The sequence below is a fragment of the Paraburkholderia sp. 40 genome (assembly GCF_050434105.1).
Lineage (GTDB): Bacteria > Pseudomonadota > Gammaproteobacteria > Burkholderiales > Burkholderiaceae > Paraburkholderia > Paraburkholderia tuberum.
The window spans coordinates 978,294-1,035,964 of the sequence record NZ_JBNPVY010000003.1; the positions used below are offsets into that span (position 1 = coordinate 978,294).

Consider the following 57,671-nt stretch of genomic DNA (forward strand, 5'->3'; position numbering starts at 1 on the left):
CGGCCGCGACGTGGTGCTCGCCTTCATGCAGCACGTGCAGGACAATGCCGAAGAAGCGGTGCGCCGCGTGATCGGCGCCCTCAAGGACGGCGCGTACCGTTACGAACTCGATAACGGCGCGGTGATCGACGTCGCCATTCGCGTCGATGCTGCGACGCGCAGTGCGACCGTGGACTTCAGCGGAACGTCCGTGCAACTGCCGAACAACTTCAACGCGCCGAAGGCGGTCTGCATGGCAGCCGTGCTGTACGTGTTCCGCACGCTCGTCGGCGACGACATCCCGCTCAACGCGGGTTGCCTGAAGCCCCTCTCGGTGATCGTCCCGGACCGCTCGATGCTCAATCCGGTTTATCCGGCAGCGGTGGTCTCGGGCAACGTGGAGACATCGTCCGCGATTACGAATGCGCTCTATGGTGCGCTGGGCATCGTCGCGTCCAGTCAGGGCACGATGAACAACTTCACGTTCGGCGACGCGCGCTACCAGTACTACGAGACGATCGCAGGCGGCAGCGGCGCGGGCGATGGCTTCTGCGGCGTCGACGCGGTACAGACGCACATGACCAACTCGCGCCTGACCGATCCCGAAGTGCTCGAATGGCGCTATCCCGTGCGGCTCGAGTCGCACCTGATCCGCGCGGAGTCGGGCGGCGCGGGACGCTGGCGCGGCGGTAATGGCGCGATCCGGCGCATCCGCTTTCTCGCGCCGATGACCGCGTCGATTCTCTCGAACAACCGCATTCACGCGCCTTTCGGCGCGGCAGGTGGACGCGCGGGAAGGCGCGGCAGCAATCACGTCGAGCGCGCGGACGGCGAGATCGTCGCATTGGGCCATATCGCGAGCGTCGAGATGGCCGCGGGTGACGTGTTCGTGGTGGAAACGCCGGGTGGCGGGGGTTTCGGGGAAGCGTAATGCTTCATGGACTGCGGATGTTCAATGCCAGACAGCGGCGTCGGCTCGCGTCTCACTCGAACCGGCGCCATATTTTTACGCCATCACGCGTCGACGATCACTTCGAAACCGCCATAGATTAGCCGCTGACCGTCAAAAGGCATCGGATCTTTTTCCGGTTGCAGCCGTGGGTCGGCCATCACCGCTTTCATCCCTTCGTCTCGCGACTGACGCGACGGCCAGACAACCCAGGAGAACACCACCGTCTCATCATCCTTGCGCTTGATCGCCATTGGGAACGACGTCACCTTGCCCTCTGGCACGTCATCTCCCCAGCACTCGACCACCTTCAACGCACCGTACTCCTTGAAGACGGCCGCCGCTCTTTCGGCGAACTGCCTGTAAAATTCGCGGTTGGCCGTAGGTACGGGGACAACAAATCCATCGATGTAATTCATTTGCAATCTCCTTGTTTACACACGCACAGTAGGTGCCGGTTGGCAGTGCATCGCAACACGGCCGCCCATACGCACGACGAGCGGGGAGTCAAAAAATCGACAATAGTCATGTCCCTTTGCTCTGATAGCCTGCGGCTCTTCGAGGCATGGCGTCGGCCTGCTTACTTAAGCGGTTGCCCGATGCCGAGCAGGTTGCCCACGCTATCCCGGAACCAGGCAGCTCTGTCGCCTACCCCACTGCAACGCGTCCAGCTCATCTCCATCGGCCCTCGCTTCACCTGAATGCGCTGCCCGATTCTGGCGAAGCAACGAAATGCCCCGGCGTCACGCCGACCGCGCGCCGAAAGTGTCGGCCAAGGTGACTTTGATCGAAAAATCCGACTTCGGCAGCGACCTCACAGGGCGGGACGCCGTCACGCAATAGCCGTTTAGCGTGCTGAATTCGCACCAGACACACATAGCGATGAGGCGAAATACCCACCTCTTTGCGAAACAGGGTGGCGAAGCGCGAAACACTCAACCCGGCGGTGCCGGCAAGCGTCGCGAGGCTGACGGGCTGCGCGAACGAACTCTCGATAAAAGCCACGGCCCGCCTGATCGCGCGTGACATCGCCACGGTCCTATCGCCTGCGCAGTCGTAGAAGACTCCGGTCATGTTCTATCCCCTCGCGCTACGTTTTCGTAGCGGCATCAGACCCGCACCGTGCCAGACTGCGCGAGCACGCTCGCCGCAGCAGCACCGTCGGGCGGCCCGCTCTGGTATCGCTCCAGTTCCGCTTCGCTGCGATGGCACAGCACCTGCGCGCCGCTCGCGAGCGTGCGCACGCTCGGCGACGTGCGATTGCAGACACCGTCGATGCGCATCGGGCATCGCGCGAGAAATGTGCAAAGCTCCGGCTCATGAGTCGACTCACCAATCGGCGGCAACGTCTGATGACAACGCTCGCCCGCTTCTTCGAGCCAGCCGGCGCGAAGCTCCGGCGCCGACGACACGAGCAGATGCGAATACGGGTGATATGGCGGCGCCGACAACGCGTCGCGGTTGCCCGTCTCGACGCGGTGCCCAGCGTACAGCACGACGATGTCGTCGCTAATCGCACGCACCTTGGCGATGTCGTGCGTGATGAACAGATATGACACGCCGAGCTTCTTTTGCAGATCGCGCAACAGCTCGAGAATGGCAGCGCCGACCACCGTATCGAGCGCGGACGTGACTTCGTCGCACAGGATCAACTTGGGTTCGGCGGCCAGGGCCCGCGCGAGATTCACGCGCTGTTTCTGCCCGCCCGACAGCTCTCCGGTGCGCCGCTGCGCCAGCTCGGCAGGCAGGCGCACCAGGCCGAGCAGTTCGGCGACGCGGCGCCGCGCGGCCTCGCCCTTCATGCCGTGATAGAACTTCAGCGGACGCGCCAGCGTGCGCTCGACGGTGTGCGTCGGATTAAGCGCGGTGTCGGCGTTCTGGAACACGATCTGGATACAGCGAAACTGTTCGCGGCTGCGGCGGCTGAGATTGGCGGCGAGCGGCTCACCGTCGAGCAGCAGATTGCCGCGCGCCATCGGCACGAGCCCGGCGATCACCTTCGCGAGCGTCGTCTTGCCCGAACCGGATTCGCCGATCACGCCTACCGTCTGACCACGATCGATCACGAGGTCCACGTCGCGCAGAATGACCTTGTGCGGCCAGCCCTTCGCGTCGGTGCGGCCGTAGCCGGCCGTCAGACCGCGCAGTTCGAGCAGCGGCGTGTTCGGCTGGGCTGCGTCGGGAGCCGCCGAGGTGGAGGCAGCCGGGGCGACGGGCGTCACGGCAGCAATCAGGCTTTGCGTGTACGGGTGCGCCGGCGCATGCAGAATCTGTTCAGTGCGGCCCGTTTCGCGGATTTCACCATTGCTTAGCACGACGATGCGATCCGCCATCTGCGCGACCACCGCCAGATCGTGCGATACGTAGACGGCCGTCATTCCGCATTGGCGGATCACGCTGCGAAACGCTTGCAGCACGTCGATCTGCGTGGTGACGTCGAGCGCCGTGGTCGGTTCATCGAGGATCACGAGTTCGGGGTCGGTGATCAGCGCCATCGCCGCCATCAGCCGCTGCAACTGGCCGCCCGACACCTGGTGCGGGTAGCGCCGGCCGATCGTCTCCGGGTCCGGCAGCGCGAGCGCGCGGAACAGTTCGATCGCTTTGGTCTGCGCGGCGCGCTTGCCGAGCGTGCCGTGAATCAGCGCGCTTTCGATCACCTGGTCCATGATCGGGCGCGCCGGGTTGAACGCAGCGGCCGCGCTTTGCGCGATGTAGGCAACCTTGCGGCCACGCAATCCCGCGAGCGCTTTCGGCGAGAGCCCGAGCACGTCGGTGTCGCCTACCCGGATCGCGCCGCCCGCGATGCGGCAGCCGCTGCGTGCATGGCCCATCAGCGACAGTGCGATCGTGGTCTTGCCCGAGCCCGATTCGCCGATCAATGCGAGCACCTCGCCGCGCGCAATTTCGAAGTCGATGTCATGCACGATCGTCGTATCCGGCTCGCCGGGCCGGCTTCCCACCACGCGCAGCCCCCGTACCTCGACCAGATTCGACGGGGGTAGCGGCGCGGTCCTCGAGATGGCCTCAAAGGCCGCGTGAGCACGTCTGAAAAAGGGTGCCTTCATCAGTGACCTCCATCGGCATCAGGCATGCCCTTGCGGCGGCCATGATGAGGCAGTCCGTCGATCAGCAGGTTCACGCCGACCGTCAGGATCGCGATTGCGATCGCGGGCAGGATCACGACCGGCACGCCTTCACCGAGGCCGGCGATGTTCTCGCGTACCAGCGAACCGAGATCGGCATACGGCGGCTGCACGCCGAGACCGAGAAAGCTCAGGCTGCTCAATAGCAGCACGACGAAAGTGAAGCGCAGTCCGGTGTCGGCGAGTATCGGATGAATCATGTTCGGCAGCATCTCGAAGCAGGCGATGTAGAGCGCGCTTTCGCCGCGCGCCCGCGCGACCTGCACGTATTCGAGCGTGCCGATGTTGACCGCCAGCGAGCGGGCGATCCGGTACGAGCCCGGCATGTAGCTGATCGCCGCGGTCACGATCAGCAACGGCAATGACGAGCCGAACGCGGCGACGATCATCAGCGCGAACATCTTCGACGGAATCGACGTCACCGCATCGAGCAGCCGGCTCATGGTTTCGTCGATACGGCGGCCGGCCACGGCCGCCAGCAGTCCCAGCATGGTCCCCGTGAGCGCCGCGAGCAGCGCCGCCGCCAGCGCGAGCACGACCGTCAGGCGCATCCCGTAGATGATGCGGGTCAACATGTCGCGACCCAGGTAGTCGGAGCCGAGCGGCAGCTTCGCGCTGAAGCCCGCGAATACGTCAGGCGTGAGGATCGCGCCGACCGAATGCGGCGCGATCCACGGTGCGAACGCCGCGACGAACAACGCGCAACTGACCATCGCCAGGCCGATCCAGCCGCCGGTCGACAGGTTCATGCGTTGCGCGAGGCTGCGACGGCGCACCGGTCGAGGCGCCGGGCCTCCGCCGCCGCCCCAGGACCGCGCGGGATCGGCGCCCTGCGGCATCATGCTGCTGCGTTGCACCGGTTCGAGCGCACCGAGCCGGTGAGGCGCATCGGAAGAAGGTCGAAGAATCGTCATGTCCGCAGCCTCGGGTTCGAGATGATGGCGCACAGGTCGGCTAGCAGCACGAGCAGCAGATAGCCGAGGCAGAACAGCAGCGTGCAGGCCTGTACGAGCGGGAAGTCGCGGTTGCTCACCGCGTCGACCATCAGGCTGGCGAGGCCCGGGTAGTTGAAGATGGTCTCGACGACGATCACGCCGCCAAGCAGATAAGACAGGCTCAGCGCGATTGCATTGGCGATCGGGCCGATCGCATTCGGCAGTGCGTGGCGCAGTACGACGCGGGCGGGGCTCGCGCCCTTGAGCATCGCCATTTCCACATACGAAGAACCGAGTTGCTCAATCACCGCGGCGCGTGTCATGCGGGCCATCTGCGCGATCACGACCGCGCACAGCGTGACGACCGGCATCGCATACGCGCGCAGAAAGTCGTGCAGGCTCTCGATCTCACCGCTATACGACAGCGCTGACAGCCAGTGCAGCTTGACGGCCAGCACCAGCACCGCCAGCGTCGCGATCAGGAACTCGGGCGTGGCGACCAGCGACAGCGTACCGAGGCTCACGATCCGATCGATCAGCGAGTCGCGGTTGACCGCCGCAAGAATGCCCGCCGACACCGCGATCGGCACCGACACCCCGGTGGTGATCGCCGCGAGGGTCAGCGACTTCGGCAGGCGCCCTTCGATCATCTCGGACACCGGCAGATTGCTCGACAGCGACACGCCAAAGTTCGCGTGCAGCAGACCGACGAGCCAATGGAAGTACCGCAGGTATGCCGGCTGGTCGAGGCCGAACTGCAGCCGCAGCGCCGCGACCGTATCCGCCGTCGCCGACTGGCCGAGTGCGGCCTGCGCGGCATCGCCCGGCAACAGGTTGGTGATCACGAAGATGATGATGGAGACAATCAGCAGCGTGAGCGCAGTGACGGCGACGCGCCGGCCGATCAACTGGGCGATATTCCCGTTCATGGGCATGAGCTCCTCGGTTAGGCTGCGCGACACGGCGAGTCACACATGAGCCGTGCCGCTCGGGTGCGCTGCGGCTGCCTGCCGCGAGCGGCGCGGCGGGGGCCACCCGCCGCGTCCGGGCGCTTCAGCGGGTCACGCGTTCCACCACACGTACTCGGCGAAGTTGAAGCCCATCATCGCGCCGGTAGGCACGGGTTGGAGCCCTTGCAAGTGCTTGTCGTTCGCATCGAGCAGGCTCAGGAAGGTCGGGATGCCAATGCCGCCCTGCTCCGATACCAGCACCTGCATGTCGCCGTACATCTGCTTGCGTTTCGCATCGTCGGTTTCCGAGCGGGCCGCGGCCAGCAACTGGTCGAACTTCGGGTTGTTCCAGCCCGACTCGTTCCACGGGGCGTCCGACTTGAAGAACTGCGTGAACAGCACATCGGCGCTCGAGCGCGGATTGACGTTGCCGAACCCGAGCGGATGCTTCATCCAGTGCGTCGACCAGTAACCATCCGCCGGCACGCGGTTGATGTCCAGGTTCACGCCGATCTTCGCGGCGGACTGCTGCAGCAGCACACCCATCTCGATCGAGCCGTTCGCATCGGTGGTCGCATAGATCGGCGGCAGCGTCGTACCGATTACTCCAGCTTTCTGGAAGTGGAACTTCGCCTTGTCCGGGTCGTGGGGACGCTGCGGCAGCGACGCATCGAAGTAGCGGTGTCCGGGCGGAATTGGCTGATCGTTGCCGATCACCGCATAACCGCGAAATACCGCGGTGCGGATCTGGTCACGGTCGAACAGATACTTCATGCCCTGCACGAAATCGGGGTTGCCCGTCAGCGGGTTGTCGCGGCGCATGATCAGATCGGTATAGAGACCCGACTTGGTCTCGCGCACCTCATAGCCCGGCGTCGCGGCAATGCGCTGCGTCGCGCGCGGATCGACGGAATTGATCAGGTGAACATCGCCGGACAGCAGCGCATTCACCCGTGCCGCGTTATCGCCGATACCGATCAGCTCGATCTGGTCGAGGTAAGGGCCGCCGCCGGTCTTCCAGAAACTGTCGTTACGGATGCCGACGGTCGAAACGCCGGGCTTGAACGTCTTCAGCTTGTACGGGCCGGTGCCGACGGCCGTCGTGAAGTCCGTCGTGCCGTCCTTGATGATCACGAATTGCGGCGTGGCAAGAATCACGGGCAGGTCCGCGTTGGCGGACGCGAGCGTCAGCGTGACTTCGTTGGGACCGGTCTGCTTCGCCTCCACGAACTGATCGGCCAGCGTCTTCACCTTCGACGCCGTTGCCGGATTCTTGTGACGCATCAGCGAGTAGACGACATCGGCGGGCGCGAGTGGCTTGCCGTCGTGGAACGTGACGCCTTTGCGCAGTTTGAGCACCCACACTTTCGCGTCGCTGGTGTCGATCGATTCGGCGAGATTCATCCTCGGCGTCAGCGACGAATCGAGCTGCGTCAGGCTGCTATAGAACATGAAGAAGCGGATGTAATCGGAGCCTGCCGAACCCTTGGCCGGGTCGAGCGTATCCGCGGTCGAGGATGCGTCGTAGGCCACCCGGATCTTGCCGCCTTTCTTCGGCGCGGGTGCCGCGAATGCCGGGCGAGCCCCCGCCAGCAGACCTCCCGCGCCGGTGGCAAGGATGCCGCCGGCGGCCAGCAAACGCATCATGTCTCGGCGGCTGAAGCCGCCCGTTTTGATTGGGTCGTCGTACATGCAACTGCTCCTCACTCGTGATTGAACGCGGGGTATCCAGCATTGGTGTTCGACGGCGCTCCGCGTGCTGGTCGCGGCGCGGTGGCATTGCATGAATCGATTTAAGCACTGCAAAAAATGGCGTTGATCGCGTATCGGCGGATTCGACCATTCGAAAACATGGTTTTGAGTGGTCAAAACAGCATGATTTGCCGCTCCTGGCGTTGACCCTGATGTTCTGGACAGGACGCCTCCCCACGATGAGAAGTTCGTACTAGTCAATCACCGGGCAACGTGCAACAGTCGCGGCACGGCCGACTATTCACGGAGCGCCCCGTGTCCGATCCAACGCCTCACGCACGTTTCATCTACAGACGCCTGACAGCCGACGACATCCCTGCCGCTCAACGCCTGTCCGCCGCGATTGGCTGGCCGCATCGCCGTGAAGATTGGCGGTTCTCGGCGCGCACCGGGATCGGCTTCGTCGCCGAGACGGCGGGCGCGCTGGTCGGCACCGTGGTCTGCTGGAAGTTCGGCGCGGATCAGGCGACCCTGGGCATGCTGATCGTCGCGCCGGAGCATCGCGGCGTGGGTATCGGCCGCACGTTGCTCACGCACGCGCTCGACGAGCTTGGCAAGCGTGACATCACGCTCTATGCGACCGAGGCTGGCCAGCCGTTGTGCGACGCGCTCGGCTTCGAGCGCTGCGGCGCCCTCGACCAGATGCAGGGTGCGGCGTTCCGGCCGCCGCTCGTTGCGCTGCCCGCCAACGAGCGGCTGCGCCCGCTCGGGGCGAGCGACGCGCAGCAACTCGTCGCGCTCGAATCACGCGCTAGCGGCCTCGATCGCAGCCACGTACTGCCGCCGCTGCTCGATCTGGCCGACGGTATCGCGCTCGATCGCGACGGCGAACTACTCGGCTTCTCGCTGTTCCGCCGCTTCGGACGCGGCTTCGTGATCGGCCCCGTCGTCGCCAGCGCGTTTCCCGACGCCGTGCGGGCCAAGGCGCTGATCAGCCATTGGCTCGCGCTGAACGAAGGCGCGCTGGTGCGCATCGACGTGCCGCACGGGCACGGCCTGCGCGAGTGGCTAACCGGCCTCGGTCTCGCACGCTCGGAGACGGTCGTGAAGATGCGCCGGCTTGCATCCGCGCCAGCCGATGGCGAGTCGAGCCGCGCCGACCCGGGGCTGCATCAGTATGCGGTGATCGCGCAGTCGCTCACCTGAGCCAGGTCAAGCCACGCTGAACCTGAACCCGCTGCACCGCGGCGCATCTCTCTTCCACATGCAAACACGGTCGCTCGTGCACGGCAGCGTTGGGGTTCGCCCTGCTATTAAGCACGCCCAGCAGAAAATGCTGTCTGCGGGGTGAAAAACGCTGCGTCGACGCTCTTTAGGCTTTTTTTTGGCTGAACGGCACGCATACGGCTGTCGCTACTATCGAGGGGTGACTCTTACCTGATCGCCACGTGCGGGGAACCACCATCATGTCAAACTCATCGCTGATCGACGCCGACCGCAAGCACCTGATTCACCCGGTCATCAACTATCGCGCGCACGAAGCGCGCGGCACCACCGTACTCGAATCCGGCCAGGGCGCGTATCTGCGCGATATCGACGGCAACGAACTGCTCGACGCATTTGCGGGCCTGTGGTGCGTGAACGTGGGTTACGGCCAGCAGAGCATCGTCGAAGCGGCGACGCGCCAGATGACGAAGCTGCCCTACGCGACCACCTACTTCCACTTCTCGTCGGAACCCGCGATCGAACTCGCCGAAAAACTGGTGTCGCTTGCGCCCGCTTCGCTACAGCACGTCTATTTCACGCTCGGCGGCTCCGATGCGATCGACTCCGCGATACGCTTCATCACGCATTACTTCAATGCAACGGGGCGCCCGGCGAAAAAGCAGATGATCGCGCTCGAACGTGGCTATCACGGATCGTCGTCGGTCGGCGCGGGGCTCACTGCGCTGCCCGCGTTCCACCGCAACTTCGACCTGCCGCTGCCGCACCAGCACCATCTGCCGTCGCCGTATGCCTACCGTCAGCCGCAAGGCAGTGACGCGCAAGCGCTGATCGCCGCATCCGTCGCCGCGCTCGAAGCGAAAGTCGCGTCACTCGGGGCGGAGAACGTCGCCGCGTTCTTCTGCGAGCCGATCCAGGGTTCGGGCGGCGTGATCGTGCCGCCGGTCGGCTGGTTAAAGGCGATGCGCGACGCGTGCCGCCGCCTCGACATCCTGTTCGTCGCCGACGAGGTCATCACGGGCTTCGGTCGTACCGGCCCGCTCTTCGCGTGCGAGGCCGAACAGGTCGAGCCGGATCTGATGACGGTGGCGAAGGGGCTGACCTCCGGTTATGCGCCGATGGGCGCGGTGCTGATGTCCGACGAAATCTACCAGGGCATTGCAGGCGATGCGCGCGATACCGCGGTCGTCGGTCACGGTCAGACCTACTCCGCGCATCCGGTAAGCGCCGCCATCGGGCTCGAAGTCCTGCGTCTCTATCAGGAGGGCGGTCTGCTCGCGAACGGCATCGCGCAGGCACCGCGCTTTGCCGCCGGGCTCGACGCGCTGCTCGATCATCCGCTGGTGGGCGACTCGCGTCATCGCGGGCTGCTCGGCGCGCTGGAACTGGTCGCGGACAAGAACTCGCGGGCACGCTTCGATCCGTCGCTGAAGCTGCCGGACCGCATCACGGCCGCAGCCTACCGCAACCGCCTCGTGTTCCGCGCATTCGGCGACAGCATTCTCGGCTTCGCGCCCGCGCTGTGCTTCGGCGAGGCCGAGTTCGAACAACTGTTCGGCCGTCTGCGGCGCACGCTCGACGACGTGCTCGACCAGGCGGAGGTGCGTGCCGCATTGCGCAGCGCGAGCCGCGCGGCCGCCTGAGCGCGTGATAACATCGGCCTGCGCGTTGCTTGACCAGGGCGAAGCGCAACGAAGCGAAAAGCAGAACCTTCGACGGGCAGACCGATACATGACGACAAGCGGCGACACGAAGCTGGACCGGATCGACCTGCGTATTCTTTCGCAACTCCAGAAGAAAGGCCGTATCACGAACGTCGAGCTTGCGGACGCCGTGGGGCTCTCGCCGAGCCCCTGTCTGATTCGCGTAAAAAGGCTTGAAAAGGCCGGCTATATCGTCGGCTACGGCGCACATATCCAACTGCAGAAACTCGGTGACGTGCAGATCGTGTTCACCGAGGTCACGCTCGCCGACCATCGTCGTGAAGACTTCGCCAAGTTCGAGGCAGCGATCCGTCCTGTGGACGAGATCATTGAATGCCATCTGGCGAGCGGCGGCTACGATTACCTGCTGAAGTTCGTCACGCGCAGCGTCAACCATTATCAGAGCGTGATCGAAGGGCTGCTGGAGCGCGACATCGGCATCGAGAAGTATTTCAGCTACGTCATCATCAAGACGCCATTCGTGAAATCCGAATACCCGCTGGAAACGCTCTTCTCGCAGCAGCATCAATGAAGCGGTGATGGTTTCGGCTGCGCGCGCCGGCCCGATCGGGTCGAATGCGTTCGAGGCCACCGGCGCGACGCCGGTGGCCTGTCGACTTGCAGTCAACCATTCGCGCTCAGCCATTCCCCTGGCGTTCTGCCAAGCACACGTTTGAAGTGCCGGCATAGATGGCTTTGATCGAAGAAGCCCACCTCGGTCGCGACGATCGACGGCGGCAAGCCTCGTCGCAACAGGCGCTGCGCATGCCGCACGCGCACTAGCCGCACATATTGCTGCGGCGACACGCCAATCTCCGCGCTGAAGCGCACCGCAAACCTCGAAATACTCAACTCCGCGACGGCCGCCAGTTCGGACAGGCTGATTGGCTCGGCGAAACAGGCATCGATGAAGTCGAGCGCACGCTGCACGGCGCGGCTCACGCGATTCGGCGCGCGCGTCGGATGACGGCTCGCGCCCGCAAGCTCAGGCGCGGATGGTGATGAGGTTGGGCTCAGGCTCAGCATCGACGCTCCGCTCACGCAACGCGCGACGTGGGCGGCACTGTCGGTGCCGTCTCCCGACTGGCCGCGAAGCGGCGGATGTCGAACGGCTCGAGCGGCGTGCTGGTGGCGCCGGTGTCGATCAGTTCGGCCATCGTGTCGCCCACGCCCGGACCAAGCTGAAAACCGTGGCCGCAAAAACCGAACGCATAGAACAGGCCGCTGGTCGTCCCGCTTGCGCCCATGATCGGCTTGTCATCGGGCATATAGCCCTCTACGCCGCTCCACACCCGGATGATGCTCAGCTTGCGCAGCATCGGCGCGACCCGCTGCAGCTGTCTGAACTGCAGCAACGTGCTTGTCGGGAGGACCTTCGCGCGACGCTCGTCGAGATACGCTGGCGCACGCGCGCAGCCGCCGATCACGATATTGCCGCGCGCGACCTGGCGGAAATACACGACCTCTTCGATCTGCGGCGACGACACGCCGACCACCGGCTGGATCGCATACGGCACGGGTTCGGTAACGGCCATCTGTGGACCGTTGACGGCGATCGGCACCGCTTCGCCGAACTGCTCCGACAGCAGGTTGCCCCACGCACCCGCCGTGATCAGCAGCACGGGCGCATGGAACGTGCGGCCGTCGGCGCTCGTCGCGCGAAACTCGGCGCCCTCTTTTTCCACCGTCACGACATCGCAGTTTTCGACGATCTGCGCACCGAGCCGAGCCGCGGCGCGGGCGAACGCGGGCGCCGCGAGGCGCGGATTCGCGTGCCCGTCCATCTGCGAATAGGAGCCCGCCAGCACCTCCGCACCGAGAAACGGAAACCGCGCGCGCAGGGCGTCGCCGCGCAACAGGTCGAGCTTGAGACCGTAGTGCGCGGCCTCCTTCGCGTAGGTTTCGAACTGGTCGGCCTGCTCTTCGCGATAACAGACGCGGACATGGCCCGACATCAGAAACTCGGCGTCGTGCTGGATCAATTCCGGCAGACGCCCCCAGATTTCGCGCGAACGGTTCGCCAGCGGCAACTGCGGCAGAAAGCGCCCTTGACGGCGCACGTTTCCGAAGTTGGTGCCGCTCGCCTGCTGCCCGACGAGCTGGCGCTCGAGCAGGATCACCGAGCGGCCCCGCTGCCTCAGAAAAAATGCGGCGGACGCACCCATGAACCCGCCGCCCACGATCAGAACATCGGCTTGTGCACGGTTCACTCGGTATCCTCCACGGTTGCGATGGCCAGCGGCTTTACCGGCGCCTGTCCACGAAGTCTGCCAACCTGCTCGAGCGGCACGTTCGCCGCCGCCGCGATCACCTCCGCACCCGCATGGCCGCAGTAACGTCCCTGACAGCGCCCCATACCGACACGGCTAAAGGCCTTGGCACGGTTCGCTTCCTGCGCGCCTTCATCGCGCACCACGCGGCGCAGTTCGCCCGCGGTGATGCCTTCGCACCGGCAAACGATCGTATCGTCGGACAGACCCGCCGCCTGCGCGGCAGGCCACGCAAACGCCTCTGCCAGACCCAGCCGGAAGCGATCCATTTTGCGCTGTTCGCGCGTCAACGCGTCGAGCGTGATCGCCGCAACGGGCCGCCCGAGATCGCTCAGCGCAGCGTGGGCCGCGAGCCGTCCGGCGACCTCGGCGCCGTCCGCGCCGAGCACGCGCGCGCCATCGCCCGCGATATAGACGCCCTTTTCGCTACTGCGACCGAGTTCGTCGATTTGCGGCACCCATTGCCGCGTGATCGCGTCGAAACGGAACGCACAGCGCGCGAGATCGGCAAGCTGGGTTTCCGGCCGCAGGTGATAGCCGAGACCGACCGCGTCGCATTCGACCTGCGCGACGTTGCCGCGCGCATCGCGAAAGCGTACGCCAAGCACGCCGTCGTCCGGAGTGCCGAGAATTTCGAGCGGCTCGATGCCGTTTTCCACCCGCACGCCTGAGCGCTTCAACGCGGTCACGAGCGCGCGGCCCTTGCGCAATACGTCGACGCGCGCCAGCAATTTGGGCAGCGCGCGCAAGCGCGCACCGGTCTTCGACGTGTCGAGTACTGCCGCTACCCTGGCGCCCGCCTGCACATACTGGTTCGCGACCAGATATAGCAATGGGCCGGTACCCATGAAAACGACCTGACGGCCAATCGCGCAGGCCTGCGACTTCAGCGCGATCTGCGCGGCACCGAGGCTGTAGGTACCGGCGAACTGCCAGCCTTTGACCGGCATCAACCGGTCGGTCGCGCCGGGGCACAGGATCAGCGCGTCGTAGCCCAACGCGCTCGCGTGCCCTTCATGCACGATATGCAGCTTGCCTTGCGCGACGTTCCACGCCAGCGTCTGCGGACGGTAATCGATCTGCGGGCGCAGTCGCTCGAAAGTTCGATGGAGGTTCTCCGCGCGCGCGGCTTCCGTGCCGTACAGCTTCGAATACGGCCGCGTGAAGCCATCAGGCTGACGCCGGTAGATCTGGCCGCCATCGCGCCTGCCTTCGTCGACGACGATCGGGCGGATGCCGGCCGCCAGCAGCGTTTCCGCGCAGCGCACCCCTGCAGGCCCTGCGCCGACGATTACGATGCGAGGTTCGGCCATTGCGCCTCCGGTTGCGTCGTGACGACGCGCATGCCTGCTTCGACCACCGTGGTGCAGGCGCGCAGCCGCTCGCCGTCCGCGGTCCATACCCAGCAGTCCTGACACGCGCCCATCAGGCAAAAGCCCGCGCGTTGTTCCGCGCCGAACTCGGACTGCCGCACATGCCGCACCGAGCACAGCATCGCAGTGAGCAGCGTGTCGCCGGCCAGCGCTTCGACCGGCTCGCCGTTGATCGTCAGTTCGACTTTGGCGCGAACCGTCTCGCCTACGCGTACGAATCTGCCGTTCATGCCGCGGCTCCTGCCATACCGCCGGGCGCGACGTGAGCGTCGCTGCGATTGGTCAGCACGTGGCGCAGGAACTCGCGGGTGCGCGCCTCGCGCGGCGAGCCCAGCACCTGCTGCGCCGTGCCCTCCTCGATGATGAGTCCCGCGTGCAGAAAACACACCCGGTCTGCCACTTCACGCGCAAAGCCCATTTCGTGGGTGACCACCAGCATCGTCATGCCTTCCCGTGCGAGGGTGCGCATCACGCCGAGCACTTCGCCGACCAGTTCTGGATCGAGCGCCGAGGTCGGCTCGTCGAACAGGATCGCCTTCGGCTTCATCGCGAGCGAGCGCGCAATCGCCACCCGTTGCTGCTGCCCGCCCGAAAGCTGATGAGGATAGGCGTGCAGCTTGTGGCCGAGCCCCACCTTGTCGAGCAGTTCAGACGCTTCGCGTTGCGCGTCCGCGCGCGCGAGGCGCTTGACGTGCACCGGCCCTTCCATCACGTTCTCGAGCGCCGTACGGTGCGGGAACAGGTTGAAGCGCTGAAACACCATGCCGACCTGGGTGCGCAACTGGTTGATGTTGCGCGCGCGCTGTTCGACGCGCTCGCCGAGCAGACGAATTTCGCCTTCGTCGTATGACTCCAGCGCGTTAATGCAGCGCAGCAGGGTTGACTTTCCCGAGCCCGACGCACCGATCAGGCAGACCACTTCGCCCTCGCGGACGTTGAGCGAAATGCCCTTGAGAACGGGTACGGTGCCAAAACTCTTGTGCACATTCGTGATTTCGATCATCGCATCCTCACTTCGCACTTAGCTCGCCCTGTGCCGACCGAAACGTCGTTCAAGCGTGCGGGTCATGCTCATCAGCGGCAAGCTCATTGCGAGATAGCCGAGCGCGACGAGCGTATATACCGTCAGATTCTGAAACGTCGACGACGCGATCAGTTGGCCTTCGCGCGTCATTTCGGCGACCGTGATGGTCGACGCGAGCGATGAATCCTTCAGCATCATCACGAGCGTGTTGCTGTACGGCGGCAGCGCGACCTTGATCGCCTGCGGCAGGATCACCCGTATCATCGTCTTTACGCGGCCCATGCCGATCGACTGCGCGGCTTCGTACTGACCCGGATCGACTGCCTCGATACCCGCCCGGAAAATTTCTGCGACGTAAGTCGAGTAACCGAAACCAAGCCCAATGATGCTGGCTTGCAGCGCCGACACCTGGATGTGGATTTCCGGCAGCACGAAGTAGATGTAGAACAGCAGCACGATCATCGGCAGGCCGCGCACGACGTTGATCATCGTGCTCACACCGCGTACGACGAGGGGATAGCGCGACATCTTCAGCAATGCCCAGGTCAGGCCGAGCACGGTGCTCAACACCAGACAACCCAGCGTGATGACGATGCTCATCACCGCGCCTTCCAGCAAAATCGGTACAAAGTCGGCTATATCTTGCCAGTGCATGTCGTGCCTTCCATTGCTCTTTGCATTCGTTCAGTCCGCCGCGCCGCTGCGCGACGGACCTGGCAGGACGAGTCCCGCGTCGCCGCGGGCACGGCTCTTTTCACGCGAAGCCAATCAGCTCACGAGGTGCCACTTTTTGAGGATCGCGTCGAGCGTGCCATCGGCCTTCATCTTCGTCAGCGCGTCGTTGATCTTCGCCATCAGCGCGCTATTGCCCTTCTTCACCGCGATCGCAATGTCGAACTTTTCCATCGGCACATATGCGTCGTCGACCCGAGTCCCCGCCATCGCGCCCGCGGCTTCCTGGGCCTTCAGGATCGGATAGTCGTTGAAGCCCGCGACGATGCGGCCAAGCGCGACATCGCGCGTCATGTCGGCGGGGCTGTCATACATCTTCACTTCGGTGAAGATGCCGAGTTTCTTCAACTGATCGCCGTAGTCGGTACCGGTCGGCGCCCCGATCGTCATGCCCTTCAGGTCCTGCACCGAGTGATAGACCGCCTTGTTCGTGTCCTTCACGATGATGCCTTCGCCAAACGCCGTCACCGGCTGCGAGAAATCGACCACTTCGGCGCGCTTCGGCGTCGGCGTCATGCCGGCAACGATGATGTCGATCTTGCCCGATACCACCGACTGGATCAGCGCCGAGAACGGCACCGCGTCGTACGACACGTTAAAGTTTTCGCGCTTGCCGATCTCCTTGACGACATCCGGCATCAGGCCTTCGATCTGCTGTGTCTTCACGTTCATGAACGTGGTCGGCGCGCTCGACGGCGGCGAGCCCGCGGTGAGCGTCGCCGTTTCGGCAGCGTGGGCGGCGCCGAACATCATCGTCATCGCGAGGCCCGCGCCGGCGGCAAAGCGCTGCACAGTGTTGAGGCGGACGGCGGCTGCAGGCTGGAACATGAAACGCAACATGGGGATTTCCTCTGGGAATAATGATTTTCAATCTACGCGCTGCCCGACATCTAACGGTAGCGATCAGTCGATCCATTCAATGCAGTACATCCTGCAACCTGTAATACGCGCCGACGAGCGGCAGAAACCACGCGCGTCCAAAATGTCCTGGAATCGCGGGCCATTCGAGCGTTCGCCACGGATTGCGCGAGGCGGCGCCGAACATCACGTCGGCCATCAGACGGCCCATGTGCACGGACATCTGCACACCGTGGCCGCTGTAGCCCATTGAATAAAACAGTCCTTCATGCTGGCCTGCGCGTGGCAGCCGGTCGGCCGTCATGTCGACGAGGCCGCCCCAGCAATAATCGATGCGCACGTCGGCCAGTTGCGGGAAATAGCGCGCGAGCCCATCACGCAGAATCCGCCCGCTTTTCTCGTCCGAACGCGGATTCGACATCGCGAAGCGCGCGCGGCCACCGAACAGCAGACGCTCGTCCGGCGTCGCACGAAAATAGTTGCCGATGTTCAGCGTCGTCACATACGAGCGTCGCGTCGGCAACACCGCATCGAGGCGCGCCTTGCCAAGCGGCTCGGTCGCGACGATGAAGCTGCCGACGGGCGCGATGCGGCGCCGGAACCATTGCAGCGGACCGACCTGCGACGTGCCGGTGGCAATCAGCACGCGCTCGGCACGTACCGTCCCGAGCGGACACTGCACGTCGAACGCGTTGCCGCCGCGCGGCTCGAGGTTCGTCACCGGCGTGTTCTCGTAGATCTGCGCCCCACGCCGTGCCGCAGCCGTGCCGAGACCCACGCCGAATTTGCCCATGTGCATCTGCATGCCGTTGCGTTGCACGAGGCCGCCGAAAAAGCTGTCCGACCCGATCTCGTTGCGAATCTGCTCGGGCGGCACGAGTTCGACATCGGGATCGACTTCGCGCCGCAACACCTCGTACGACTTCGCGAGCGCCGCGAAATGCTGCGGTTTCGCGGCGAGTTTGATCTTCCCGGAGTGGCGCAGATCGCAGTCGATCTGCTCCTCCCCGATGATCGTTTTCACTGTTTCGACGGCGCCGGCATACGCACGGTAGAACTCCGACGCGCGTTCGCTGCCGATGCGCGCGGACAACGCGGCGTAGTCCTGCGCGACGCCCGTATTGCAATGGCCGCCGTTACGGCCCGATGCCTGCGCCGCGAGTCGGTCCGCCTCGAACACGATCACCGACATGCCACGTTTGGCCAGCTCCAACGCAGCCGACAGCCCGGTGAAGCCGCCGCCGACCACCGCAACGTCGACCCGCTGCGGTAGCGGACCCTGGACGCCGCTGGTAAAGCGTGGCGCAGTGTCGAGCCAGTAGGAGTCGAGCTTCATCGTGATGCGTTCCTGTCGGTTGGTTGCGCCGCTTTCAGCGGCGCGCGGGAAGCGATGTCGTGAGAAGGCCGGACGTGCGAATCAGAGACCGAGCAGCGATGCCAGTTGCGGAATGCCCGACACTTCGTTGACGCCGTAATACGGGTTCAGCGGCTCGTGACTGCGGTTGACGAACGCCTTGTGTTTGATGCCCATGTCGTACGCGGTCATCAGGTCATAGCGGAAGCTCGACGACACATGCAGCACGTCTTCCGGATTGCAGTCCAGTTGCGAGAACATGTACTCGAAGGCTTTCTGCAGCGGCTTGTACGCCTGTGCCTGCTGGGCGGTGTAGACCTTGTGGAACGGCGCGCCGAGCTTGTCGACGTTGCTGTGGATCTGGTCGTCCGACGCATTCGACAGGATCACGAGCTTGTACTTCGAGGCCAGTCGCGACAGCCCTTCCGGCACGTCCGCGTGCGGGCCCCAGTTCGGCACGGCCTCGTAGATCTTCAGTGCGGTCGCTTCGTCGAACGGCACGCCGGTGCGTTCGCAGGTGCGGCGCACCGAGTTCACGACCACGTCGCGATAGGGCTTCCATGCGCCCAGCACTTCGTCGAGACGGTAGCCACGGAAGAACTCGACAAACTCATCCATCTTCGCCTTGTCCAGCTTGTCGCCGTAAAGCTCGCGCGCGGTCTGGCCCATCTGGAAGTTGGTCAGCGTGCCATAGCAGTCGAAAGTGATGTACTTCGGCTCGAAATCGATCATGGTCAACATCCTGTCGTCGTGGCGAACCTGGTTGCAGGCTCGGGGTTCAGTTTCGGGTTGAATCAGTGCGGTTGATGCTTGCGTATATCCGGTGTAAAGCCGTGCTTCACAGCGTTTCGAAATCGATCAGCACACTCTTGTGCCGCATGCTCGCCACCATCGCTTCGCGGCCGAGATCCTTGCCGATACCGGACTGGCCGAAGCCGCCCGTCGGAATGATCATGTCGCCGCTGCGGCCGTAACGGTTGATCCAGATGGTGCCCGCGGCGATGCGGCGCATCGCCCGCAGCGCCTGACCGATGTCGCTGCTATGGACCCCCGCCGCGAGACCGTAGATCGGATGCGCGGCGAGCGCGATGCCCTCTTCCTCGTCGGCGAATGTCTGTACCGTCAGCACCGGGCCGAATAGTTCCTCGCGCACGGCGGGCGTCTCTGAAGTCACATTGGCGAGCAGCGTCGGGCGGTGGAAATAGCCTTCGTCGGTGCCTTCGAAAAAGCCGCCGCCGAAGATCACTTCCGCGCCGCTCTCGCGGCTCTGCCCGATCAGCGCTTCGATGCGTCGCGCCTGGGCGGCATTGATGATCGGCGAATAAGCGGTGCGGCTGTCCCACAGCGGGCCGGGCTTGATCGGCTGCAGTTGCCGTTGAATGGCGGCGACCAGCGGCTCGGCAATGCGCTCGTGCACGATCAGCCGCGTGCCGGCCACGCAGGCCTGGCCGCCGTTGGCCGTAAAGCCGCGGGCGACACAGCGCGCCGTATGCTCGAGGTCCCGCACATGCTCGAACACCAGTTGCGGGCTCTTGCCGCCGAGTTCCAGCGTGACGGGCTTGGTGCCGTGCATCGCGGCGTCGCTCATGATCGCGGCGCCCGTGCGGGTCGATCCGGTGAAGCTCATCTTCGAGATGCCTGCGTGACGCGTCAGCGCGGCGCCCGCCGTCGCTCCACGGCCATTCACCACGTTGAAGATGCCCGGAGGAATGCCGGCTTCGATGGCGAGTTCCGCGAGACGCAGCGTCGAGAACGGCGTCATTTCCGACGGTTTCATCACGACCGCGTTGCCCGCCGCGAGCGCGGGACCGCACTTCCATGAACACATCGACAGCGGAAAATTCCACGGTGTAATCGCACCGATCACACCGTACGGCTCCGATGCAACAAAACCGAGACTGTCGCGGCGCGTGGCCGCGATATCGCCACCGAGCTTGTCGGCCAGCTCCGCGAAGAAGCGGATCGCCTCCGCGGTGAACGGCACATCTGATGTATAGCTTTCCGTCACCGGACGCGTCGAGCTGACCGTTTCGAGTTGGGCGAGGCTCACCGCATCGCGATCGATCAGATCGGCCCAGCGGCTCAGCACCTTCGCGCGCTCGCGCGGAGAGCGAATGCCCCAGCCGCTCGTCTTCCATGCCGTTAGCGCATTGCTGACTGCGTGATCGACGGTGGCGTCCGACGCGTCCGGCACATGGCCAAGCAGCGCGCCGTCCGACGGCCGGTGAACGGCGATCTGCGCTTCGCCCGCCGAATAGTACGCACCGCCAATGAAATGCCCCTGCGGCAGCGGCACGGCTGAAGGATCGAAATCGAGTGACGGAGTGGACATGTCCGGCCTGATCAGTAGGTTCAAGTGTGTGGTGCCGCGTGCGCTTATGCACTGGTGACTGCTTGCACCACTCGGCACTGCTGTTCGCCATCGCGACCACCGAATGAACGAACATCGAATGAAGTTCATTTTAATGAACACCAAATGAAATACTAGTGGTCAAAAATAAACTTTTGTGAACAGTTCGTTGTGCGCTGCGATACATTGCCTGCCTCGGAGAGCACACCGCCGCACTGGTGGGCACCGGCCGCAAGCCCACACGGCTGGGGCGCGCACGAGCGGGGCGACGCGACACGCCCGTTCCGTCGTGCAACGCAAAACCGAAAAGTGAATGAGAGAAAGAAAGGCGTTGACGTCAGCCGCCGTCCGTGCGAACCGGACGCGACGCGTCAGAGCGAGCGAGGAAAAGAGAGGGAAGACAGCGCCGCTTGCCACACGACATGCGGCTCCGGTACAACAAACAGATCAAAGATGAATGACGGGCGGCTGCGTGTTCATGATCCACAGCAAACGAGCAGTCTTCCTGCTTTCGTTACGCACGCTATGCGGCACCGTGCTCTTGAACTGGAAGCTGTCTCCCGCGCGCAGTTCGGAGCGCCGGTCGCCGACATTCAGCACGACCGTGCCTTCCAGCACCAGGCCCGCCTTCTCGCCGATGCCCACCAGCACCTCTTCGGAACCGGAGCCGGCCGGCAGCATGATGATCATCATCTGCAAATCGTGATCGCCATGCGGCGACAGCAATTCTTTCTGCATGCCGTTCTTGCCGACTTCGAACAGCGGCCGCTCGGCCGCCTTGCGCACGAAATCGCCGGTGATCGGGTCCGAGACCGCGTCGTCTTCTTCGAGCAGCGCGGTCAGCGGAACCTCCAACGCCAGGCGCAGGCGCTCGAGAATACGCACCGACGGATTGGCCTTGTTGCGCTCGACCTGACTGACGGTGCCGACCGACACGCCCGCGCGCATCGCCAGTTCGTTGATCGACAGACCCTGCGCGACGCGCAGCGCGCGCAGACGAGCGCCGACGTCGCCGTGACCCGGGTCGGCCGTGCGCTTCTTGCTGAGCTCGGTTCGCTGCATGTGTCTCCCGTTGATGACGCTGCGGCCGGCTGCCTATGTGCCGCCCTGTGCGGTTGTTGTGCTGGGCGCGCACGGTCGCATCCGATGACGCGCCAGCCGCTTCGTTACAATGAACGCCCGTTCAATTTTCAGCATTATATTGAATATAGCACCCGCGGGGTGAACGCCAAAAATACCTGTGCAATTGCGTTGCGCGTCGCTGTCGCCGTGAAGCAGACCCGATCACACACCGGCCCGAATAACAAAAAGATCGTCCTATGAAGCAGGCACCGGGAATGCCACAGTCTAGGCTGATCATGCCGCCAGCAGGAGTTTGCAGTGTCCGAATCAACCGTGAAGAAATCACTGACCTATCGCCGCTTCACTTCCGATGACATCGCCGCCGCGCACGGCCTCTCGGTTGCGGTGCGTTGGCCGCACCGCGCCGATGACTGGCGCTTCATGTACGACGCCGGCACCGGCTTCGTCGCTGAAGACAATGGCGCCGTGATCGGCACCGCGCTCTGCTGGAAATTCGGCGCGGACCGCGGCACGCTCGGCCTCGTGATCGTCTCGCCGGACGAACAGGGCCGTGGCATTGGCCGCAAGCTGATGGAACTGGTGCTCGAAGAACTGGGCAACCGCATGACCTTCCTGCACGCAACGGTCGCGGGCAAGCCGCTTTACGAAAAGCTCGGCTTCGTCAGCTGCGGCGGACTCACCCAGCATCAGGGCACGCTCGGCAGCGTGGCCGCTGTCGCGCCGCCGCCCGGCGAACAGTTGCGTGCCGCGAGGCCGGACGACACGCCGAAGCTGATCGAACTCGCGTCGCGCGCGAGCGGCTTCGACCGCAGCGCGACGATACCGGCGCTGCTCGAATTCGCGCAAGCCATGGTTCTCGAACGTGACGGCGAAGTGGTCGGTTTCTCGCTGTTCCGTCCGTTCGGACGCGGCTACTCGGTTGGACCGGTGGTCGCGCAGCATGGGGCCGACGATCTGCGTGCCCGCGCACTGATTTCGTACTGGCTCGCGCAGCACGCCGGCGACTTCGTGCGGATCGACGTGCCGGACGACGCCGGCATCAACGACTGGTTGACCCATGTCGGCATGCCGCGCGTCGACTCGGTCGAAAAGATGGTGCGCAACGCGCCCGCCGACTTGCGCGAGGTGGCCCCCGACTCGAGCTGGCGCGCGTTCGGCATCATCAATCAGGCGATGGCGTAACCGCCAATGACCGTCCTCTACAAAGCCGATCCGGTGCGTGGAGCGCTATGGGCCGAGCGCTTCGCGCAGCTGGCGCCCGATGTGCCGTTCCGGGTGTGGCCGGACCTCGGCGATCCCACGGCCGTGCGCTATCTGGTCGCGTGGCAACCGGGAGACCTCGCGGTCACGCTGCCGAATCTCGAAGTGGTGTTTTCGGTCGGCGCGGGAGTCGATCAACTGGATCTGTCGCAGATTCCGGCGCATCTGCCGGTGGTGCGGATGCTCGAGCCGGGCATCGTCGAAGGCATGGTCGAATATGTCACCGAGGCGGTTCTGGCGATTCACCGCGATCTGTTCGATTACGGGTTGCAGCAGCGGGCGCGCGTATGGCAGCCGATGCCGTTGCGCGCCGCCGCGTCGCGTCGAATCGGCGTGCTCGGCCTCGGCATGCTTGGCCGCGCGGTACTGGAGCGTTTGCGGTTGTTCGGCTTCGCCTGCGCGGGCTGGAGCCGCTCGAAGCATGAGCTCGAAGGGATCGACTGCTATGCGGGCGAGGCCGGGCTCGATGAGTTGCTTGCCCGTGCCGACATCCTGATCTGTTTGCTGCCGCTCACGGACGCCACGCGCGGCCTGCTCTGCGGGCGGGTATTCGACATGCTGCCGCGAGGCGCGTCGCTGGTTCACGTCGGCCGCGGACCGCAACTCGTCAGCGCCGATCTGCTCGACGCGCTGCAACGCGGGCAGATTCACAGCGCGGTGCTCGATGTCACCGACCCGGAGCCGTTGCCCGCCGACCATCCGCTGTGGGCGCAACCGCGCGTGCGCATCACGCCGCATATCGCGAGCGCGACGCGGCCCGAACCGGCCGTCGATGCGGTACTGGAAAACCTGCGCCGCTATCGCAGCGGCGAGCAGATGAACGGCTTGATCGACCGGACGCGCGGCTACTGATACCCATGCGCGGCCCGGCCCCCGAACGCAACCCCATTTCGCCATCCGCGCGGCGTCAGCAGACGGCGCGCGATCACGGCAAGGAGAGAGATGTATGACCCGCAAATACCGCATTGCCGTGATTCCCGGCGACGGCATCGGCACCGAAGTGATGCCCGAAGGCCTGCGCGTGCTGGACGCCGCATGCAAACGCTTCGACATCGGCATCGACTACCACCATATCGAATGGGCGTCGTGCGACTACTACGCGCAACACGGCCAGATGATGCCCGACAACTGGAAAGCGCAACTGCAGGACTGCGATGCGATTCTGTTCGGCGCGGTCGGCTGGCCCGACAAGGTGCCCGACCATATTTCGCTGTGGGGCTCGCTCCTGAAGTTTCGCCGCGAATTCGACCAATACGTGAACCTGCGCCCCGCGCGGCTGTTCGAAGGGGTGCCCTGTCCGCTCGCTAACCGCAAGCCGGGCGATATCGACTTCATGATCGTGCGCGAAAACACCGAAGGCGAGTATTCGTCGGTGGGCGGCACGATGTTCGAGGGCACCGAGCGCGAAGTCGTGATGCAGCAGTCGATCTTCACGCGCCACGGCACCGAGCGCGTGATGAAGTTCGCGTTCGACCTTGCACGGCGTCGAGCGAAGAAACTCACGGTTGCAACGAAGAGCAACGGTATCGCGATCAGCATGCCGTGGTGGGACGCCCGCGCCGATGAAATGGCCGCCCGCTACCCGGATGTGAAGATGGACCGTCAGCACATCGACATCCTGTGCGCTCGCTTCGTGCTGAACCCGGATCGCTTCGACGTGGTGGTCGCATCGAACCTGTTCGGCGACATCCTTTCCGATCTCGGGCCGGCGTGCACGGGCACGATCGGCATCGCGCCGTCGGGCAACCTGAATCCCGATCGGCGCTTTCCGTCGCTGTTCGAGCCGGTGCATGGCTCGGCGCCCGACATCGCCGGCAACGGCATTGCCAATCCGGTCGCGATGATCTGGTCGGCCGCGATGATGCTCGACTTTCTCGGCAACGGCGCGGGTGTCGAGCGCGATGCGCACGACACCATCGTCGCCTCGATCACGCGGGTGCTGAAGGAAGGCCCGCGCACGGGCGACCTGGGCGGCAGCGCATCGACCATGGAGGTCGGCGCGGCGATCGCGGCTCAGGTCGCCAATCCGTCCTGATCACTCACAGAGCACGCAGCACTGACTGCCCGGCGCGCGTCGGGCGCTCTGCCATCGCATGCCAACCGGCACAGAGACCTCATATGAGCACGAATCTCGAACAACAGGCCCGCGCGCTGATCCGCACGGAGAACTTCATCAACGGCGAGTGGGTCGCCGCCGCGAGCGGTCGGCGTTTCGCGGTCACTGATCCGGCGACCGGCAAGCTGATCGCGGAAGTTGCCGACAGCGGCCCCAGCGACGCGCGAGCGGCCACAGACGCCGCCGCTAAAGCGCTGCCCGCGTGGCGCGCGAGGCTGGCCAGCGAACGCGCGGCGGTACTGCACCGCTGGCACGCGTTGATCGTCGCGAATCGCGACGCCCTCGGTGCGTTGATCTCACTCGAACAAGGCAAGCCGCTCGCCGAAGGACGCGCCGAGGTGAACTATGGCGCGTCGTACGTCGCGTGGTTCGCCGACGAAGCCACCCGCATCTACGGCGACCTGATTCCGCAGCAGCAGCGCGGCAAACGGATGAGCGCGGTCAAGGAACCGATCGGGGTCGTCGCGGCCATCACGCCCTGGAATTTTCCGCTTGCGATGATCGCGCGCAAGATCGCACCCGCGCTCGCGGCGGGCTGCACGGTGGTCGCGAAACCCGCGGAAGACACGCCGCTCACCGCGATTGCACTGGTGATGCTGGCGCACGAGGCGGGCGTGCCGAACGGCGTGCTCAACCTGATCTCGGCTTCGCGTGCGGCGGCGGCCGAGACGGTCGGCGACTGGCTCGCCGACAGCCGTGTCCGCAAGATCACGTTCACCGGATCGACGCCCGTCGGCAAGCATCTCGCGCGCGAATCGGCTGGCACGCTGAAGAAGCTCTCGCTGGAACTCGGCGGCAATGCGCCGTTCATCGTATTCGACGACGCCGACCTCGATGCCGCGGTCAATGGCCTGCTGGCCGCGAAATTCCGCAATGGCGGGCAGACCTGCGTGTGTCCGAACCGCGTCTTCGTGCAGCGCGGCGTATACGAACGTTTCTCCGCGCTGCTGTGCGCGAAAGTGGCCGAACTGCGGGTCGGACCCGCCAGCGACCCCGCCTCGCAGATCGGGCCCATGATCAATGAGCGCGCTGTGGACAAGATCGCTCGTCATGTCGAGGACGCGCTCGAGAACGGCGCGCTCGTGCTGACGGGCGGACGACGGCTCACCGAGCTGGGACCGCACTACTACGCGCCCACGGTGCTGGGTAACGCCACGTCGTCGATGGTGTTGTGCGGCGAGGAAACCTTCGGCCCGGTCGTGCCGCTGTTCCCATTCGACAGCGAGCAGGAAGCGGTGCAGGCCGCCAACGACACGCCGTTTGGGCTCGCCTCGTACTTCTACAGCGAGAACATGCGCCGTATCGAGCGTGTCTCGCGTGCGCTGGAAGCTGGCATCGTCGGTATCAACGAGGGCGCGCTCGCTTCGGAAGCGGCGCCGTTCGGCGGTGTGAAGGAATCCGGCTACGGTCGCGAAGGATCGAAGTATGGTCTCGATGACTATCTGTCGATCAAGTATCTGTGTCAGGGAGGTCTGGAGTAAACATGGAAGCCTATCCGATCGAAGTCGAATTTCCGGACATCTCGGCGCACGCCGACGGCAATACCGGCATTGCATACGTGCACTCGTTCGACTCCGGCCAAGCCGGGCCGCACGTGATGATCAATGCGCTCACGCATGGCAACGAAGTGTGCGGCGCGATCACCGTCGACGCGTTGTTGCGCAGCGGCCTGCGCCCGCGTCGCGGCAAGCTCACGCTGTCGTTCGCGAACGTCGCCGCGTATGCGCGGTTCGATCCCGCGACACCAGACAAAGCGCGTTTCGTCGATCAGGACTTCAACCGCGTCTGGACCGCCGCGAAGCTCGACGATCTGGCGACCCGCTCGTCGGAACTCGATCGTGCGCGCGCGATGCGGCCGGTGATCGACACAGTGGATCTGCTGCTCGACCTGCATTCGATGCATGAAAAAAGCGCGCCGCTGATCGTCGCGGGGCCGCTGCGCAAGGGAGCCGAACTGGCCGAGCGGCTCGGCACGCCCGCCACCGTGATTCAGGACGAAGGCCATCCCGAAGGCCGCCGGATGCGCGACTACGAGGGGTTCGGCGACGACATGAGTCCGAAGAATGCCCTGTTGATCGAATGCGGCCAGCACTGGGAAGCCAGCGCGGTGACGGTTGCGCGCGACTGCACCGCACGCTTTCTGTTGCTGTCGGGCATCGTCGACGCAGCCGACCTGCCGCCCGGCTGGATCGCGCCATTGCCCGACGAAATGCGCATCGTGCGCGTGACCGAACCGGTCGTCGCCAGGAGCATGGATTTCCGTTTCGCGGGTCCTTATACAGGCCTCGAGACGTTCGACAAGGCCGGCACCGTGATCGCATGGTCCGACGGTCAGCCAGTCTCGACTCCGTACGATGACTGCATGCTGGTGATGCCCTCGCTGCGCCAGTTGCGCGCCGGCGTCACCGTGGTCCGGCTAGGCCGGATCGACCGACGTATCGACCTCCGCTCACGACAACAGGAAACAGCGCAATGAAAGTTCAGCAGATCAGGCAAGCCGCGGAAGTCTCCGCACTGGAGGATTGGGGAACCGCGGGCCTGCCCGGTACCGAACCGTCGCGCGTATCGGGACGCCAGTACGTCATTCCCGGTCACGAAGCAATCGATACCGGCGTGTTCGAGTGCTCGCCCGGCACCTATCGGCGCTCCGTCAAGCAGGCGGAGGTGATGCATTTCATCAAGGGCAGCGGCACCTTCACGCCCGACGGAGAAGACACGGTCCGCTTCGCCGCCGGCGATACGCTATTTTTCCAAGCCAACACGGAAGGACTCTGGAACATCGATGAAACGCTGCGGAAGATCTACGTGATCTTCTGACAGCGTACGCACCCGGTATCCGGCTGCTCATGTCAATCATGGTTGCTCAAACATGCTAAGAATCGACGAAGTCCCGAATAGCGAGGGGTTCCCCGATCGCTGCGACGTAGCCGTGATCGGCGGCGGCATTATCGGCGTCAGCACCGCTTACGAGTTGGCACGGCGCGGCGTATCGGTCGTGCTGCTCGAAAAAGGCATCATTGGCGCGGAGCAGTCGGGGCGCAACTGGGGTTGGGTGCGTCAGCAGAACCGCGACCGTTACGAGTTGCCGCTCGCGATGCAGAGCCTGAAGCGTTGGGGCGAGTTGAGCGACGAACTTGGCGAGGACATCGGTTTTCGGCGCAGCGGCATTCTGTACGGAAGCGAGCAGTCTGCCGATGTCGCCCAGTGGGAGACATGGCTCGGCAAGGCGCGCGCGCTCGGCTTCGACAGTCAGCTGCTGTCGGCTCGAGAACTGGCCGCGCGCGTTCCGCATAGTCGGGCAAAGTGGGCGGGCGGCGTGTGGTCGCATTCAGATGGACGCGCGGAGCCGTCGCGAGCAGCGCCCGCCATCGCAAGAGGCGCGCAACGACTCGGCGCGCGCGTGCATCAGACCTGTGCGGTTCGCGGACTCGATAGCAGCGCGGGTCGAATCTCCGGCGTATGGACCGAGCGCGGCCGGATTGGCGCGAGCAGCGTCGTGCTGGCCGGTGGCGCGTGGAGCGCCCTGTTCTGCCGGCACCATGGGATCGATCTGCCGGCGGTCAATGTGATCGGCACCGCGGTGCGCACGGCGGAAGCGCCGGCCGTGATAGACGGGTGCTTCTCCGGCCCGAACTTCGCGATGCGGCGGCGGCTGGACGGCGGCTACACGATCGCGGTGCCGGGCTATGGACGCATGGAGATCGCGCCACAGAACCTGCGGTACGCGGTCAAGTTTCGCCAGATGTTCCGCAGCAAACTCAACAAGAAGCTCAAATTCCGGATCGCGCAACCTTTCTTCGGCGGCCCCGAAGGAAGTGCGGACTGGCGCAACGACGACATCTCTCCGTTCGAGGTGACGCGGGTTCTCAATCCCGTGCCCGATGCCGAGTGGCCGACCCGTGCACTGCAAAACGTTGCGACGGTCTTTCCCGAACTGTCGGGATTGCGTATCGCTCATGCGTGGGCAGGCGCGATCGACACGATGCCCGATCTGGTGCCGGTGATGTCATGCGTGGAGAGCAAGCCGGGCCTTGTGATCGCTTCGGGGTTCAGCGGTCATGGATTCGGGCTGGGCCCGGGAGCCGGCATGCTGGTTAGCCGCATCGTGACGGACGACGCGACAGGGATCGAGACACAGCCATATCGATTGACGCGCTTTAGCGATGGCACCCGGCTGGCGAAACCCGAGATGATGTAACACCTGACGTCGCCCCGCGAAAGCGGGCCTTCAGTGCTGTACAGCCGCGCTCAGCGTACCCCGGCGAAATTTCATGCTCCCAGCCCGATCGCGGGAAGATGCAGTTTCGACCGTTTCAACGCCATCCCTCAACCCCGGATACGGCGAAGCGGCTTCCGTGCCAGGCGCGAGCGTCTGGCGACGCTTCCGGCACGTCACACTTCCCTTGATATCGCCGGGCATCTTCGCTGGCGGGCTGTTCTCCGCGCTGATCTCGCTCGACAATCCCGGCGTCTCGTGCTTCTTCGGCAATGCCAACACAACGACACTGCCAGTCGTCATGCTGTCGTACCTGCTTGCAGTCGAGAAAATCTATGGCTTGCGATCGATGAACGGTTGATCGCGCAATCGTGGCGAACACTGACCACCGGACCGTTGCAGTTGTGTGCTGACCACGCTTGATCCAGTCTGCCCCAGCGCATGACCGATGACACGCGGGAATCGGGTTGTAATATCCTGCTAAAGAGGTCATCCGCGAGCGGCTTTGGGCAAACCCAATCGACCTCGACGCAGCCCATGGGGGAACAGCATGAGGGGCTTCCTTCTGGCATTGGCTTGCGCGTGTGTGCTGTCGGCCGCCGCGGCGCAGGATTTATTGCCTGGCCCTGCGCCCGGAGCCCCGGTCGCCGCGACGGACTTCCTGGCCCTGGCCAAGCGAGTGGTCGACACCGCTTCGCGACCCGCTGCACCCTGGAACGGGCCACGCAACGGGCCACCTGCGCAATCTGGAAAACACATCGCGGTCGTCGCCGAGGATTTGCGCAACGGCGGCATCCTCGGTGTGGTCGATGGTGTGTGCTGGAGGCGGCCAAGGTGATCGGCTGGCGACGGCAGCGAGTCCGCCTTCCTGCGCATCCGCACCGGCACGTTCCAGACCGGCACCGTGGCCGAACCCCTGAATCTGCACGGCTGGCAACTGGTCGACGAAATGAACCGACTTTTCGCGGGCGCTGGCGTCACGGGTTACGTGACTCCGGTGCATCTCGTGACGGCGGACAACGTCGCCGCGGACGGCGGCGATCGTCTACTCTACGACCCTGACAACGGCTATCGCGACATTTATCGTCAGATCTGACAACGACCGTGAAACTGCCTTTCCCACAATCGCTTACCGCTCAATTTGCGCTCGTTGTTTCGTGCCTGGCCGCGCTGGTGGTCGTCGTCGGAGCCACGACGATTTACTCGTTGACCGGTTCGGCCCACTCGATCCGTCAGCTGGCCGAAGAACGGCTCACGCGCCTCGCGGATGCGCAGGATCTCGTACAGCACACGCTGACGATCGAACGCCTCGCATTGCAGTTGTCTCGCGACGATACGATCGATGCCGTGCGCGAGACCCATCGGCATGTGCTCGAACAGCTGGCATCCTTCGACCGCCTGGTTGACCGCCTGGCCTCCGCGGCCGCAAGCGACGACCCGGGGGTCGACGCGCTGACGCTTTACCGGTCGAGCCAACGCTTTCGCAACATCGTCAACATCGAGGCCCAGGTGCGCGAGACCGCGCTCGGCCCCCGGGGTGCGCCGGCGGATGGGCAGCGGCCGGGCGTGTCGCTGACCAGCCTCGACAGGGATCTGCACGGCGCGGCCGAGGCTCTGGCCGTCGCGGCGCAACGGCAGTCCGATTATTTGACGCGCGACTACCGCGAAGCAGTCCAGGATCTGGCCGGTCGCGCAGATCGCACACGCAAATGGGTGGCGGGTGGAGTCGCGGTGAGCCTGCTGCTCACCTGGCTAATCGCCCGCGAATTCCTCGGGCGCCATGTCGTGGCGCGCCTGCGCCGCGTCAGTCACTTTCTGCGGCACGGCGATGCCGGAAGCACGCAAGCCGGAGTCCCCGTGCACGGCGGCGACGAGATTGCCGATATGGCGCGCGCAGTCGAGCAGTTCCTTGAAGACCGGCGCCAGCGCCGCCAGGCCGAGGATGCGTTGAAGGAGCTCAACGCCGGACTCGAGGCGCGCGTCGCACAGCGCACGGCCGAACTCAGTACGGCGCTTGCGGGTCAGGCGGCCGAGATCGCCGAACGTCAGCACGCCGAAGATGCCGTCCGGGAAAGCGAGAACTTTCTTAACAGCATCGTCGAAAACATCCCGGACACGATCTTCGTCAAGGAGGCCGCGACCTTGCGCTTCGTGCGCTGCAACAAGGCGGCGGAGCAACTTCTCGGCTACCGGCGCGAGGAGCTCCTCGGCCGGTCCGTCCACGATCTGTTTCCCGCGGAGGAGGCTGAATTCTTCGCGCTCAAGGATCGGGCCGTGCTGGAGTCGCATCACATGATCGACATACCGGAAGAGCCGCTTCATACGCGACATGGCGTGCGCCTGGTGCACACGATGAAGATCCCGATCGCCGATGTGCGCGGCGTGCCGCAGTTCCTGCTCGGCATCTCACGCGACATCACGGAGCACAAGCATGCCGAAGCGGAATTGCGGCGCTATCGCGAGCACCTCGAAGACATGATCCGCGAACGGACAGCGGAACTCGCCGTGGCCAAGGAACATGCAGATACGGCCAACCAGGCAAAAAGTGACTTTCTCGCGCACATGAGCCACGAACTGCGTACGCCGCTGAACGCGATTCTTGGTTACGCGCAGATCCTCACACGCGACACGACTCTCGATCAACGCCAGATCGACGGACTCGCAGTCATCCAGCGCAGCGGCGAACACCTGCTGATGCTCATCGACGACATCCTGGATATAGCCAAGATCGAAGCTGGACGAATGGAACTCAATCTTTCCGATGTTCCGCTCGAACAGTTCGTCTACTTTGTCGCCGAGACGATGCGGGTCAAGGCAACGGAAAAGGGTCTGGCCTTCGATTGCGAGATGCCGCCCGATCTGCCCGCGGCTGTCCGGGTGGACGAAATACGGCTGCGTCAGGCGCTGCTCAACCTGCTTTCCAATGCGATCAGATTTACCGAGCAGGGGAGCGTGCATCTGAGCGTCGCTTTTATGCCGCCCGCGCGACTATGTTTCAAAGTGCAGGACACCGGCATTGGGATAGATGAAGGGCGCCTGGAGGAAATCTTCAGGCCTTTCGAGCAAGTGAGCGACGGCCGGCATCGCTTTGGCGGCACGGGGCTCGGGCTCGCCATCAGCCGGCAACTCGTACGCCTGATGGGCGGCGAGATCCATATCGAGAGTCGCCGCGATATTGGCAGCGTCTTCTCGATCGAGCTGGATGTCCAGGTGGTGGCGCCCCCGGCGGCTGTCGCCGCGTCCGGACGGGTCGTGAGCGGCTACAAGGGGCCGCGCAAGACTATCCTGGTCGCGGATGACGTGGCGGAGAACCGTGCCGTGATGGTCGATATGCTGGGGCCGCTCGGATTCGACATGGCGGAGGCTGGCAACGGATCCGAAGCTCTGGAGAAAACCCGCTCCCTGCATCCTGCGCTTGTCCTGATGGATGTGGTCATGCCCGGGATGGACGGGCTCGAAGCCACGCGTCGCCTGCGCCAGATGCCCGAGTTCCGGGATCTGCCCATCGTCGCAGTCTCCGCAAGCGCCTCGGGGACCGATGCGGCGCAAAGTCTCGCGGCCGGCACAAACGCTTTTCTTGCCAAACCGATCGATTTCGGCCGGCTATTGTCCCAGGTCGCGTCGCTCCTGAATGTCGAGTGGATCGACGAAGCGACCAAGGCGCAAGTCACTGGCGCGGACCACACGGCTGTACCCGCTGCCGCTCCTTTTACCGGGCCCTTGATGGCACCGCCGCAGGGCGAGATCGAAGCGCTGCACTACCTGGCCCGACTCGGCGACATGCGTGCCATCGTGCAACACGCCCGACACTTGAGCGAGCTCGACGAGCGCTATCGACCCTTCGCAGACCATCTTTGCCGGTTGGCGAAGGCTTACCGGTCCAAGGCGATCCTCAGCTTCGTCGAGCAATATCTGGAAAGGAGGCTGCTGCAGTGATTCGCGCCTCAGAACGCGAACCGCATCATCCTTCGTTTTCTACTCGACGATCATTCCGTGCCGGATCGCGTACCGGATCACCTCGGCGTTGTTGGAAAGCCCGAGTTTCTGCATCAACCGCATCTTGTGTGTGCTGATCGTTTTCGCGCTGAGGGCACATGCCTGGGCAATTTCATTGATGCTCCTGCCTGCCGCGAGCATCTGCAGGACCTGGAATTCGCGGTCCGACAGTACTTCATGCGGCGGCACGTCGCCGCGCTGTGTATCGAACACCATCGCATCGACGAGCTTCGGATCGATGAAACGGCCGCCGTCCGCGAGCTTGCGGATTGCCGCGAGCAGCACCTCCGGGTCACTGTCCTTGGTCAGATATCCCGTTGCTCCCGCGCGCAGCGCGCGAGACGCGACCTGAGCCTCGTCGTGAATGCTCAGCACCAGCACCGGCAACGAAGGATGTTCCGCCCGTATCCTGCGGATCAGAGCGACGCCGCTGATGCCGGGCATCGTCATGTCGAGCAATAGAAGATCGAGCGCGCACGAGCGCAGCTTGTCGATCACTTCCGCTCCTTGCGCCGCTTCCGCCGCAACGACGATATCGCTCGTGGTCGCGATGATCTGTCTGAGTCCGCCACGGACTATCGCATGATCGTCCGCAATGAGTATCCTGATCATGTTCGAGCTCCGCCATCGAGCGGAATATGAATCGAAACCATGGTGCCCGCGCCCGGCGAGCTGTCGATCGAAAGCGATCCGCCGATCAGCCGCGCGCGCTCGTTCATGCCGAGCAGGCCATATGAATAGTCGCGACTCACCACTTGCTGATCGAAGCCGCGTCCGTCGTCACGCACATGCAGCAAGAGCTGTGCAGCCGTCGAAACAAGCGTCACCTCGACACGTGTGGCGGCGGCATGACGCGCGACGTTCGTCAGCGAAGCCTGTGCAATGCGGAACAGGGCCGTCGCATGGGCGTCGGACAGCGCGGGTTCGCCGCCTTCGATGCGCAATTCACACGCAATCGCATTGCGGCGGTTGAACTCGTCGACAAGCCATTCGAGCGCAGACACGATGCCGAAGTTAAGCGCCGCGGGCCGCAGGTGGCTCGCGACATTGCGCACCATCGAGATCGTGCCTTCGACCAGTTGGCGCATATCGTCGGCTTTTTTTGTCGCTTCCGCGTCGTGCGCGATGCGCATTTTGAGCAGAGACACGTCCATCTTGAGCGCGGTCAGCAATTGCCCCAGCTCGTCGTGAATTTCCATCGCAATGCGCTTTCTCTCCTCCTCGCGAATCGCCTCCATGTACGCGGACAGTTCGCGCTGCTGCTCGCGCGATTCGACGAGTTCCTGTTCCATCTGCTTGCGCCCCGTAATGTCATTCAGGCCCACATAGATCGCGGGAGAATCGTCGTAAGTCGCGACGCGCGCCGTCGCCATCGCCCAGAACCGGGTACCGTCCTGGCGCCGGAACTGTACCTCCGTGTTGCGCAAGCCACCCTTGGTCCGCAGATGTTCGATCAGACGCTCGCGCTCGCCCCGCTCGGCGTAGAAATCCGCGATATTGGCGGACATGCCTTCGTCCATGCCGAAGAGTTCGCGCAACGGCTGGTTCGTGTACAGGATGTGCCCATCCGGCATCGAGGTGATGCACAGCGGCACCGGACTCGTTTCGACAATCGCGCGAAAGCGAGCCTCGCTTGCCCGCAGGCGCGCGTCCGCGCGCCGCCGCTCGTCGATCTGCGCCCGCAAGTTGGCGTTGGCGCGCGCCAGCTCTTCGGTGCGCAATGCGACACGTCGCTCCAGATCGTCGCGCGCTTGCGATAGCGCGGCCTCCGTTTCCTTGCGCACGGCGACTTCCGCCAGCAGTTGCCGGTTCTGCGCGAGAAGCTGCTTGTGCATCACCCGAAGCTCGAGGTGCACGCCAACGCGCGCGACCATCTCATCGACGCGCAATGGCTTGGTCACATAATCGACACCGCCCACCAGAAAGCCTTCGACGCGGTCCTCGTTGTCCATCAGCGACGTCATGAATATGACGGCGATATCGCGCGTGCGCTCATCGCGCTTGAGGCGCCGACAGGTCTCGAAGCCGTCGATGCCCGGCATCTTCACGTCGAGCAGGATCACATCGGGCTGCGAGAAGGCTGCGCGCTCCAACGCCTCGATACCGTCGAGCGCCACCAGCACGCGAACGCCGCGCGCCTCGAGACTGTCGACAACCACGCCAAGATTCCCCGGCGTATCGTCGACGATCAGAATCGTGCCCGTATACGCGACCGGAGCGGCGAGATGGCTCATGATGCGGTGTTCCCTTCGAGATACCGCTCAGCGGGTTGCAGGATTCCGCTCCACCATGCGTCGAAAATGTCGAGCGCCCATATATCCCCGCGAGTGCCCGCCGTTGTAGTTGTCCTATTCTGCACTCGATGCGGGCGCCTGGTCCATCACGCCCGCTCCGGGTTTCAAACGTCCGATGAAACGGCGCGCCCCGTGGCCTCACAGCCGCCGCTTACGTGCCTGTAAGCAGTTGCGCGCCTTGCCGGCGTTGCCGTTCGCTAGTGCGGCGCCTCGGCCGCCACCGCGATCAGTCGGACCGTGCGCGGCAAGGTCAGTTCGTCGATGAGGTCGGCCACCTCGCACAGCGCGCGAAAGTCATACTCGTCGATCTGGTCCGCGTGATTGCGCCGCAACTCGCGCATGGTTTCGCCCAGGCGCCTGAGCGCGTTGGTCGTGCTGTCTATCAATGGCCAGCAGTGCATCAAATACGCAAGCGATGTCACGCTGCGCGTCTCGCACCAGGTGTCGAACAGTCGCAGACATATCGCGTCGATTTGCTCGATGACGTTTTCCCGCTCCGATAGATAGCCGATCATGATGCATCAATTCGACATTGCATTTCGATGGCTCATCATCTACGAGCAGAATGTGTGTCGCATTCAGCGCAAGCTGGAAAATCAGGGTGTGACTTCCTGATTCGCGTGTCAGGAAATCCTTAGTGCCATTCATGGCGAAAGCCCCCGCAGATGGGTAAGGACCCTTGAATGCCGTTCTATATGCTCTTCCGGTTCAGGAAGTCCTGACGGCTGAAACCAGCGATTCCTGAAACGACATTCCGGCCGGCGCCGATTGGACGCACGCACCGATCGCCATAGCATCGAATCATCGTGCATCGCGGGGAAAATCATGGCGGGGAACACATCGCTGCGTTCTCAGGTCGAAAAACTCGTTGGCCCGACGGGGTTCCGAGGGGCGCGCGTGCGTCTGCTGAACCGCTCGCGCTCGGGTGGAACATGCCGGGTGTGCATTCAAATCGATCTGCCGACCGGGGCGTTTTTACTCTTCTTCTTTCGCCATGCCGACGGCACATGGCACGTGTTTCCGCCGGGCCAGCGCCGTCCGGAAATGGGGATAGGCCGCATGGCGGCCTGATCGTTCAGCCAGCCGGGGAAACGCACATGCACGACGATGCTTCGAACACACTGCCGCAGGACGTGATAGAACTGCGCGCGTGGCTCAACGACTGGTACGACCATGCATTCGCCGTAGGCTACGTCCATCCGCCCTTCACGCTCGATGAAGCGACAGCCGACCGGCTCGAAGGCTACTTCAAGGCGGGCCTGACGCCGGCCGAAGGCGCAATTTTGTTCTTTGGCGTCGTGCATTGAGAGGCGAGCGATGAAGGCGAAAGACGGTGAAGTCAATCAATGAAACATCACATTGTCGGGCGTTATCGCGGATTCGTCATCGAAGCGCACATGGAGCCGCGGACGGCCCGTTTGTCCGATGGAATCGCGCTGACATATCGCGTCACGTGGTCGTTGCGTAGAAGGACACGAAAACAGCACGTCACCGGTGACTTAGCCGATGCCGCTACCTACGAGTCGGAAAGTGTTGCTCTCACGTGCGTCGATCGCAAGGCTCGCGCTCTTATCGATGCCATGCTAGCGAATCTGGAAGCGTTAAAAACCGTGGGGCTGTAACCCTGATGCCTGGAAGGCCCGCGCCTCGCGCAGCGTCACGCGGACTCGAACGGTCATGCTAGAAAAACGGCTCGACTAGCCGCAGACATCCCTGCCGAGATACGCAGCGACCGCGCCTGTTACGGCGAAGCCAGGCAATTCCTCCGGCGACGCCAGATGCGCGGCGACGATCTCGCGATTATCGAGCCGCAGTTCGGGTAGGCAATCGAGGCGCAGTTCGAAGAAATGCACCCGGTCTCTTCGCCCGTCCCACATGCCGGCGGCGCTGCCTGCTGGCAGTAAGGGGTGAGACGCAAGTCCGATCTCCTCTTCCATCTCGCGCAGCGCCGCAGCAGCAGGTGTCTCACCGGCCCGGATACTGCCGCCCGGAAACCCCCATTCGGCGCGGTACGACGACTTCAGCAGCAACAGCGACCGACCGACGTAGATTGCTACTAACGCGCCCTCATGGCGAGGGCGTCGAAGGTGCCACCACGCGCGGGCGAGCGGAAATCCGAGGCGAAGCGCCATGCGCCAAACAGAGTCGATCAGCGCAGCCACCCGGGCGCGCTCAACGCTCGGCATGAGGTTTATCCTTTCCTTTCATTGTCAACGGAGCTTCCGATTCGCCAGCACACCCCCATTTCGCTGCCGGCCGCCGCCGGTCCCACGGCGGGCGACCAGCCTCGTCCCGGCTTCAGATATCGCCGATCGAGAGTGGCAACTGCGGTTCGCTGACGCCCCGGCGTTGATGAGCCTGACGTAGGTCACATATCTCGACTCAGCGCGCGTCTGAGCAGCAACCAAACTTCCGGGAAGCGGCGAAAGGCTTCGCGAACCGGGCGTGAATCGCTGCGGCTTTAACACGGAGACGACCGGTCAGGTGATGCTCACGCCTGGATACAGTTGTGGAGTTCGAATGGTCGCGCGATTTCGCAACGAACTCGCTCATTTCTATTCCCATCAAAGCTGTTGCGGGGACTGGGCGGCGACCTCCTCGAGTCGCCGCCGCTTGCGCTTATGGCAATGTGATCTGACGGGTGAATTCGGCTGTCACGTTGGGACCTGTGGCTGTGCCGAATACCGGGTAGATGGTCTTGAGCCCGCTGGCAGTCAGACCCATGTAATCGCCAAGGAAATGGCCACGCGCCACAGGAGCGTTGAGTATGTTGAACGAGGCCGTGGTCAGTCGTTGCTCGTTGCCCCAGTTAGCGGAGCGCGTGCACGCGGACGAGGTCGGGCAGAACAGCGCGAAATTGTCCGTGCCTTCGACGCCGGCAGGCGTGTTCGTGTCGTTACGAAAGTCGTAGTAGGTCACCGCCACCGTCTTGCCGTCGCCCGACGCCACCACGGCGGGGATGAAGGCCTGTTGACGGCACGGGTTCGCGGCATTGGCCGGCGTCTTGTTGATCATCACCGGCGTCGACCAGGTGGCCCCGCCGTCATCCGACTCGCTGAAGACGATCCCGGTGATCGCGATTGACCCGGCCCCGGGCGTGATGCAGGTGGCTGTCGAAAAGCGATTGTCCTGCCACGTGAGATAGATTGCTCCCGTGACCGGGTTGACAGCGACACTGAAGAGATTGGCGGCATCGCGTATCGGCTGGCCGGTGTCCGGCGTGACCACTCCCAGGTTGCGCACGTGAATATCGTTGACGAACGTCGGCGTGCTCCAGCTCGCGCCCTTATCCGTGGACTTTATATAGCCGATGCTGAGCCCCGACTTTGTGACATTGAATGCAGTGAAGAAGTCACGCAGGGTCCCATCATGCAACACCCGTACGATGTTGTTGATCGTCTGCGCGTTCGTGCCCGGTTGATAGATCGGGGCGGCCGTGCTCCAGGTCACGCCGTTGTCGATGGATCGCGAGAAGAAGCTCGGGCCGGTGAAATTGAACTTGACGACCGGAGCACCACCCGCTGCACCGTTGCGCAATTGACGTGCGATCTCGACACCGTCGTTTCCCGCGAGCAACTGATCGCCGGCTTTGGTTGGCGGGAAAACGCTCAATTGATCCCACACCGCATAGACGTAACCGTTCGCCGTCGGATCGGCGGTGAGCGAGTTCTTGTCATTGAGCGCGTGCGGCGAGTTGGTGCGGATCAGCGTCACGGGAGCCTGCCAGCTCGCGCCGTGGTCGACTGAGCGGCTGACCAGCAAGCCGCTATTGCGCGCCCCAAACGGAGTCGTCGGCTTCATCGGGTCCAACACCAACGAGAAGAAGAACGCGGTTCCGTCTTGCGCGAAGTCTACCCACGGATCGGAGGCGCGACGAAATTTGCCCCCGGTGCAATCGGTAACGCCGGATGGGATCGTATTGGTCCATGTGCTGCCCGCATCGGTGGAGACGACGCCGACGAGTCCGCGTGAGCCACCGTCGTCCCAGCGGTCCTGCTGATGGCCGACGAGCAGGCGGGACGGGTTGGTCGGATCGGCCGCCACCCATGGCTCAATCGACGTGGCCGGAAACAGCACGCTCCCGAATGCGGACTCCTGTGCGTTAAGCTGGTCCGCAGTGCATCCGCTGAATGGATCGCCCGCGGCCACCGTGACGAGCGGGCCGACCACTTGCGCCTCGGCACCTGGGACGATCGCGCACGTAAGCGCGATGACGCTGCCACCTGCAAAGCCGCGGGAAGCAGAACGGGATAGCCGTCTGAAAATCGATGTCATGTCGTGCCTCGCGAAAAGGGTAATACGCTTGCGCATTGGCGGGCATCCGTCACCGGCACCCATGTGAAAACCGATTGTTCTTGCTACCGCCCCTCGAGAGTTGCATCGATGCACGTCCGATGCCCAACCATGGAGACACACTAGGACGCGCGCGCCGGATTTGTGTGAAAAATTCCTGACGGATGCTATTTGGGAGGCCCCATCCTTATTTATATTGATGTGGTATGGGGCTTGCAGAAGGACGATGGAAGCATGTATGCGCTTGTAGAAGCAGCATGACGCCTCAAATCAGATTCGATGGCACAACTGCCGCCGACCAGGTTCATGGCAGGAAGGAGGTCACTGCATTGGCGCCCTGGTTTTAGATGACCGGGCCGGACGACATTGACGAGGTGAACTGGCGAGATATGTCTGACCGGAACGAGCGCGGCAAGGCGGTACTATCGGCGCACGGCGCGTGCCTCGATCTGCGTCCGGCTTCGCCGTTATCAGGTTGGGGAACCCGCAGAGCTTTCGAGCCTGTTTAGAGGCCCGGCAGTCCACGTGTGCGCGATACTTCGAAGAGTCGCAGATGAAATGGCCATTGAGATGGATCAGCGCGATCATGGCAGCCTTCGCGGCCGCTGTCCTGCTTGCTCTACCGCTGCCCGAGTCCGTCGACCTGACGACGAAGATTGTCACCGTGATCTTGATCGAGCAACCGGATTTGGTCGTTTTCGACTACGTGACGACACCCGCGCACTGGCCCGACTGGCACCCGTCTTCACTATCGGTAAGGGGGGCGACCGACCACCCGTTGAGCGTTGGCGAACAGGTCGTGGAAGAATTTCGCGTGGCGGGTCGGCGGGGAAGCGTCGTGTGGACGGTTGCGGTGCGGGACCGTCCGCGCAAATGGGTCATCGTCGGCACGATAGATGGCAAGTCCGCCGGCGCGGTGAGCTACTCCCTGAGGCCCGTAGCGTCCGGGACGCGATTTGAGCGTGAGTTCGTGTACCGCTCCCCGTCACTATGGTTTGCAGCGGTGAATGTCTTGTTCGTGCGCGCGCGAATCCAGCAGGAGTCCGAAGAGGCAGTCGCGCGGCTGAAGAAAACGTTGGAAACGATGCCGTAGACTGGAATGCACCGGCAATCGGATGGCTCGCCCGCTTCCCGACATGGCAGACGCAGCGCTGGTGCATCGATGGCTTGCCAACAGGTTGGCGGATGGCATGGAAAGGGACGAAAGACAGCCCGCGGGCCTTGCAGCGCCGAGCCGACGCAGGTGTGAACGGCGGTCAGAATCCGACACCAGATGGCGGTGTCGATCAGAAACGGGAAACGAGTCTGATCTTCAGAGCGGTTTGGTGATGACTGGTCGGGATGCCGACGGGCGGTATCGGGTGCGTCGAAAGGAGCCCGAAGGGCGAGTGCAGACGCACCCGGCGCGGTGTGTTTCAGGAGGGGGTGACGCAGTAGTCTGGATGCGGTAGAAGAAGGTCTTACCTACCGCCGAAGAAACAGGCCCGACACCGGCCTAAACTGGCAGGTCCAATCCGGTGTCGAGCCCAGCACGCGCACGACGGGGTACGGGTGCCAGCGAAGTATTGCACGCCCCGTTAGCCCTGTCGATATCGCATCGGCATTGACGGGGATTGCCGATGTCGGCGTCAGGCCGCCTCTTTGTGTGCGCCCGCTGCAGGGCGCAGGTCATCGTTTGCCGCCGTTGCGACCGCGGACAGATTTATTGCAATAGCGGATGCTCCCAGGTTTCGCGCCAGGCCAGCTTGCGCGAGGCCGCTCAGCGCTATCAGCGCAGTCGCCACGGCCGGTTTGCGCACGCCAAACGAATGCGCCGCTATCGCAGCCGCCAGAATAAAGTGACGCATCACGGTTCCGCCGTGCCTGCCGCCGATGCTCTACTGGCACCGACTTCGACGACGTCGGCGGCCAAAGCACCGGTACCCACCACCGCCGCACCTCTGCCTGAGCATTGCCACTTCTGCCACTGCGCCGGTGCGGGCTTCGTGCGCCTCGGGCCGTTGCGCCGTCGGGTCTTCCGTGACGTTCGTACTGCTACTCACTGCACAGGGAGCGACCCATGACCATCGGAGTTGAACTCGAAGCGCAGATCCTGCGCTACTACCATGTCGAGAAGTGGCGCTGCGGCACCATCGCGCGCCAGTTACACGTACACCGCGGCACCGTCCAGCGCGTGCTGGCGCAGGCTGGACTGCCCCGGGTCGGCGCCGTGCTGCGGCCCTCGCAGATCGATGCCTACCTGCCGTTCATTCACGAGACCCTGAAGAAGTTTCCGTCACTCACGGCCAGTCGCCTGTATGCGATGGTCTATGAGCGCGGCTATCGGGGCAGTCATGATCACTTCAGACACCTGATCTCGCTCCATCGTCCACGTCCGGTGGCGGAGGCGTACCTTCGGCTTCGCACCTTGCCAGGAGAACAAGGTCAATGCGACTGGGCCAGCTTCGGTCATCTGCAGATCGGGCGTGCGCGCCGGCCCCTGATGGCCTTCGTGATGGTGCTGTCGTGGTCCAGGCAGATCTACCTGCGCTTCTTCCTCGATGCGCGCATGGACAGCTTCCTGGCCGGTCACGCCGGGGCCTGGGCGGCATGGTCCGGGTTGCCACGTATCGTCCTGTACGACAATCTTAAAAGTGCAGTGCTCGAACGTCGGGGCGACGCGATCCGCTTCAACCCGACGCTGCTCGCGTTCGCCGCGCATCATCATTACGAGCCCCGTCCGGTGGCCGTGTGCAGGGGGAACGAGAAGGGTCGCGTCGAAAGAGCAATCAGGTTTGTACGTGAGAGCTTCTTTGCCGCGCGCAAATTCACTGACCTCGACGATCTGAATGCCCAGGCCGCACTCTGGTGTGCGGGACCGGCAGCCGATCGCCCATGCCGGGAAGAGCCCACGATCACCGTACGTGAGGCCTTCGTGCGCGAGCAGCCCAACCTGCTCGCGTTGCCGGAGAATCCGTACCCGTGCGAACTGCAACTGGCCGTGAAGGTTGGCAAGCAGCCGTACGTGCGCTTCGACCTGAACGACTACACGATCCCGCATACCCACGTGCGCCGCACGCTCACGGTGCGGGCCGATCCCCGGCAGGTACGCATTCTCGACGGCGCCGAACTGCTCGCCACCCATGTGCGAAGTTACGATCGCGGCGCACAGATCGAGATTGCCGCGCACATCGACGCCCTCGTCGGGCGCAAACGCGAAGCCCGTCACCATCGCGGCCTCGACCATCTGGCCCGCGCGGCGCCGGCCAGCCAGGCGTTGATGCTGCGCGCCGCTGAACTCGGCGGCAATCTGGGCAACATCACAGCCAATCTGCTGCGCCTGCTCGACCGCTATGGCGCTGCCGAACTGCAGGCGGCCATTGAGGAAACCCTCGCCAGTGGCGCGGCGCCTCATCCGAATCCGGTCCGTCTGGCGCTGGAGTGCCGGCGCGAAGCGCGCCAGGCACCTCCGCCCGTTGCAATCCCATTGCCCGAACACGTACGCAAGAAGGACACGCTGGTAACACCCCACCGCCTCGACATATACGACCAGATCGCGGGAGACACTGATGAGCGCGCCTGACGATCTGCAAAACCGCGCGCACGCCTTGCGCCTGTACGGACTGCTCGCACATTGGCCCGATGTGGTGGCCGAGCCGTGGGTCGCGCCGTTGCTGCAGTGGGAAGAGGACGAGCGCGGACGCCGTTCTCTGGAACGACGCATCCACGATGCCCATCTGGGCAGTTTCAAACCGCTGTGCGACTTCGACTGGGCCTGGCCCAGGCGGTGCGATCGCGCCGTCGTCGAAGAGTTGATGGCGCTTGAGTTCGTCAGGGACACCGCGAACGTCGTGCTGATCGGCCCGAACGGCGTCGGTAAATCGACACTGGCGCTCAATCTCGCCTATCAGGCAATCGTACATGGCCACACAGCCTTATTCACTACCGCCGGCCAGATGCTCGGTGACCTGGCCGCGCTCGACAGCGATTCGGCGTTGCGCCGCCGGCTGAACCGCTATGCCTCACCCGACGTGCTCGTGATCGACGAAGTCGGCTACCTCTCGTACTCGAACCGCCACGCGGATCTGCTGTTCGAACTCGTCAGCCGGCGGTACGGGGTTGCATCGACAGTGGTTACGACAAACAGACCATTCGGGGAATGGCATGAGGTGTTTCCGAACGCGGCTTGCGTCGTCTCCCTTGTTGACCGACTGGTGCATCGTGCGGAAGTCGTTGTGATCGAAGGCGAGTCCTATCGCGTGAAGGAGGCGCGTGAACGCGCTGAGCAACGCACGAAGAAACGTAGTGCGGCCAAGGCTGACAGGAAGACGTCATGACACGCCATCACCGGCCTTCCGGAACCACCAGCGGTCTCGACTTCCTGACCCCGGACAACTGGTCCGCCGATCAGGCACTCGCCGTCGTCGAACTCCTCGACGATCTACGCGAGCGAATCTGCAGGCACTATCAGCTCGCATTGCACGAACTGCTACGTGAGCAACGTGCGCCTCCCATGAAACCTCACCTGAACGACGTCGACGACCCATTCTGATGGCCATCGCTCGACAACAGGGGGCGCTAACGGCCCCTGGTCGTTGACGCTTTTACTCAACCTTGCACCGCCGTCTAATGTCGGATCCTCACAGCCGCCAACAGCAGGACTGTCTTGTGGTCGAAGTACCTTTTCGCAGACCCGATCGGCGCCGTCGAAGACGTGAATCAATGCGCTCTGTACTTCCATCGGCTTGCTCGTATCGCGGTTTGTGGAACGTGGCTAATGCGGCCTTGACGTCATGGCGGACGGCTTCCGCTTCGATGTGATCGTTGACACCCATTAGCGGGCCCGGTGTCAAGTGAGCAAACAAGACCCTCGACTGCCTGAGCGGCCGATTTCGATTGCACTGGCGGATTCAACCGGTCGATGCAACGCAATGAACGCCGGATGAGCGGCTCACGGTGCAAAGGAAAACATGAGCGGACCTACGAGTAGGCGATGGACCTGCTCATTGCCGCGGACTTCGATGTGAAGCTAGTCAGGAAGATTGGCAAGCAATTGGTCGCGCTGGCCAAACGTATCGTTGCAGCTCGCTCCGACCGGTCGGCGAGTTACGATCCACATACGTTTTCGCCCCGGCGCCCCCGTACGAGAGAAAGAGCAGCTTCATCATCGGTTGTGAGCAGGTTTGCTCCCACGAGCCTTTCCCTACACACGGCTTTAGCCAGGCTCTGACCTCGCTTCTGCATGAGCCATCGGATAGGCCACACCCGCGCGGTCTGATCCGCGGACGCAGTTACCACCCGCTGGCCGTCCGGGCTGAAGGTGGCGGAGCTTACCGGTCCCTGGTGCCCGCGGAGCTGCGCGATCACTTGGCCAGTCGCCATGTCCCACACCCGAGCGGTCCTGTCCGCGGACGCGGTCACCACGCGCTGGCCGTCCGGGCTGAAGGCGGCGGAGAAAACCGGTCCCTGATGTCCGGTGAGCTTCGCGATCACCTCGCCGGTCGCCGCGTCCCACACCCGCGCGGTCCCGTCCACGGACGCGGTCACCACGCGCTGGCCGTCCGGGCTGAAGGCGGCAGAGAAAACCGGTCCCTGATGCCCACCGAGCTGGGCGATCTGTTTGCCGGTGGCCGCGTCCCACACCCGCGCGGTCCCGTCCGCGGACGCGGTCACCACGCGTCGATCGTCCGGGCTGAAGGCGGCGGAATAAACCCGATCCTGGTGCCCGCTGAGCTGCGCGATCTGCTTGCCCGTGCTCGCGTCCCACACCCGCGCGGTCCTGTCCCTGGACGCGGTCACCACCCGCTCGCCGTCCGGGCTGTAAGCGACGGAATCAACCGGGCCCTGATGCCCGCTGAGGAGCAAGATCTGTTTGCCGGTGGCCGCGTCCCACACCCGCGCGGTCCCATCCCTGGACACGGTCACCACCCGCTGGCTGTCCGGGCTGAAGGCGGCGAAGCAAACCCACCCCTGATGCCCGCCGAGCTGAGCGACCTGTTTGCCCGTGGCCGCGTCCCACACCCGCGCGGTCCGATCACGGGACGCGGTCACCACCCGCTGGCCGTCCGGGCTGAAGGCGGCGGAAATAACTGAGCCTTGATGCCCTCTGAGCAGCAAGATGCCCATCGCCGCGTCCCATGCGCGCGCGGTCCTATCACGGGACGCAGTCACTACCCGCTCACCGTCCGGGCTGAAGGCGGCGGAATTCACCGGCCCCTCGTGTCCGGTGAGCTGCACGATCACCTGGCCGGTCGCCGCATCCCACACTCGCGCCGTCTTGTCATCGGACACGGTCACCACGCGCTGGCCGTCCGGGCTGAAGGCGGCGGCGCTCACCGGTCCGCGATGCCCAGTGAGCTGCACGATCGCCTGGCCGGTCGCCGCGTTCCACACCCGCGCGGTGTTGTCATCGGACGCTGTCGCCACGCGCTGGCCGTCCGGGCTGAAGACCGCGGAGAAAACCGGTCCCCGATGCCCGGTGAGCTGCGCGATCACCTGGCCGGTCGCCGCATCCCACACCCGCGCCGTCTTGTCATCGGACGCTGTCACCACGCGCCGGCCGTCCGGGCTGAAGACCGCGGAGCTTACCGGTTCCCGATGCCCGGTGAGCTGTGCGATCACGTGGCCGGTCGCCGCATTCCACACCCGCGCGGTCCTGTCTGCGGACGCGGTCACCACGCGCCGGCCGTCCGGGCTGAAGGCGGCGGAGAAAACCGGTTTCTGATGCCCGCTGAGCTGCGCAATCTGTTTGCCCGTAGCCGCGTCCCACACCCGCGCGGTCCTGTCCGCGGACGCGGTCACCACGCGCCGGCCGTGCGGGCTGAAGACGGCGGAATAAACCAGATCCTGGTGCCCGCTGAGCTGCGCAATCTGTTTGCCCGTAGCCGCGTCCCATACCCGCGCGGTCCTGTCCGCGGACGCAGTCACCACCCGCTGGCCGTCCGGGCTGAAGGCGGCAGAATAGACCAGATTCTGATGGCCACTGAGCTGCACAATCTGTTTACCCGTGGCCAGGTCCCACACCCGCGCTGTCCCATCCCAGGACGCGGTCACCACCCGCTTACCGTCCGGGCTGAAGACGGCGGAATCAACCGCATTCTGATGGCCGCCGAGCAACGCAATCTGCACTGATGCTTGCGCGCCACGCATAAGCTCAAGCTCTGCTTCTACCGATCCCGGCGAGAGCCAACCGTTGCCCATCGCCAGCATCGCGAAGCGCATTGCGCGGTCATAAATTCCCGCGTCGTTCGCCGTCGTCGCGGCCGACGCCAACGCAAGGGAAGTCTGGCGTGCGACCGTCCGAGTCTGGTGAATGATCCACCCGGCAGTCACAATTAGAATGAATGCGATTGCGCCAATCAGTACCTGGATGCGTCGCTGCGCGCCCTGTCCGTGCCCGCTCTTCCTTGACATGGGCTTGATCCTCAACGATTTGTTGCAACTGCGACTTGCGCTCCGCGCGTGCAACCTCCTTGCGCCCGCAGCAAGTCCATCGATAGGAAAGGTCGTCCGCGCCGAGCCGAAAGCAATTCGCACATGGCCAATTCGCAAAGAAATCGCTCGCCACACACCGTTGCCCAGACGTCTGAGGGCTCCCGGTCGCATCGTCTCACGCCACACCACGCACTCGATTCCAGGAAACAGCACATCAGTGCGCACCAGTGTCCGCTGACAAGGGAGCAAGCTGCCGTTGATGTAGCGTCGGCACCAATGACCGGAGTGGGTGGCGGATTCAACCGGTGAATGCAACACTCCCACTGCACACGCAGCTTTCAGTGTGTTGCATCGACCGGTTGAATCCGCCGTCGATCCCGGCCTCTCGTTGCCACGGCGAAAAGCACGCCGCTCGCTCAACATACGCAATCACCGATCCAGGCACGACGCCGATAGCCACGTCGGTCCCGCCGATGCCCGGCCTTTCTGGCCTAAGATATTTCAAAGGAGCATCCGTGCGAGGGGCATCATGAAAGCACTTATCGTTGCTGCGACATTGGCGGCTGGCTGTTCCATCACCTATGCGCAGAATTACCCGCAGGGAGCGGTGGCTGACCAAAGCATGGGGGCCTATAGAGCGCAATTGGAAGCGCAGAAGCAACAGATCGAACTCCAGAACGAACAACTCCAATTACTGAAACAACAGCGCGACCTGGATTTGCTGAGGCAGCAGCGCGAACTGAATTCGCTGAGACAACAGCGCCAATTTGACTTGCTCAGACAGAAGCGCTAGATCGCTGTGTGAGGTTGACCCGGTTCGACGGACGGATTTGCAGCCTGCGATTTGATGCGATCTAACCTCCGTTGAGTGTTGAGTCGCGGGTTGTCCACGGGCGGGCGGCGGGTCGCCTCTCACGACCATGACGCTGCCCGCCGGTGGACAACCCGCAAGGCGATACGGTTTGCCTTTTAACGTTGAGGTTTTCGAATTCAAGCGGCGAACGATAGCCAATGCCGCTGTGTAAGCGGCGTACGTTGTACCAGCCCTCCAGGAACCAGAAGATGCGTTGCCGGGCCTGTTCACGAGTCGCAAAGAGTTCTCGCGAGAGTAGCTCCGCTTCAAGCGTGCCGAAGAACGATTCGCACATCGCGTTGTCGTACGCGTCGCCGGCCGTCCCCATCGACGGTTGCACACCGGCTTCGCGGCAGCGCCGTCCGAATGCAATAGAGGTGTATTGGCATCCCTGGTCCGAATGTAGAATTACGCCCTCGTGGCGTCGCTGCAGCAACGCCATATCGAGTGCGCGCAGCATCAGTTCGGTGTCCAGATGGCTTGACATCGCCCAGCCTACAATTCGGCGACTGAACACGTCGAGGACTACGGCCAGATACAGAAACCCCTCGCCAGTCGGGATGTAGGTGGCGTCCGCCACCCACAGCATGTTTGTCGCCTCCGCGCAGAAGTGCCGACGCACCAGATCCGGAGCGCGCCGAGCCCCCGCGCGTTGCCGCGTGGTGTGTGGCCAGCGCCGCCGGCTCGCACCATGCAGGCCGGCCAGGTGCATCAGACGTGCGACCCGCTTGCATCCCACATGCACGCCTTCCCACGCGAGCTGCGCATGGATACGTGGCGCCCCATATGTGCCGCGTGAATTCGCATGCAGCGTGCGGATGCGCTCGAGCAGTTGCGCATCGCTACACGAGCGTTTCGATGGCTCACGCACCAGCCATGCGTAGTAGCCGCTCGCGGAGACCCTGAGCAGCCGTGCCATCGTGGCAATGGGCCACCTGGCCCGGTTCGCTCTCATGAATCCGTACCGCCCTTCGGCGGAACGGCTCCCGTCTCCCTCGCGAACCAGGCCGCGGCCTGCGAGAGAATGTCCCTTTCCATCTTCAGTTGCCGGTTCTCGCGACGCAACCGTGTGAGTTCCTGCCGCTCGGCCGTGGTCAGCCCGTCGTGACGCACACCCGCATCGCGATCGGCCTGCGCGACCCAGTTGTTGATCGTCTGTTCGGTCGGCTCGAACTCGCGCGCCAGATCCTCAGGCGTTCTTCCGGCCTTAACCAGCTCGACCATGTGAGCCCGGAATTCCACAGGGTATGGGGTACGATGCCTGCCCATTTTCGACACCTCCTGATCAAAAGCATAGGTGTCCGTTTTCGCGGGTCAACTTCAGTGAGGCGCGGCACACGCCTCAATATCCGGCTGAGGCGACTCCCGGCCATGAGGCGTCAATCGCGTGCATCGTTGCTGGGACATTCAGACGTCGGCTCCGCTCAGTAAGCGGCCGGTCCGCTCGCGACTATGAACAATGCCAGGCAGAACATTCGAGCACTCGGAGCTGCACGAGCTTGAGCCGAAGTCGGATTGCGTTCAGTCCGCACGGACATAGGCGAAGATGATGTCGCTGTACGGCTCTTTGAGGGTCGCGACGGCACACGCGTCGTTGTGACTGTTCCCTCGCTGATATGACTCCCAGTGTCAATCTGGATCGGTTTTCACCATTTACTCCATGGTCAAAGCAAATTTCCTGAAGGCGGCGTAGCAGTAAAACTCGACGGTGGATCACGCTGACATTCGCGGGTTGGTTGCCGCATTACAGAGGTCCGTCTCATGAGCCTGCCGCTTCCTTACTACGCAAGTCGACTGATGCCGTTGCCAAACGTGGTCGCGGGTTACTCGAATACCGGGCTGCGCCGCCTTCAGGAAACTGTTGATACTGGTTGGTCTTTTTACGTACAGCCCTTTGTTCATGCGGATTGCGCGCTTGGCGGTAAAGCCAGCGTCATTCCCAATCGGCCGACGTCCCAGATGAAGCCCGCCAGCTCGCGTGCAATAGCGATGATGGCCACGTGCGCGGTCTTCCCTCTGGCGACGAGCTTGCGATATCGCCTGCACAGTCTTAGTTGCGCGTCCCAGGCACGGTCGATTATCGGCTTGGGTAGCCCTTCATGCCGGCGCTGGATGTCAATGCTCACGCGGGCAGGATGGCGGTAACTCCAGGCGGATTCGACCAATAGCTTGCGCGCATAACTGTTGCCTGTTTTGGTAATGCTTCCTTGGCGTCGCTTTCCGCCTGAGGAGTGCTCAGAAGGCGTCACGCCGAGCCACGCCATCAGCTGTCGCGGATGCTCGAAGCGCGACAGGTCACCCAGCTCGGAGACCAGGCCGATCGCCGACGTGAAGTTAATCCCGCGCACAGCCTGCAACGCGAGTACGACCGGGTAAAACCGCCAGCTGGTGACAGATTCACGCAATGCCAGTTCCAGCCTTTCACATTGCGCGAGCCGGTCTTCGATCGTGCGCCGGTGTTCATTGAACGCCAGTTGTTGCCATGCGCTGTCGAACGAGAACGTACTTATCCAGCGTCGGTGGGTGGGCCCCCAGTTGGGGTGACCAAGGTAACGAACGCCGTGGGCAAGCAGAAACGATTTGAGCCTGCAGCGTGCGGCCTTCAGATCTTCTCTGGCAGCTGACCAGGCGCGTGCCAGGTCTCGGAACGCTTCGTCTTCAACCGATGGCACATGTACGGCCGAGAGGTCGCCGGCGCGTAGCGAACGCACTAGCTTGATCGCGTCGCGACGGTCTGTTTTGACGCGATCTCCCGGTTTCCGTGGAATGCGTGACGGTGCGCAGACCATGCAGTCGAAGCCTTTATCGATCAGCCTCCTGTACAACCCATATCCGCAGGGCCCCGCTTCATAGACAAAGCAGATGTGCCGCGCCTTTGTTTGCAACTTCTTGCACAACCGGTCGATATCAATATGCATGGCGCCGACCTTGCCAAACAGTTCAACTTCGCTCATGCCGATCGCGTACGCAACCGTGATCGAATCCTTATGGACATCCAGTCCTACGTACAACGTGCTATCGTTTTCCACGCTGGCCTCCGTGTCGGAACAGACCGTTGAGCGGTGGCTCCGTCCCCACTCAATGCGGCTCTGGCGGCAATGCTAACCCGCGCTTAATTCCCCTCGGCGGCCAGCCTTGCCGAACGGGAGTCATACTGACTTACTTAACCGTGATCTGGAGCCTCAAGTGCGCGGCGAGCAAGATGGGAAGCCTCCTTCGTCATTCCGGCATACCCGCTTTGCGAAGTCCATCATAGAAGCGCTCGCGCTGCGCGAGGAATACCGCGTTTTTTGAATGCTCGATGGTCTTCAAACCGCTAATCGTGTGAATTTCGATGAGTTGTTTGTATCGTTCCAGATTCTCATGCGCTTTTTCATCGCGTCCGTGGAGCGCGTCGATGGCGGCCATCCACAGGTACGCGAACCCTACCCGAGGGTTTGCCGTAACCATCTTCTCCAATTCCGCGTAGGCCTGATCGTCGTTTCCAAGGTGGAATTGGGCGATTCCTGCGATCAGATGTGCCGACGCCGCCCGGAATTGATCCTTCGGACCCAGGCGAAGGGCCATATCGACATGTCGCTGCGCTTCTTCAGCGTGCCCGAGTTCGATTCTGATTAATCCAATCCGCACATGAGCGAACACAAAACTCGGATTCAGGGCCAGGCAGGTCTCGAACGCGTCTTGAGCGGCGTCCAATTGGCCGAGTAGGTATAGCACTTTGCCTTGCGCCACATGCGCGTACGGATTGTCCCCGTCGAGAGCCAGCGCTCTGTCAGCCGCATCTTTAGCTTCGCGAAGCTGATCCTGCGGGTAAGGGACATGCCCGTAGAAGATTACGTCCGACAAGGCGAGGCTCAGTCCGGCCCACGCCGAAGCCGACTTCGGAGCTGTTGTCAGTGCTTCACGAAACTCGCGCAAGGCAGTCTCAAACTCCGACCGCGCCGAAGCCCGCCGCAGCGTCGCGAAGCCTCGCATGGTATGTTCGATCGCCTCCCGTGGCTCCGGGCCAGCTGTCCCCCAGCCGCCGATGACGTCCTTGGTCCGAATGTCGAGGGCATACGCGACGCGCGGTCCCACATCGCGTCGCCAGTTCCATTGCGTCTCATTCGGGTACACGAGCGTGTCGGCCCACAGCACGGCACCGGATTCTGCAGACACCAAGCGAACAGCAATACGGACTTCGCCCCCCGAGCGCCATACACTTCCAGTCACGACGAAGGGGACCTGAAGTTCCTGGGCTGCGCGGTGCGCATCTGACGCTGTGTCGCGATACATCTGTGTCGAGTTCTGAGCGATGACTAGCGTATCTGGCAAACGCGACACATCGGCGATTACGTCGGCCGTGATGCCGTCGGCAAAGTAAGCTTGAGATGCATCGCCGCTCAAATTTGTAAACGGCAGCACGGCAATTGTTCGACGGGTCGCCGCGATGTCATTGGCGCGATGTCCCACTGTCGCTTCCCGCGTCCGCCACCATGCCCAGACACCGCCACCTGCGAACGCTGTCAAGCTGCTTGCTAGCACCAATACGAACCGTCGTCGGTTGATGCCGACCGGTGCCGAAGACGGAGAGGGCGTGACGGCCGGCGGTGCAACCGGGTACGATTCACTTACGCCCGTTTCATCAGGTGCCGTGGGTTCCACGGGTGCAAGCTCGAGCATGTAACCGCGACGGGGCACCGTCCGAATCACCTTCTGGCGTTGATCGCCCAGCGCCGCGCGCAGTTCACTGACGCACTGTACCAATGAGTCATCGGTCACAATGACGTCACGCCACACGGACTGGATAATCTCGTCTCTGGCTAGGAGACGACCAGGATGTTTCGCCAGGTATGTCAATAGTGCAAACGTCTTGGGGCGGAGCGGCACCGCCCGCCCGTCGACACGCAATTCGCCCCGGTCGATGTCGACCTCGAATCCCGGGTAGCGCAACACGCCCGGCACCACCGCCCTGTCGGTGGCCAACATCGTTGCCACGTTCGCGGGAATTTCGGCATTCATTCGTCATCGTCGCGCGACCCGACGCCCCACTGGCTGCTATGTGCCCATCAATATTAGGTCGCCGTGCGACGGTTGGCACACGAGATTGATCTCGATCCCCGCCGGGAACTGAGAGGAACGACCAATCCGAACCGAGCGCGCCGTGAAACGCGGCCGCCACCTGGTCAACAGTGGTGATGGGCGGCGATCGGGAGGCTGACGTACAGCATGAGGTTTTGCGCTCATTGGCCGCCCACGTCGTTTGATTGCGGCAATAACCGGCCCGCCGCCGGCATCGCGGCGGCACTGTTTGCAGCATGACTGCGGCAGTTCCGTCGGCATTCGCGCATGCCGAACCGATAGCAGCCATACACCCCTTGGCAAAGGACAGTAGAACTGCCGTTCCGTGAGATTCTCGTCTGCGCATTCGGCCAGTTGTCGAATGACCTCGGGGCGAGACATCGCGTCGTCAGGCGTCGGCTCATTGAGTGCCGCCCATTATTCATCGATGATGGCAATCGCCAGTGGGCGACGACTCGCCCGCGAATGGTGGAAAGCGATCGCCAAGGCGTAAGCTTCCTCGAGCGTAGACCGGTACTCGTCCGATATGGCAGCGCTCGTCAGGTGGGACTCTGTCTTAACAGGCACCTTTCGAGGCGCGAAATGCCGCAGTGAACCACTGGATCTGTGCCACCTCCATATTTGGCCGCGACTGCCGACGCCCGTATCGATCCCCGTACCCTGGTAACCGCGAACCGATTCGCGTCGTATTCCTGACGCTTACGCACCTCATCACTGTCGCGCGCGTCGGCCGCTGTGTCGGCCTCAACGACGATGTACTCGCCGGACCTGAACCATACCACCCATAGTGGCGGGGTATTATCGAGTTTATGACGCTCATCCGTCGACGGCGTGCGTCCAGCACAGCCGCCGAGCCGATCATGAATGAAAGCAGCCTCTTGTTGAATGAAAACATGGATGATTCTCCCGATGGCGAAGGTCAAAGCGGCATAAGCACGTAGCCTTGCGTTTCGAGCGTCGTCACGGTCGTCAGAGCGGACAGCGCCAACGTGACGTCGGGCGCGACCCAGCCGTAGTCGAAATGATGCTCGGCCACTGCTTGCCCGCACACGGCGACCGTCACACCGGCCTTTTTCAGCTCGGCGATCAGCGGCAGGTTCGGGTTGGCAACCCCGTACGCGGCGCGATAGTGCGCATCGTCGAGCACGAGCGGGGTCGCTGCGCCGGAGGCCACCGCGACGAACTTCAGATGTGACACTGGCACGCCGGCTGCCGCATACAGATTGACGGTGCGCGCAACGCGGTCGAGCCCCGGATCGACCGCGTCCGGCGTTTTCGCGGCCTGAGTGAGCGAGAACACGATCTTGTATGTGTGGTCTGGCTGAGGTTTGAACGCGGCATTGGGCAGGAAGTGCACCCGACCGTAGTTCTCGATCGTTGGTGTCGTCCAGTAACCGTCTGGCACCCTTTCCTGCGCCTGCGTCGTACCCGACATAGCCGCGACGCCGATCAGCGTGGCGGCTGCAAAACCCTTTATGATCTTCATCTTCGTTCCTAAAAAAAATTGCACGAGCGGCAGTACGCTCACGATGCGAACGCGCGCTCGACGATGTAGCACCCGGGCGCCGACTGGCTGGCGTTTTCGAGGCCGAATCCTTCGAGCAACGCGCGTGTCCGTCTAATCGGCGATCGCATAGTTATTTCCTCGGACAGTAGCGAAGATCTTGAGCGGCGCGCGACGCTCGTTGGCTAGACCAGCGTAGGTCGCGGGGCGCGGTGCCACACGATCGTATGCCGAACGAATGCCGAAAACGCTCCGAAAGTTGGCTCCGCGACGGTACGGAGCAGATCTCGCGTTCGCAGCGTCACGTACTTGTCTCGGCACGGCGGCGTCTTGTCCAACGTTAGGCAGAGTGAATTGCGGAAACTCGCCGAAACGTGCAGCGACGGAACCATCAGCAGCGCCGCCGCTGGCGTGTTCCACCACCCGAGATGTGAAGTAGATGTCGACCGCGGGGAGCTGCGTGGCTTCGACGATGGGACTGATAGGCGGCCGCGAAATCGCCGTTGAGTTCGCCGCTGATACCGACGTGGATCTGGGATGCTCGTAACTTCAACGACGAAGGCGCGCTTGTACTGCTACGCAGAAACTTTCGCCATCGTCGAGATGGGTTTCAAGATCCAGATGCTCGGTCGCCTTCGCAGTGACGGTTCCCGGCTCCGTGCGGAGAATGGGCCTCACGAGCGCATGAATGACTCATGGACCTTGGAGGCTGCCGTTCACGTTACACGGCTCCAACGGCCGGAGAGGGTCGACACTCGACGATGGCGCCGCCATCGAACAGGCTGCGGCGGATGGTCGGTTGAACCGGCTCGTAGTCCGCAACCCAGCGGGACCCGATACCCCTTACATTTCGCTTCTTTTCCCCGGTGATCTGCTGGGTCGCCTCGAAACACTGTGGCCCAGGCAATCCGCAATCTTCGACGACACCTCTGGTGAGGGATGAACTCTTCGTCGTTTGCGCTTGATCAGGCGCCGAACAGATCGAGTCGCGCGGGCGCTTTGGTCAGGGAGTAGAAAAAGCACCCGCTACTTAAGGTCTTCGGAAGGAAATGCGGTGAGGAAATCAAAGTCGCACCCGGCGGCGGCAGAGAGCACGTGATCGTGATAAAGACGCTGGTAACCGCGCGCATATGTCCCTTCCGCCGGACGAATCTCAGCGGCACGACGCGCCAGCTCGACCTCGTCGACCAGTAGATCGATCCGCTTGTCCCGCGCCGAGAGCCGGATCCGATCACCGTTGCGCACCAGCGCCAGCGGGCCACCGAGCGCCGCTTCTGGCGTCACGTGAAGCACGATGGTCCCATACGCCGTGCCCGACATGCGCGCATCTGAAATCCTCACCATGTCCTTCACCCCCGCCCGCGCAAGTTTCTGCGGAATCGGCAGATAGCCGGCCTCGGGCATGCCTGAAGCACTGCGCGGCCCCGCGTTCTGCAATACGAGAATGTCGTCCGCGCGAACGTCCAGACCGGGGTCGTCGATGCGCGCGGCCAGATCTTCGAGCGAGGTAAATACCACGGCACGCCCTTCATGTTCGAGCAGTTCGGGAGTAGCGGCGGCGCGCTTCAGGACCGCACCGCCGGGCGCCAGACTACCGTTTAGAACAATCAGCCCGCCCTCGGGACTGACCGGTTTCTCCGTCGAGCGGATCACGGCCGTATCGATCGGATCGGCAAGCGGCCTGTTCAAACGCTCCTCGAGACTCTGCCCGGCGATATCGCGACAAGTCAGATCGAGTTGGGGCATCAGTCCGCGCAGAACGCCCTCCAGCCCGCCGGCTGCATGGAAATCCTCCATGTAGCCGTTGCCTACCGGCTTGAGATCCACGAGTACGGGCGTTTCATCAGACAGCCGGTTGAACTCGTCGTAATCGATCTTCAGTCCGATACGACCAGCAATCGCCGCCAGATGAATCACGGCATTGGTCGAACCGGAGACCGCGAGCAGCACGCGCAACGCATTGCGCACCGACGCGGGCGTCACGATCTCGGCCGGTTTCGGTCCGCCATTGAGGGCCATGCGCGCAACCAGCGCTCCGGTTTCTTCGCAATTGCGCAGACGATCCGCGTGCACGGCCGGAATCGCCGCCGAACCGGGCAGCATCATGCCCAGCGTTTCCGCGATCAGCGCCATGGTCGACGCCGTGCCCATGACCGCACACGTTCCCGCCGTGACGGCCAGACGCCCCTCCACTTGCCTGATCTCCTGCGCCGAGACTTTCCCCGCGCGGAAATTCGACCAGAAGCGCCGGCAGTCCGTGCACGCGCCAAGCCGCTCGCCGCGATGTCGCCCGGTCATCATCGGACCGGCCACCACCATGGCGGCAGGCCGCTCCGCGGAGATCGCGCCCATCAACATCGCCGGCACGGTTTTGTCGCATCCGCCGAGCATCACCACCGCATCCATCGGCTGGGCACGAATCATTTCCTCGACGGCCATCGCCATCAGATTGCGATAGACCAGCGAAGTCGGCGAAAGGAAGACCTCGCCAAGCGAAATCACCGGAAATACGACCGGCAATGCGCCAGCCGCGAGCACGCCGCGTTCGACCGCCTTGATCATTTCGGGAAAGTGGCGATGGCAGTTATTGAAACCGCTCTCCGAGGTGCAGATCCCGACGATCGGCTTGTCGAGCGATTCGCCGGTGTAGCCCATCGATTTGGCAAACGACCGGCGCAGATAGCGCGCGAAGTCGTGATCACCGTAGTTCGTCAGGCCATTGTCCAGACCACGCGGTTTTTGATTCATGTCCCATTCCTTACGATCAGGCGATGACGAATGTATTTGGGCGTCAGGTAATCCAGTACGCCGAGGCTGCCGCCCTCGCAGCCAAAGCCCGATTCCTTGACGCCGCCGAAGGGAGCCTCGGCCGTCGCCAACAGCGTTTCATTGATGCCGACCGTGCCCGCCTCGAGCGCTTCTGCGGTCATCGCGGCCAGTGCCGAATCGTGCGTGAAGACGTAGCCTGCCAGACCAAATTCGGTTGCATTGGCGCGCGTAATTACCTCCGCGACGTCATCGAAAGCCGCAATCGGCGCAACGGGTG

General features: G+C 63.5%; 48 protein-coding genes and 3 pseudogenes (2 of these 51 cut by a window edge). 22 read left to right on the forward strand and 29 right to left on the reverse strand.

Translation table 11 applies throughout. The features are described 5' to 3' along the window. On the forward strand, window positions 1-910 hold the final stretch of the coding sequence (locus tag OKW28_RS20005) for a hydantoinase B/oxoprolinase family protein (protein ID WP_429448248.1). Its footprint begins 2,723 nt before the window's first position; only the last 910 of its 3,633 coding nucleotides appear in the window; its start codon lies off the left edge, out of view; the stop codon is at window positions 908-910. 83 nt (window positions 911-993) lie between these two features. Here OKW28_RS20005 and OKW28_RS20010 read toward each other — a convergent pair whose 3' ends face one another. The 6 genes from OKW28_RS20010 to OKW28_RS20035 form a co-directional block, all read right to left on the reverse strand. After that, window positions 994-1,347, reverse strand: a complete 354-nt coding sequence (locus tag OKW28_RS20010) for a DUF1428 domain-containing protein (protein WP_429448249.1) — start codon at window positions 1,345-1,347, stop codon at window positions 994-996. A gap of 274 nt (window positions 1,348-1,621) precedes the next feature. Next, window positions 1,622-1,957, reverse strand: a complete 336-nt coding sequence (locus OKW28_RS20015; RefSeq protein WP_409259726.1) for a helix-turn-helix domain-containing protein — start codon at window positions 1,955-1,957, stop codon at window positions 1,622-1,624. Between the two features lie 80 nt (window positions 1,958-2,037). After that, window positions 2,038-3,993: an ABC transporter ATP-binding protein gene (locus OKW28_RS20020; protein WP_429448250.1), complete on the reverse strand. Its 1,956-nt coding sequence runs from the start codon at window positions 3,991-3,993 to the stop codon at window positions 2,038-2,040. Then, complete coding sequence (locus OKW28_RS20025; protein WP_429448251.1) at window positions 3,993-4,985, reverse strand: ABC transporter permease; 993 nt, start codon at window positions 4,983-4,985, stop codon at window positions 3,993-3,995. Before OKW28_RS20025 ends, OKW28_RS20020 begins: the two co-directional genes overlap by 1 nt. Next, window positions 4,982-5,935, reverse strand: a complete 954-nt coding sequence (locus OKW28_RS20030; protein ID WP_429448252.1) for an ABC transporter permease — start codon at window positions 5,933-5,935, stop codon at window positions 4,982-4,984. The genes OKW28_RS20025 and OKW28_RS20030 overlap by 4 nt, the downstream gene beginning before the upstream one ends. Before the next feature lie 132 nt (window positions 5,936-6,067). Next, window positions 6,068-7,648, reverse strand: a complete 1,581-nt coding sequence (locus OKW28_RS20035) for an ABC transporter substrate-binding protein (RefSeq protein WP_429448253.1) — start codon at window positions 7,646-7,648, stop codon at window positions 6,068-6,070. A gap of 315 nt (window positions 7,649-7,963) precedes the next feature. On the opposite strand from OKW28_RS20035, the gene OKW28_RS20040 reads away from it, so the two are divergent. From OKW28_RS20040 to OKW28_RS20050, 3 genes are all read left to right on the forward strand, one after another. After that, entirely contained in the window at window positions 7,964-8,854 is an 891-nt protein-coding gene (locus tag OKW28_RS20040; protein ID WP_429448255.1) for a GNAT family N-acetyltransferase, read from the forward strand. A gap of 260 nt (window positions 8,855-9,114) precedes the next feature. Then, a complete protein-coding gene (locus OKW28_RS20045) occupies window positions 9,115-10,515 on the forward strand; it encodes an aspartate aminotransferase family protein (RefSeq protein WP_429448257.1) in 1,401 nt (466 codons plus the stop codon). A gap of 88 nt (window positions 10,516-10,603) precedes the next feature. Beyond that, window positions 10,604-11,107 carry an Lrp/AsnC family transcriptional regulator gene (locus tag OKW28_RS20050; protein ID WP_090811115.1) on the forward strand — a complete coding sequence of 168 codons (504 nt, stop codon included), beginning with the start codon at window positions 10,604-10,606 and terminating at the stop codon, window positions 11,105-11,107. 92 nt (window positions 11,108-11,199) lie between these two features. On the opposite strand, the gene OKW28_RS20055 is transcribed toward OKW28_RS20050, so the two are convergent. The 11 genes from OKW28_RS20055 to OKW28_RS20105 form a co-directional block, all read right to left on the reverse strand. Continuing rightward, window positions 11,200-11,601 (reverse strand): helix-turn-helix domain-containing protein, encoded by a 402-nt coding sequence (locus OKW28_RS20055; protein WP_429448259.1) that lies wholly within the window; start codon window positions 11,599-11,601, stop codon window positions 11,200-11,202. 11 nt (window positions 11,602-11,612) lie between these two features. Then, window positions 11,613-12,785: an NAD(P)/FAD-dependent oxidoreductase gene (locus tag OKW28_RS20060; RefSeq protein WP_429448261.1), complete on the reverse strand. Its 1,173-nt coding sequence runs from the start codon at window positions 12,783-12,785 to the stop codon at window positions 11,613-11,615. Further along, window positions 12,782-14,158, reverse strand: a complete 1,377-nt coding sequence (locus OKW28_RS20065; protein ID WP_429448263.1) for an FAD-dependent oxidoreductase — start codon at window positions 14,156-14,158, stop codon at window positions 12,782-12,784. The genes OKW28_RS20060 and OKW28_RS20065 overlap by 4 nt, the downstream gene beginning before the upstream one ends. Continuing rightward, window positions 14,137-14,448: a (2Fe-2S)-binding protein gene (locus OKW28_RS20070; protein WP_429448265.1), complete on the reverse strand. Its 312-nt coding sequence runs from the start codon at window positions 14,446-14,448 to the stop codon at window positions 14,137-14,139. The genes OKW28_RS20065 and OKW28_RS20070 overlap by 22 nt, the downstream gene beginning before the upstream one ends. Then, a complete protein-coding gene (locus OKW28_RS20075) occupies window positions 14,445-15,221 on the reverse strand; it encodes an amino acid ABC transporter ATP-binding protein (protein WP_429448267.1) in 777 nt (258 codons plus the stop codon). The genes OKW28_RS20070 and OKW28_RS20075 overlap by 4 nt, the downstream gene beginning before the upstream one ends. Before the next feature lie 18 nt (window positions 15,222-15,239). Next, the gene (locus OKW28_RS20080) at window positions 15,240-15,896 is read right to left on the reverse strand and encodes an amino acid ABC transporter permease (protein WP_429448268.1); all 657 of its coding nucleotides are present in this window, start codon (window positions 15,894-15,896) and stop codon (window positions 15,240-15,242) included. Between the two features lie 114 nt (window positions 15,897-16,010). Further along, window positions 16,011-16,814: an ABC transporter substrate-binding protein gene (locus OKW28_RS20085; RefSeq protein ID WP_429448270.1), complete on the reverse strand. Its 804-nt coding sequence runs from the start codon at window positions 16,812-16,814 to the stop codon at window positions 16,011-16,013. Between the two features lie 76 nt (window positions 16,815-16,890). Further along, window positions 16,891-18,168 (reverse strand): NAD(P)/FAD-dependent oxidoreductase, encoded by a 1,278-nt coding sequence (locus OKW28_RS20090; RefSeq protein WP_429448272.1) that lies wholly within the window; start codon window positions 18,166-18,168, stop codon window positions 16,891-16,893. 81 nt (window positions 18,169-18,249) lie between these two features. Beyond that, on the reverse strand, window positions 18,250-18,918 hold the full coding sequence (locus OKW28_RS20095; protein ID WP_429448274.1) for a haloacid dehalogenase type II: 669 nt from the start codon (window positions 18,916-18,918) through the stop codon (window positions 18,250-18,252). Between the two features lie 106 nt (window positions 18,919-19,024). Next, window positions 19,025-20,518, reverse strand: a complete 1,494-nt coding sequence (locus tag OKW28_RS20100; protein WP_429448275.1) for an aldehyde dehydrogenase family protein — start codon at window positions 20,516-20,518, stop codon at window positions 19,025-19,027. A 465-nt stretch (window positions 20,519-20,983) separates the two neighbouring features. Beyond that, window positions 20,984-21,598 (reverse strand): cupin domain-containing protein, encoded by a 615-nt coding sequence (locus OKW28_RS20105; protein WP_184068225.1) that lies wholly within the window; start codon window positions 21,596-21,598, stop codon window positions 20,984-20,986. A gap of 318 nt (window positions 21,599-21,916) precedes the next feature. Between OKW28_RS20105 and OKW28_RS20110 the strand changes: the two genes are divergently transcribed. From OKW28_RS20110 to OKW28_RS20155, 10 genes and pseudogenes are all read left to right on the forward strand, one after another. Further along, window positions 21,917-22,801 carry a GNAT family N-acetyltransferase gene (locus OKW28_RS20110; protein WP_429448277.1) on the forward strand — a complete coding sequence of 295 codons (885 nt, stop codon included), beginning with the start codon at window positions 21,917-21,919 and terminating at the stop codon, window positions 22,799-22,801. 6 nt (window positions 22,802-22,807) lie between these two features. Beyond that, entirely contained in the window at window positions 22,808-23,731 is a 924-nt protein-coding gene (locus OKW28_RS20115) for a 2-hydroxyacid dehydrogenase (protein ID WP_429448279.1), read from the forward strand. A gap of 94 nt (window positions 23,732-23,825) precedes the next feature. Next, complete coding sequence (locus OKW28_RS20120; protein ID WP_429448281.1) at window positions 23,826-24,914, forward strand: tartrate dehydrogenase; 1,089 nt, start codon at window positions 23,826-23,828, stop codon at window positions 24,912-24,914. 83 nt (window positions 24,915-24,997) lie between these two features. After that, window positions 24,998-26,476, forward strand: a complete 1,479-nt coding sequence (locus OKW28_RS20125; RefSeq protein ID WP_187613528.1) for an NAD-dependent succinate-semialdehyde dehydrogenase — start codon at window positions 24,998-25,000, stop codon at window positions 26,474-26,476. A 2-nt stretch (window positions 26,477-26,478) separates the two neighbouring features. Then, window positions 26,479-27,471, forward strand: coding sequence for a M14 family metallopeptidase (locus OKW28_RS20130; protein ID WP_429448283.1), 993 nt, complete (start codon window positions 26,479-26,481; stop codon window positions 27,469-27,471). After that, complete coding sequence (locus OKW28_RS20135) at window positions 27,468-27,812, forward strand: cupin domain-containing protein (RefSeq protein ID WP_018422376.1); 345 nt, start codon at window positions 27,468-27,470, stop codon at window positions 27,810-27,812. Before OKW28_RS20130 ends, OKW28_RS20135 begins: the two co-directional genes overlap by 4 nt. A 52-nt stretch (window positions 27,813-27,864) precedes the next feature. Beyond that, on the forward strand, window positions 27,865-29,193 hold the full coding sequence (locus OKW28_RS20140; RefSeq protein ID WP_429448285.1) for an NAD(P)/FAD-dependent oxidoreductase: 1,329 nt from the start codon (window positions 27,865-27,867) through the stop codon (window positions 29,191-29,193). A gap of 73 nt (window positions 29,194-29,266) precedes the next feature. Next, entirely contained in the window at window positions 29,267-29,572 is a 306-nt protein-coding gene (locus tag OKW28_RS20145) for an ABC transporter permease (RefSeq protein WP_429448287.1), read from the forward strand. A 477-nt stretch (window positions 29,573-30,049) separates the two neighbouring features. After that, a pseudogene (locus OKW28_RS20150) lies at window positions 30,050-30,307 on the forward strand (substrate-binding domain-containing protein); the annotation flags it as partial. A gap of 8 nt (window positions 30,308-30,315) precedes the next feature. Then, a complete protein-coding gene (locus OKW28_RS20155) occupies window positions 30,316-33,147 on the forward strand; it encodes an ATP-binding protein (RefSeq protein WP_429448289.1) in 2,832 nt (943 codons plus the stop codon). Window positions 33,148-33,186: 39 nt separating this feature from the next. On the opposite strand, the gene OKW28_RS20160 is transcribed toward OKW28_RS20155, so the two are convergent. The 3 genes from OKW28_RS20160 to OKW28_RS20170 form a co-directional block, all read right to left on the reverse strand. Continuing rightward, a complete protein-coding gene (locus OKW28_RS20160; protein WP_429448290.1) occupies window positions 33,187-33,819 on the reverse strand; it encodes a response regulator in 633 nt (210 codons plus the stop codon). Further along, window positions 33,816-35,441, reverse strand: a complete 1,626-nt coding sequence (locus OKW28_RS20165; RefSeq protein WP_429448291.1) for a response regulator — start codon at window positions 35,439-35,441, stop codon at window positions 33,816-33,818. Before OKW28_RS20165 ends, OKW28_RS20160 begins: the two co-directional genes overlap by 4 nt. A gap of 257 nt (window positions 35,442-35,698) precedes the next feature. Beyond that, on the reverse strand, window positions 35,699-36,016 hold the full coding sequence (locus OKW28_RS20170) for a hypothetical protein (protein WP_429448292.1): 318 nt from the start codon (window positions 36,014-36,016) through the stop codon (window positions 35,699-35,701). 310 nt (window positions 36,017-36,326) lie between these two features. Here OKW28_RS20170 and OKW28_RS20175 point away from each other — a divergent pair, with 310 nt between their 5' ends. Genes OKW28_RS20175 through OKW28_RS20185 form a run of 3 tightly spaced genes read left to right on the forward strand, consistent with a single transcriptional unit; the run spans window position 36,327 to window position 37,123 of the window. After that, window positions 36,327-36,572, forward strand: coding sequence for a hypothetical protein (locus OKW28_RS20175; protein ID WP_429448814.1), 246 nt, complete (start codon window positions 36,327-36,329; stop codon window positions 36,570-36,572). Window positions 36,573-36,598: 26 nt separating this feature from the next. Next, window positions 36,599-36,808 carry a hypothetical protein gene (locus OKW28_RS20180; RefSeq protein ID WP_090811076.1) on the forward strand — a complete coding sequence of 70 codons (210 nt, stop codon included), beginning with the start codon at window positions 36,599-36,601 and terminating at the stop codon, window positions 36,806-36,808. A gap of 39 nt (window positions 36,809-36,847) precedes the next feature. After that, entirely contained in the window at window positions 36,848-37,123 is a 276-nt protein-coding gene (locus OKW28_RS20185) for a hypothetical protein (protein WP_429448293.1), read from the forward strand. Window positions 37,124-37,198: 75 nt separating this feature from the next. On the opposite strand, the gene OKW28_RS20190 is transcribed toward OKW28_RS20185, so the two are convergent. After that, window positions 37,199-37,687: an NUDIX domain-containing protein gene (locus OKW28_RS20190; protein ID WP_429448295.1), complete on the reverse strand. Its 489-nt coding sequence runs from the start codon at window positions 37,685-37,687 to the stop codon at window positions 37,199-37,201. A 433-nt stretch (window positions 37,688-38,120) separates the two neighbouring features. After that, entirely contained in the window at window positions 38,121-39,776 is a 1,656-nt protein-coding gene (locus tag OKW28_RS20195) for a sialidase family protein (protein WP_429448296.1), read from the reverse strand. A 571-nt stretch (window positions 39,777-40,347) separates the two neighbouring features. On the opposite strand from OKW28_RS20195, the gene OKW28_RS20200 reads away from it, so the two are divergent. The 4 genes from OKW28_RS20200 to OKW28_RS20215 all read left to right on the forward strand — a co-directional run bounded on the left by OKW28_RS20200 (window position 40,348) and on the right by OKW28_RS20215 (window position 44,325). After that, window positions 40,348-40,887 carry an SRPBCC family protein gene (locus OKW28_RS20200; protein WP_429448298.1) on the forward strand — a complete coding sequence of 180 codons (540 nt, stop codon included), beginning with the start codon at window positions 40,348-40,350 and terminating at the stop codon, window positions 40,885-40,887. A gap of 966 nt (window positions 40,888-41,853) precedes the next feature. Beyond that, window positions 41,854-43,356 carry an IS21 family transposase gene (gene istA, locus OKW28_RS20205; RefSeq protein ID WP_429448300.1) on the forward strand — a complete coding sequence of 501 codons (1,503 nt, stop codon included), beginning with the start codon at window positions 41,854-41,856 and terminating at the stop codon, window positions 43,354-43,356. Then, the gene (gene istB, locus OKW28_RS20210; protein WP_429448301.1) at window positions 43,343-44,110 is read left to right on the forward strand and encodes an IS21-like element helper ATPase IstB; all 768 of its coding nucleotides are present in this window, start codon (window positions 43,343-43,345) and stop codon (window positions 44,108-44,110) included. Before istA ends, istB begins: the two co-directional genes overlap by 14 nt. Then, entirely contained in the window at window positions 44,107-44,325 is a 219-nt protein-coding gene (locus tag OKW28_RS20215; protein WP_429448303.1) for a hypothetical protein, read from the forward strand. Before istB ends, OKW28_RS20215 begins: the two co-directional genes overlap by 4 nt. Before the next feature lie 554 nt (window positions 44,326-44,879). On the opposite strand, the gene OKW28_RS20220 is transcribed toward OKW28_RS20215, so the two are convergent. Continuing rightward, complete coding sequence (locus tag OKW28_RS20220; RefSeq protein WP_429448304.1) at window positions 44,880-47,186, reverse strand: WD40 repeat domain-containing protein; 2,307 nt, start codon at window positions 47,184-47,186, stop codon at window positions 44,880-44,882. A gap of 550 nt (window positions 47,187-47,736) precedes the next feature. On the opposite strand from OKW28_RS20220, the gene OKW28_RS20225 reads away from it, so the two are divergent. Beyond that, window positions 47,737-48,000: a hypothetical protein gene (locus OKW28_RS20225; protein WP_429448306.1), complete on the forward strand. Its 264-nt coding sequence runs from the start codon at window positions 47,737-47,739 to the stop codon at window positions 47,998-48,000. A 190-nt stretch (window positions 48,001-48,190) separates the two neighbouring features. On the opposite strand, the pseudogene OKW28_RS20230 reads toward OKW28_RS20225, so the two are convergent. The 6 genes and pseudogenes from OKW28_RS20230 to OKW28_RS20255 all read right to left on the reverse strand — a co-directional run. After that, window positions 48,191-49,329 (reverse strand): annotated as a pseudogene (locus OKW28_RS20230) (IS3 family transposase); the annotation flags it as partial. A gap of 629 nt (window positions 49,330-49,958) precedes the next feature. After that, window positions 49,959-51,089: an IS110 family transposase gene (locus OKW28_RS20235; RefSeq protein WP_429448307.1), complete on the reverse strand. Its 1,131-nt coding sequence runs from the start codon at window positions 51,087-51,089 to the stop codon at window positions 49,959-49,961. Window positions 51,090-51,279: 190 nt separating this feature from the next. Beyond that, on the reverse strand, window positions 51,280-53,061 hold the full coding sequence (locus OKW28_RS20240) for a winged helix-turn-helix domain-containing tetratricopeptide repeat protein (protein WP_429448309.1): 1,782 nt from the start codon (window positions 53,059-53,061) through the stop codon (window positions 51,280-51,282). Between the two features lie 979 nt (window positions 53,062-54,040). Next, on the reverse strand, window positions 54,041-54,607 hold the full coding sequence (locus OKW28_RS20245) for a DsrE family protein (RefSeq protein WP_429448311.1): 567 nt from the start codon (window positions 54,605-54,607) through the stop codon (window positions 54,041-54,043). Between the two features lie 1,044 nt (window positions 54,608-55,651). Then, window positions 55,652-57,373: an IlvD/Edd family dehydratase gene (locus tag OKW28_RS20250; RefSeq protein ID WP_429448312.1), complete on the reverse strand. Its 1,722-nt coding sequence runs from the start codon at window positions 57,371-57,373 to the stop codon at window positions 55,652-55,654. Next, window positions 57,370-57,671: pseudogene (locus tag OKW28_RS20255) on the reverse strand (aldehyde dehydrogenase family protein); it runs 420 nt beyond the window's last position. The gene OKW28_RS20250 and the pseudogene OKW28_RS20255 overlap by 4 nt, the downstream one beginning before the upstream one ends.

Bases quoted from the DNA above. Each gene is read 5' to 3' on its own strand.
- OKW28_RS20100 (WP_429448275.1), bottom strand. From the start codon at position 20,518: ATGTCCACTCCGTCACTCGATTTCGATCCTTCAGCCGTGCCGCTGCCG.
- istB (WP_429448301.1), top strand. From the start codon at position 43,343: ATGAGCGCGCCTGACGATCTGCAAAACCGCGCGCACGCCTTGCGCCTG.
- OKW28_RS20135 (WP_018422376.1), top strand. From the start codon at position 27,468: ATGAAAGTTCAGCAGATCAGGCAAGCCGCGGAAGTCTCCGCACTGGAG.
- OKW28_RS20220 (WP_429448304.1), bottom strand. From the start codon at position 47,186: ATGTCAAGGAAGAGCGGGCACGGACAGGGCGCGCAGCGACGCATCCAG.
- OKW28_RS20225 (WP_429448306.1), top strand. From the start codon at position 47,737: ATGAAAGCACTTATCGTTGCTGCGACATTGGCGGCTGGCTGTTCCATC.
- OKW28_RS20030 (WP_429448252.1), bottom strand. From the start codon at position 5,935: ATGAACGGGAATATCGCCCAGTTGATCGGCCGGCGCGTCGCCGTCACT.
- OKW28_RS20025 (WP_429448251.1), bottom strand. From the start codon at position 4,985: ATGACGATTCTTCGACCTTCTTCCGATGCGCCTCACCGGCTCGGTGCG.
- OKW28_RS20080 (WP_429448268.1), bottom strand. From the start codon at position 15,896: ATGCACTGGCAAGATATAGCCGACTTTGTACCGATTTTGCTGGAAGGC.
- OKW28_RS20245 (WP_429448311.1), bottom strand. From the start codon at position 54,607: ATGAAGATCATAAAGGGTTTTGCAGCCGCCACGCTGATCGGCGTCGCG.
- OKW28_RS20070 (WP_429448265.1), bottom strand. From the start codon at position 14,448: ATGAACGGCAGATTCGTACGCGTAGGCGAGACGGTTCGCGCCAAAGTC.
- OKW28_RS20095 (WP_429448274.1), bottom strand. From the start codon at position 18,918: ATGATCGATTTCGAGCCGAAGTACATCACTTTCGACTGCTATGGCACG.
- OKW28_RS20045 (WP_429448257.1), top strand. From the start codon at position 9,115: ATGTCAAACTCATCGCTGATCGACGCCGACCGCAAGCACCTGATTCAC.
- OKW28_RS20075 (WP_429448267.1), bottom strand. From the start codon at position 15,221: ATGATCGAAATCACGAATGTGCACAAGAGTTTTGGCACCGTACCCGTT.
- OKW28_RS20185 (WP_429448293.1), top strand. From the start codon at position 36,848: ATGAAACATCACATTGTCGGGCGTTATCGCGGATTCGTCATCGAAGCG.
- OKW28_RS20240 (WP_429448309.1), bottom strand. From the start codon at position 53,061: ATGAATGCCGAAATTCCCGCGAACGTGGCAACGATGTTGGCCACCGAC.
- OKW28_RS20170 (WP_429448292.1), bottom strand. From the start codon at position 36,016: ATGATCGGCTATCTATCGGAGCGGGAAAACGTCATCGAGCAAATCGAC.
- OKW28_RS20090 (WP_429448272.1), bottom strand. From the start codon at position 18,168: ATGAAGCTCGACTCCTACTGGCTCGACACTGCGCCACGCTTTACCAGC.
- OKW28_RS20160 (WP_429448290.1), bottom strand. From the start codon at position 33,819: ATGATCAGGATACTCATTGCGGACGATCATGCGATAGTCCGTGGCGGA.
- OKW28_RS20250 (WP_429448312.1), bottom strand. From the start codon at position 57,373: ATGAATCAAAAACCGCGTGGTCTGGACAATGGCCTGACGAACTACGGT.
- OKW28_RS20115 (WP_429448279.1), top strand. From the start codon at position 22,808: ATGACCGTCCTCTACAAAGCCGATCCGGTGCGTGGAGCGCTATGGGCC.
- OKW28_RS20010 (WP_429448249.1), bottom strand. From the start codon at position 1,347: ATGAATTACATCGATGGATTTGTTGTCCCCGTACCTACGGCCAACCGC.
- OKW28_RS20190 (WP_429448295.1), bottom strand. From the start codon at position 37,687: ATGCCGAGCGTTGAGCGCGCCCGGGTGGCTGCGCTGATCGACTCTGTT.
- OKW28_RS20145 (WP_429448287.1), top strand. From the start codon at position 29,267: ATGCTCCCAGCCCGATCGCGGGAAGATGCAGTTTCGACCGTTTCAACG.
- OKW28_RS20200 (WP_429448298.1), top strand. From the start codon at position 40,348: ATGAAATGGCCATTGAGATGGATCAGCGCGATCATGGCAGCCTTCGCG.
- OKW28_RS20055 (WP_429448259.1), bottom strand. From the start codon at position 11,601: ATGCTGAGCCTGAGCCCAACCTCATCACCATCCGCGCCTGAGCTTGCG.
- OKW28_RS20105 (WP_184068225.1), bottom strand. From the start codon at position 21,598: ATGCAGCGAACCGAGCTCAGCAAGAAGCGCACGGCCGACCCGGGTCAC.
- OKW28_RS20180 (WP_090811076.1), top strand. From the start codon at position 36,599: ATGCACGACGATGCTTCGAACACACTGCCGCAGGACGTGATAGAACTG.
- OKW28_RS20165 (WP_429448291.1), bottom strand. From the start codon at position 35,441: ATGAGCCATCTCGCCGCTCCGGTCGCGTATACGGGCACGATTCTGATC.
- OKW28_RS20130 (WP_429448283.1), top strand. From the start codon at position 26,479: ATGGAAGCCTATCCGATCGAAGTCGAATTTCCGGACATCTCGGCGCAC.
- OKW28_RS20195 (WP_429448296.1), bottom strand. From the start codon at position 39,776: ATGACATCGATTTTCAGACGGCTATCCCGTTCTGCTTCCCGCGGCTTT.
- OKW28_RS20020 (WP_429448250.1), bottom strand. From the start codon at position 3,993: ATGAAGGCACCCTTTTTCAGACGTGCTCACGCGGCCTTTGAGGCCATC.
- OKW28_RS20050 (WP_090811115.1), top strand. From the start codon at position 10,604: ATGACGACAAGCGGCGACACGAAGCTGGACCGGATCGACCTGCGTATT.
- OKW28_RS20015 (WP_409259726.1), bottom strand. From the start codon at position 1,957: ATGTCACGCGCGATCAGGCGGGCCGTGGCTTTTATCGAGAGTTCGTTC.
- OKW28_RS20065 (WP_429448263.1), bottom strand. From the start codon at position 14,158: ATGGCCGAACCTCGCATCGTAATCGTCGGCGCAGGGCCTGCAGGGGTG.
- OKW28_RS20120 (WP_429448281.1), top strand. From the start codon at position 23,826: ATGACCCGCAAATACCGCATTGCCGTGATTCCCGGCGACGGCATCGGC.
- istA (WP_429448300.1), top strand. From the start codon at position 41,854: ATGACCATCGGAGTTGAACTCGAAGCGCAGATCCTGCGCTACTACCAT.
- OKW28_RS20215 (WP_429448303.1), top strand. From the start codon at position 44,107: ATGACACGCCATCACCGGCCTTCCGGAACCACCAGCGGTCTCGACTTC.
- OKW28_RS20125 (WP_187613528.1), top strand. From the start codon at position 24,998: ATGAGCACGAATCTCGAACAACAGGCCCGCGCGCTGATCCGCACGGAG.
- OKW28_RS20140 (WP_429448285.1), top strand. From the start codon at position 27,865: ATGCTAAGAATCGACGAAGTCCCGAATAGCGAGGGGTTCCCCGATCGC.
- OKW28_RS20175 (WP_429448814.1), top strand. From the start codon at position 36,327: ATGGCGGGGAACACATCGCTGCGTTCTCAGGTCGAAAAACTCGTTGGC.
- OKW28_RS20035 (WP_429448253.1), bottom strand. From the start codon at position 7,648: ATGTACGACGACCCAATCAAAACGGGCGGCTTCAGCCGCCGAGACATG.
- OKW28_RS20085 (WP_429448270.1), bottom strand. From the start codon at position 16,814: ATGTTGCGTTTCATGTTCCAGCCTGCAGCCGCCGTCCGCCTCAACACT.